Source organism: Janthinobacterium sp. FW305-129, from assembly GCF_020858115.1.
GTDB lineage: Bacteria > Pseudomonadota > Gammaproteobacteria > Burkholderiales > Burkholderiaceae_D > Janthinobacterium.
On record NZ_JACYMM010000004.1, the window covers coordinates 113014 to 170684 of the forward strand.

Annotated in this window: 44 protein-coding genes and 1 tRNA gene (2 of these 45 only partly in view); 32 read left to right on the top strand and 13 right to left on the bottom strand. The window is 62.3% G+C overall.

What is annotated here, in order from left to right; all coding sequences use genetic code 11:
- The 6 genes from IGS61_RS09500 to IGS61_RS09525 all read right to left on the bottom strand — a co-directional run.
- A protein-coding gene (locus IGS61_RS09500) for an efflux RND transporter permease subunit (RefSeq protein ID WP_230539362.1) crosses the window boundary here: on the bottom strand, positions 1-1443 show its 5' portion. It extends 1698 nt beyond the left edge of the window; the window shows 1443 of its 3141 coding nt (coding positions 1-1443); its start codon is at positions 1441-1443; its stop codon lies off the left edge, out of view.
- 9 nt (positions 1444-1452) lie between these two features.
- Entirely contained in the window at positions 1453-2595 is a 1143-nt protein-coding gene (locus IGS61_RS09505) for an efflux RND transporter periplasmic adaptor subunit (protein WP_230539363.1), read from the bottom strand.
- Positions 2592-4055: an MFS transporter gene (locus tag IGS61_RS09510; RefSeq protein WP_230539364.1), complete on the bottom strand. Its 1464-nt coding sequence runs from the start codon at positions 4053-4055 to the stop codon at positions 2592-2594. Before IGS61_RS09510 ends, IGS61_RS09505 begins: the two co-directional genes overlap by 4 nt.
- A gap of 122 nt (positions 4056-4177) precedes the next feature.
- A complete protein-coding gene (locus IGS61_RS09515; RefSeq protein ID WP_230539365.1) occupies positions 4178-5506 on the bottom strand; it encodes a hypothetical protein in 1329 nt (442 codons plus the stop codon).
- Between the two features lie 130 nt (positions 5507-5636).
- A complete protein-coding gene (locus tag IGS61_RS09520) occupies positions 5637-7766 on the bottom strand; it encodes a T6SS effector phospholipase Tle3 domain-containing protein (protein ID WP_230539366.1) in 2130 nt (709 codons plus the stop codon).
- Between the two features lie 140 nt (positions 7767-7906).
- On the bottom strand, positions 7907-8764 hold the full coding sequence (locus tag IGS61_RS09525) for an MBL fold metallo-hydrolase (protein ID WP_230539636.1): 858 nt from the start codon (positions 8762-8764) through the stop codon (positions 7907-7909).
- Positions 8765-8941: 177 nt separating this feature from the next.
- Here IGS61_RS09525 and IGS61_RS09530 point away from each other — a divergent pair, with 177 nt between their 5' ends.
- The 12 genes from IGS61_RS09530 (at position 8942) to IGS61_RS09585 (ending at position 24596) form a co-directional block, all read left to right on the top strand.
- Complete coding sequence (locus IGS61_RS09530) at positions 8942-9178, top strand: hypothetical protein (protein ID WP_230539367.1); 237 nt, start codon at positions 8942-8944, stop codon at positions 9176-9178.
- Between the two features lie 111 nt (positions 9179-9289).
- Positions 9290-9538, top strand: a complete 249-nt coding sequence (locus tag IGS61_RS09535; protein WP_086144807.1) for a hypothetical protein — start codon at positions 9290-9292, stop codon at positions 9536-9538.
- A gap of 329 nt (positions 9539-9867) precedes the next feature.
- Positions 9868-10755, top strand: a complete 888-nt coding sequence (gene prpB, locus IGS61_RS09540; RefSeq protein WP_070220951.1) for a methylisocitrate lyase — start codon at positions 9868-9870, stop codon at positions 10753-10755.
- Between the two features lie 69 nt (positions 10756-10824).
- A complete protein-coding gene (gene prpC / locus IGS61_RS09545; RefSeq protein ID WP_230539368.1) occupies positions 10825-11979 on the top strand; it encodes a bifunctional 2-methylcitrate synthase/citrate synthase in 1155 nt (384 codons plus the stop codon).
- Between the two features lie 11 nt (positions 11980-11990).
- A complete protein-coding gene (gene acnD, locus IGS61_RS09550; protein ID WP_230539637.1) occupies positions 11991-14585 on the top strand; it encodes a Fe/S-dependent 2-methylisocitrate dehydratase AcnD in 2595 nt (864 codons plus the stop codon).
- Between the two features lie 61 nt (positions 14586-14646).
- On the top strand, positions 14647-15846 hold the full coding sequence (gene prpF, locus IGS61_RS09555) for a 2-methylaconitate cis-trans isomerase PrpF (protein ID WP_230539369.1): 1200 nt from the start codon (positions 14647-14649) through the stop codon (positions 15844-15846).
- A gap of 144 nt (positions 15847-15990) precedes the next feature.
- Positions 15991-17526 (top strand): MBOAT family O-acyltransferase, encoded by a 1536-nt coding sequence (locus tag IGS61_RS09560; RefSeq protein WP_230539370.1) that lies wholly within the window; start codon positions 15991-15993, stop codon positions 17524-17526.
- A gap of 12 nt (positions 17527-17538) precedes the next feature.
- Entirely contained in the window at positions 17539-18765 is a 1227-nt protein-coding gene (locus tag IGS61_RS09565; RefSeq protein WP_230539371.1) for a hypothetical protein, read from the top strand.
- Between the two features lie 60 nt (positions 18766-18825).
- Positions 18826-20715, top strand: a complete 1890-nt coding sequence (locus tag IGS61_RS09570) for a propionate--CoA ligase (protein ID WP_230539372.1) — start codon at positions 18826-18828, stop codon at positions 20713-20715.
- A 209-nt stretch (positions 20716-20924) separates the two neighbouring features.
- Entirely contained in the window at positions 20925-21629 is a 705-nt protein-coding gene (locus IGS61_RS09575) for a M12 family metallopeptidase (protein ID WP_230539373.1), read from the top strand.
- A gap of 13 nt (positions 21630-21642) precedes the next feature.
- Positions 21643-24033, top strand: coding sequence for a hypothetical protein (locus IGS61_RS09580; RefSeq protein WP_230539374.1), 2391 nt, complete (start codon positions 21643-21645; stop codon positions 24031-24033).
- A 176-nt stretch (positions 24034-24209) separates the two neighbouring features.
- Complete coding sequence (locus tag IGS61_RS09585) at positions 24210-24596, top strand: hypothetical protein (RefSeq protein WP_230539375.1); 387 nt, start codon at positions 24210-24212, stop codon at positions 24594-24596.
- A gap of 18 nt (positions 24597-24614) precedes the next feature.
- Here the strand turns inward: IGS61_RS09585 and IGS61_RS09590 are convergent, their stop codons facing one another.
- Complete coding sequence (locus IGS61_RS09590; RefSeq protein WP_230539376.1) at positions 24615-25328, bottom strand: S24 family peptidase; 714 nt, start codon at positions 25326-25328, stop codon at positions 24615-24617.
- 149 nt (positions 25329-25477) lie between these two features.
- On the opposite strand from IGS61_RS09590, the gene IGS61_RS09595 reads away from it, so the two are divergent.
- The 18 genes from IGS61_RS09595 to IGS61_RS09680 all read left to right on the top strand — a co-directional run bounded on the left by IGS61_RS09595 (position 25478) and on the right by IGS61_RS09680 (position 43311).
- Positions 25478-25891: a FeoC-like transcriptional regulator gene (locus tag IGS61_RS09595; protein WP_230539377.1), complete on the top strand. Its 414-nt coding sequence runs from the start codon at positions 25478-25480 to the stop codon at positions 25889-25891.
- Between the two features lie 25 nt (positions 25892-25916).
- Positions 25917-26459: a hypothetical protein gene (locus tag IGS61_RS09600; protein ID WP_230539378.1), complete on the top strand. Its 543-nt coding sequence runs from the start codon at positions 25917-25919 to the stop codon at positions 26457-26459.
- A 331-nt stretch (positions 26460-26790) separates the two neighbouring features.
- On the top strand, positions 26791-27996 hold the full coding sequence (locus tag IGS61_RS09605; RefSeq protein WP_230539379.1) for a phage tail tube protein: 1206 nt from the start codon (positions 26791-26793) through the stop codon (positions 27994-27996).
- A 75-nt stretch (positions 27997-28071) separates the two neighbouring features.
- A complete protein-coding gene (locus IGS61_RS09610) occupies positions 28072-28524 on the top strand; it encodes a hypothetical protein (RefSeq protein WP_230539380.1) in 453 nt (150 codons plus the stop codon).
- Positions 28525-28532: 8 nt separating this feature from the next.
- Positions 28533-28868 (top strand): phage tail assembly chaperone, encoded by a 336-nt coding sequence (locus tag IGS61_RS09615; protein ID WP_230539381.1) that lies wholly within the window; start codon positions 28533-28535, stop codon positions 28866-28868.
- Positions 28869-28984: 116 nt separating this feature from the next.
- On the top strand, positions 28985-33526 hold the full coding sequence (locus IGS61_RS09620; RefSeq protein WP_230539382.1) for a tape measure protein: 4542 nt from the start codon (positions 28985-28987) through the stop codon (positions 33524-33526).
- Entirely contained in the window at positions 33523-35016 is a 1494-nt protein-coding gene (locus tag IGS61_RS09625) for a hypothetical protein (protein ID WP_230539383.1), read from the top strand. The genes IGS61_RS09620 and IGS61_RS09625 overlap by 4 nt, the downstream gene beginning before the upstream one ends.
- Positions 35013-35867, top strand: a complete 855-nt coding sequence (locus IGS61_RS09630) for a hypothetical protein (RefSeq protein WP_230539384.1) — start codon at positions 35013-35015, stop codon at positions 35865-35867. Before IGS61_RS09625 ends, IGS61_RS09630 begins: the two co-directional genes overlap by 4 nt.
- Positions 35864-36154 carry a hypothetical protein gene (locus IGS61_RS09635; protein WP_230539385.1) on the top strand — a complete coding sequence of 97 codons (291 nt, stop codon included), beginning with the start codon at positions 35864-35866 and terminating at the stop codon, positions 36152-36154. The genes IGS61_RS09630 and IGS61_RS09635 overlap by 4 nt, the downstream gene beginning before the upstream one ends.
- Positions 36151-36861: a hypothetical protein gene (locus tag IGS61_RS09640; protein WP_230539386.1), complete on the top strand. Its 711-nt coding sequence runs from the start codon at positions 36151-36153 to the stop codon at positions 36859-36861. Before IGS61_RS09635 ends, IGS61_RS09640 begins: the two co-directional genes overlap by 4 nt.
- Before the next feature lie 33 nt (positions 36862-36894).
- Positions 36895-37725 carry a hypothetical protein gene (locus IGS61_RS09645; protein ID WP_230539387.1) on the top strand — a complete coding sequence of 277 codons (831 nt, stop codon included), beginning with the start codon at positions 36895-36897 and terminating at the stop codon, positions 37723-37725.
- Positions 37725-39710, top strand: a complete 1986-nt coding sequence (locus IGS61_RS09650) for a tail fiber domain-containing protein (protein ID WP_230539388.1) — start codon at positions 37725-37727, stop codon at positions 39708-39710. The genes IGS61_RS09645 and IGS61_RS09650 overlap by 1 nt, the downstream gene beginning before the upstream one ends.
- 68 nt (positions 39711-39778) lie before the next feature.
- Positions 39779-40207 (top strand): hypothetical protein, encoded by a 429-nt coding sequence (locus tag IGS61_RS09655; protein ID WP_034785835.1) that lies wholly within the window; start codon positions 39779-39781, stop codon positions 40205-40207.
- A complete protein-coding gene (locus IGS61_RS09660) occupies positions 40204-40719 on the top strand; it encodes a glycoside hydrolase family 19 protein (RefSeq protein ID WP_442908047.1) in 516 nt (171 codons plus the stop codon). Before IGS61_RS09655 ends, IGS61_RS09660 begins: the two co-directional genes overlap by 4 nt.
- Complete coding sequence (locus tag IGS61_RS09665; RefSeq protein ID WP_230539389.1) at positions 40716-41042, top strand: hypothetical protein; 327 nt, start codon at positions 40716-40718, stop codon at positions 41040-41042. The genes IGS61_RS09660 and IGS61_RS09665 overlap by 4 nt, the downstream gene beginning before the upstream one ends.
- A gap of 140 nt (positions 41043-41182) precedes the next feature.
- A complete protein-coding gene (locus tag IGS61_RS09670; protein ID WP_230539390.1) occupies positions 41183-41347 on the top strand; it encodes a hypothetical protein in 165 nt (54 codons plus the stop codon).
- A 135-nt stretch (positions 41348-41482) separates the two neighbouring features.
- Entirely contained in the window at positions 41483-41623 is a 141-nt protein-coding gene (locus tag IGS61_RS09675) for a hypothetical protein (protein WP_230539391.1), read from the top strand.
- 188 nt (positions 41624-41811) lie between these two features.
- Complete coding sequence (locus tag IGS61_RS09680) at positions 41812-43311, top strand: nucleobase:cation symporter-2 family protein (RefSeq protein ID WP_230539392.1); 1500 nt, start codon at positions 41812-41814, stop codon at positions 43309-43311.
- A 46-nt stretch (positions 43312-43357) separates the two neighbouring features.
- Here the strand turns inward: IGS61_RS09680 and IGS61_RS09685 are convergent, their stop codons facing one another.
- From IGS61_RS09685 to IGS61_RS09710, 6 genes are all read right to left on the bottom strand, one after another.
- The gene (locus tag IGS61_RS09685; protein ID WP_230539393.1) at positions 43358-48400 is read right to left on the bottom strand and encodes a diguanylate cyclase domain-containing protein; all 5043 of its coding nucleotides are present in this window, start codon (positions 48398-48400) and stop codon (positions 43358-43360) included.
- 237 nt (positions 48401-48637) lie between these two features.
- The gene (locus IGS61_RS09690) at positions 48638-50911 is read right to left on the bottom strand and encodes a phosphocholine-specific phospholipase C (RefSeq protein ID WP_230539394.1); all 2274 of its coding nucleotides are present in this window, start codon (positions 50909-50911) and stop codon (positions 48638-48640) included.
- 994 nt (positions 50912-51905) lie between these two features.
- Positions 51906-52196 (bottom strand): hypothetical protein, encoded by a 291-nt coding sequence (locus IGS61_RS09695; protein ID WP_230539395.1) that lies wholly within the window; start codon positions 52194-52196, stop codon positions 51906-51908.
- The gene (locus tag IGS61_RS09700; protein WP_230539396.1) at positions 52172-52360 is read right to left on the bottom strand and encodes a hypothetical protein; all 189 of its coding nucleotides are present in this window, start codon (positions 52358-52360) and stop codon (positions 52172-52174) included. Before IGS61_RS09700 ends, IGS61_RS09695 begins: the two co-directional genes overlap by 25 nt.
- 296 nt (positions 52361-52656) lie before the next feature.
- Positions 52657-52743: transfer RNA gene (locus IGS61_RS09705), tRNA-Leu, on the bottom strand.
- 87 nt (positions 52744-52830) lie between these two features.
- On the bottom strand, positions 52831-55743 hold the full coding sequence (locus IGS61_RS09710) for a S8 family peptidase (protein WP_230539397.1): 2913 nt from the start codon (positions 55741-55743) through the stop codon (positions 52831-52833).
- Between the two features lie 92 nt (positions 55744-55835).
- Here IGS61_RS09710 and IGS61_RS09715 point away from each other — a divergent pair, with 92 nt between their 5' ends.
- Both IGS61_RS09715 and IGS61_RS09720 read left to right on the top strand, forming a co-directional pair.
- The gene (locus IGS61_RS09715; protein WP_230539398.1) at positions 55836-56687 is read left to right on the top strand and encodes a hypothetical protein; all 852 of its coding nucleotides are present in this window, start codon (positions 55836-55838) and stop codon (positions 56685-56687) included.
- A protein-coding gene (locus IGS61_RS09720; RefSeq protein ID WP_230539399.1) for a hypothetical protein crosses the window boundary here: on the top strand, positions 56687-57671 show its 5' portion. 368 nt of this gene lie beyond the right edge of the window; only the first 985 of its 1353 coding nucleotides appear in the window; the start codon lies at positions 56687-56689; its stop codon lies off the right edge, out of view. The genes IGS61_RS09715 and IGS61_RS09720 overlap by 1 nt, the downstream gene beginning before the upstream one ends.

Below are 57671 nucleotides of genomic sequence, written 5' to 3' on the forward strand. Positions count from 1 at the left end.
CACGGTGGAGGCGGCGATGGTGACGGCGAACTGGCGGTAGAACATGCCGGAGATGCCATCGATGAAGGCCGTCGGCACGAACACGGCCACCAGCACCAGCGCGATGGCGACCAGCGCGAAACCCACCTCGTTCATGCTGCGCTGCGCCGCGGCGACGGGGCTCATGCCTTCCTCCATGTGGCGCTCGACGTTTTCCACCACGACGATGGCGTCATCGACGACGATGCCGATGGCCAGCACCAGGCCGAACAGCGAAAGGGTATTGAGGGTATAGCCCATCGCGGCCAGCACCGTGAAGGTACCGACCAGGGACACGGGAATGGCCAGGATGGGAATGATGGCGGCGCGCCACGAGCCGAGGAACAGCAGCATGGCCAGGCACACCAGCAGCGCCGCCTCGAAGATGGTGTCGCGCACCTTGTCGATCGAGGAACGGATGAATTCGGTCGGATTGTAGTAGGTGTGATAGGCGACGTCCTGCGGGAAATCGGCTTGCATCTTGGCCAGCTGCGCCAGCACGCGGTCGCCGGTAGCCAGCGCGTTCGAGCCGGGCAGCAGGCTGATGCTCAGCGCGATGGCCGTGCGGTTGTCGACGAAGCCGCTTTCCGCGTAATCCTGCGCGCCCATCTCGACGCGCGCCACGTCGCGCAGGCGCACCACGCCGCCGTCGCCATGGGCGGCCACGATGATGGCCTCGAATTCGGCCACGTCGCGCAAGCGGCTTTGCGCCTGCACCTGCACCTGGTAGGCGCCATCGCTGCCGCCGGGCGGCTGGTTCAATACCCCGGCGGCGACCTGCGAGTTGGCTTGCCGTACCGCCGCGATCACTTCCGGCGGGCTCAGGCCCAGCGAGGCGACGCGCGCCGGATCGAGCCAGATGCGCATCGAGAAATCGCGCGCGCCGCGCGTGTAGATGTCGCCGACGCCTTCGATGCGGGCCAGCTGGTCCTTGATGGCGGTGCCGATGAAGTTGGAGATGTACTGCTGGTCGCGCGTGCCTTTCGGCGAATCGAACAGCACCACCATCAGCTGGTCGGGCGAGGCCTTCTTGACGGCCAGACCCAGCCGGCGCACGGCTTCGGGCAGGCGCGCTTCGGCCGCCGCCACGCGGTTCTGCACCAGCGATTGCGCCTGTTCGATGTTGGTGCCCGGCTTGAACACCACGCTGATGGTCAGCTTGCCGTCGCCCACCGATTGCGAGGACATGTAGAGCATGCCGTCGACGCCGTTGATTTCCTGTTCGATCGGCGCGGCGACCGTATCGGCGATTTCCTGCGCCGAGGCGCCAGGATAGCTGGCCTTCACCGTCACCGTGGGCGGCACGATCTCGGGAAATTCCGAGATCGGCAGGCGCATGGCCGACACCGCGCCCACCAGGGTGATGAGGATCGACAGCACGATGGCGAACACGGGACGGCGGATGAAAAATTGGGAAAAACGCATGCTTGCTCCTTATGCGCCGCTGGCGCGGGGAGCGGCCACCAGGACCTGGTCGCCCGGGCGCACCTTGGCCACGCCGGAGACGATGACCCGCTCCTGCGGTCCGAGGCCGGACAGCACGATCTGCCTGTCGCCATGCAGGCCGCCCAGTTCCACCTTGCGCGGCGCCACCTTGCCCGCCGCGTCCACGACGAACACCATCTTTTTATTCTGGTCGCTGAGGATGGCGGCGTCGGGCACCAGCAGGCGCTCTTGCGCCGCGCCGACGGGAATGCGCACGCGCGCAAAGCTGCCCGGCATGACGGCGCGGTCGGCGTTGGCCAGGCTGGCGCGCAGGCGCACCGTGCCCGAGCGGGCGCTGATTTCGTTGTCGACAAAGTCGACGCTGGCTTCCTGGGCGGGGCCGCCGCCATCAAGCGCCAGCTGCACCTTGCCCGGCAGCCTGCTTTGCTGGCGCAGGCGCTGGAAATCCGCTTCCGACAAGTCGACCATGGCGCGCACGGGATTGTGCGCAACGATGGTGGTCAGCACGCCGCTCTGCGCCGCGCCGCCGGCCACGTAGTTGCCGATATCGACGCGGCGGTCCGAGACGGTGCCGGCGATGGGGGCGCGCATGGTGGTGAAGGACAGTTCCAGCTCGGCGCTGCGCAATTCCGCCTGGCTCAGCATGACGGCCGCCTGCGCGCCTTCCAGCTCGCCGCGCGCCCGTTCCAGCTCCTCGGTGCTGGCCGCGCCCGTCTGCTGCAGCCGGCTGCTGCGCTCGAACTGGGCCGTGGCCAGCTTGCTGCGCGCATGGGCCTGGGCCAGGCTGGCCTGGGCGCGGTCGCGCGCCGCCGCGAAGGGGCGCGGGTCGATGACGAACAGCGCATCGCCGGCCTTGACCTGCTGGCCATCGCGAAAAGCGATCTGCTGCAGGTAGCCCGACACGCGCGAACGCACTTCCACGCGCTGCGACGGCTCGATGCGGCCCGTGTAGTCGAGGCTTGCCTGCACCATCGATGTTTCCGGCAGCGCCACGGAAACGGTGGGCTTGGGCGGCGGACCGCCAGGCGCGGCCTGGGAGCGGCCGCAGCCTGACAAGGTGGCGCCGCAGGCCAGGGCCAGCAGCAGTAACAGCGGGACGGGCAGGGACGGGATCGGACGGGGGCGCATCATGCGGGGTCTCCAGAAGACGTAGGGGGCTTGGCCAGGGCGCGGCCGAGCGCGAAAATGGCCAGCGCGGCGAGTATCAGCGCGCTGGCGACGGCAAAGGTGGCGTGCATGCCACGGATCATGGCGGCTGGCTGGGCGCCGGCGATATCGCCGGCGCCGGCGCCGGCGGCGAAGACGGCGCCCATCACGGAGGCACCCGTGACGAGGCCCAGATTGCGCGACAGATTGAGCATGCCGGAGATGACGCCGCGCTGGTCGGCAGCGATGTCGCCCATCACGGCGGTATTGTTGGCCGCCTGGAACAGCGCGTAGCTGGCCGTGAGCAGCATGATCGGCGCGACGTAGCCGGGGATGCCCAGGCTGGCGGGCAGCAGGGCCAGCGCCAGGCAGGCGCCGGCAGCGCCGCACAGGCCCGCGCCGCCCATGCGCTGCGCGCCGTAGCGGTCCACCAGCCAGCCGGACGGCACGCCGCAGAACGCCGCCACCAGCGGCCCGGCCGCCAGCACCATGCCGGCGACGGCCGTGCCCAGGCCCAAGCCGTGCGCCAGGTAGAAGGGACCGACCACCAGGGTCGACATCATGACCGTCGATACGAGCATGCTGGTCGCCAGGCCGGCGCTGAGCACGGGCGCGCGCAGCATGGCCAGGCGTATCAGCGGCGCCGGCGCCTTCAGCTCCACGTAGACGAACAGGGCGCCGCCCATGCAGGCGGCCAGCAGCAGCGCCGCGTTGCGCATGCCGAAATGGCCGCGGCCCAGGGTCATGGCCAGCGCATACGCGGCCAGGGTCAGCGCCAGCAGCACGGTGCCGCGGTGGTCGAACAGGGGCCGCCTGGCGTGTGCGCCGCGCTGGTCAGCCGGCAGGTAGCGCCAGGCCATCAGCAGCGCCACGCCGGCCAGCGGCACGTTGACGAGGAAAATGGCTTGCCAGCCGAAATGCGCGATCAGCAGGCCTCCCAGCGCGGGGCCCAGCGTGGTGCCGACGGCGGACATGGTGCCGAGCAGGCCCATGGCGCTGCCTGTCTGGGCCTTGGGCACGGTGCTGCCGACAAAGGCCATGGTCAGCGCCATCATGACGGAAGCGCCCAGGCCCTGCAGGGCGCGCGCGGCAACCAGCAGCCACAAGGTGGGCGCCAGGGCGCACAGGATGGAGGCAAGGGCAAACAGCGCGATGCCGGCCAGCAGCAGGCGGCGCCGGCCGAGCATGTCGCCGAGGCGGCCCACGCTGACGATCAGCGCGGTGATGGCCAGCAGGTAGGCCAGCACGATCCATTGCACATCCTGGAACGGTGCCTGCAGGGCCCTGGCCATGTCGGGCAAGCCCACGTTGGCGATGCTGGTGCCCAGCGCGGGCAGCAGCATCGCCAGGGACAGGCTGGCAAGCGCGCCGCGCACGGGCGGCCTGGCGCCAGCGGCCTCGGTGGCCTGCTGGCTGGATGGAGCGGTTTTGGATTGTGAAGGCATGGCGTGGCGGATCCTCGAATAGGGTCACCACATGGTACTGAGGGATATGGTATGGCGGAAGACGCATCATTTGCATTTTGTTATTGCGTTTGACGCCATGTGATGCGCGTCGCCTTCGGACTTCAATCTGAATAGCCTTGCATAGCGTCCGCTGCATCGTGGCGGATGCCCCACCACGGCAGGTACGCATGGTGTTCGCCGCGCGCGCGGAACCACGGCTGGTCGTGATTGATGGGGCGCACGATGGCCGGCGGCGAAACCAGCACGCCCGTGACGCTGTCGGGATCGCTGGTGCCCGCCACCAGCACGGGCTGGCCGACGTGGTTGGCATGGGCGATGCCCAGGGCGACATTGGTCAGCGCCGTGCCGGCGCCCATTTCGCCCAGCAGGGCAGGCGTATTGAAGGTCTGCGGCAGGAAGTCGAAATCAGGTACTTCCAGCGTCAGCGCCTGCGCCAGCTGGCCCAGCCGGTCGGATGACGTGGGTAAGGTCTTGTTGGCATCGTGGATGACGTAGCCGATGTTTTCTTCCGTCCTGCCGCCCTGGCGCGCCGCTTCGGCAAACACGGCCTGCCACGCCTGCACGGCGCGCGGCGGCTTGTCCTTGGCCAGTGCAAAATCGGCGACATTCTTCGTGGCCGGATAGCCTATCCACGCCAGCGCCGCCCGCTCCGTCTTGTAGCCGGGCCCGGCCAGCACCAGCAGCACCAGGTTTTCATTGATCTGCATGGTTTTTGGCCGGCTTGGCGCATCCCAGTTCATGACCCACACGGTTTGCTGCGGATGCGCTTCCAGATAGGCCAGCGCGGCTTTCAGGGACACGAGGCCCGCATTGTTGCCACCGAGGGTGATGCGCACGTCGGGTGGCGTGGCGCGGGTCCAGAGGGTGGGGAAATTGACATTGCCGATGCTGAAGGTGTTGGTGATGGTTTGCTGCGTGAATTGGTGTACTTCTGCCAGATTGAATTTTCCTTCAGGCAGGGCATATTCCACGCGGATGCCTGCCAGTTCGCGCCAGTTCTGTTTTTTATCCTTGGGATAGACGTGGTAGAAGTAGGTGGGGCTGGAATAATAAATGTCGTGGAAATTGGTCATCAGCTCACGCAGATACTTATGGTGATAACCCTTGAACGTTTCCCTGCCATTGATATCGTGAGCAATGGGGGCGACGGCCTGCAAGGTGCTGAAACCCCTGGGATCCGTCCTGACCATATCGTCATTTTCGTTGGGCTTGGCCAATCCCAACGTCCATAGCAGCTGCCACTCGGTCGGATAGTCGAGCCGCTGCAGTGGATTGAGCCATTGCAGGCCCACCACTTGTGCCCGGAAGGGAGCATGGGTCGTGTTTTTTGGGAGATCGTCTTCCTTCTGCACAGGTTGCACGGCGCAGGCCGTCAATAGCGCAAACATGGTGAACGCAGCGAGCATGGGCAGCGCAAGGAACTGTTTCATGAGTTCTCCAGGTGAATGGATAGTCTGGTGACCTGCATAGCTTTGCCAGTTGAGCCAGAGCGCAAGGCAAATGACAATGAAAGATGTGGCGAGCGCCCAGGCCAGTCGCTGGCGTGGCGTGACAATGAACTTACGCACCGTCAGTCCTCAGTGCAAAGTTGGTGGAAGGGTCGGCAGGCCTGGCATTCTGGCGCTCGTCAACGATGCTTTTTGGTTTTCTGGCAGGGCTGTCTTTGTCATTTGCCCATGTAAATAGAGATACATTTTTAAATGTCCCATTGTCGTAGTATTCAAAGAACTCTCCAGACTCGAAAGATGAGCCTTTCAACAGGCTCCAATCCGCCGCAACCCTTAATTCGCGCAACGCCTCCTGCCTGATCGTGCACACCCCCACCGCCACGTCATACGCCAGCGCCTTTTCCGCATGCTCGGGATTGGTCATGATGGTCGAGTGATCGGTGGCGTGGGTGTCGATGTTGGCGGCCAGGTAGCTCCGGATTTCGTTCTTGCGCCAGGCATTGAATTCTTTGGAAGCCTCCTCCGGCTTGTCCACGGGCGTCTCAGGCTTGCCTTTTTCGGTCCAGCCGTCGCGCCTGGCCTGCATGCGCAGCATGCCGTTCTGTTCGTAGCGCAGCGCCGCTTCGGTCTGCGCGTCGCCCTTGCCCTGGGAACGGTAAGGCGCATATGCCTCATCGGCTTCGGCGGCGCGGTCCTTGTGCAGGGAGTCGGCGGGGGCATCGCAGCCTTCGTCAAATTGTTCGCTGGCGTCGGCAAAGCGCTTCGAGCGCGGCAGGAATGCCTCGGGCAGCCTGGGCGCCTTCATCGGCAGCCGCCAGGTCTTGGGCGGCAGGGCGTTGATGCGCGTGCCGGCCGTCCTGGCGAGCACGATGACGATGGGGGCGAAGAGGAAGGTCAGTATCTTGCGGCCGATGCCTTTGCTGGCCCGCATGCCCTTTTTGATCGAGTACTCGGCGACCAGTGAACGCGGGTGCCAGAAATCGAGGCTGTCCGGCGTCAAGGGCTGGCCATTGCGCTGCCAGATGTCGTAATCCTTTTCATTTTCCTGGCCGACAAGGTGGTTTTGCGCAAACACGCGCTGCGTGAAGACGCCTTCACCGCCCGCATCGGCAATTTCCTGTGCCGACATGCCGCGCCAGCCTATGCCCTGCACGGGCGTGGCCGAAATCACCTGGTCGTGCGGATTGAAATACAGGGTAACCCTGCCGTAGGTGGAGCCATGCAAGCCGTAGTCTGCGCGGTCGAACGCGGCCGTATAGCTGTCCTTGCGTTCAGGCTTGCGATTGGCGCTGCACTCGTCGACAAAGGCGGCATCCTGCTGCATTGCCGTGCGGGTGCGCAGGATGTTGAAAAACGCTTTCAAGGTTTGCGTGCGCGCCGCGTACTTTTGCCGGCCCGTATTGCCATGCTCATCCTTCAAGTGGCCGCTGACCCAGTTTTCCGTGAAATTGCTATCGAGCAGGCTGTAGGGCGGGTTGCACAGCACATAGCTGTCGGCCACGGCGGACGGTCCCAGCGTTTCGCCGAGAAAGGCGGCCGCCATGGCCACCATATTGCCCTGGCTATGGCAGACGATGGTGACGGGCGCATCGTGCTGGCACGCTCTGATCGATTGCACCAGACGCGCCAGGCGCCAGGCGGCGAACACAAAATACGGGCGCGGCGGGCAGGCATACACTTGCCGGTCATTCGTCGGGTTCATGTGCTGGATATGCATCCACAGGAACAGTTCCTCCGACAAGCCCTGGCCCCACAGGTCAGGCAGGGCGCTGCAGCCGTTGGCGAACGGCCCGCCGCCCCAGTAATTCTTTTCGTTGAGATAGATGCCGTCGCCAAATGCCTGCAACTCTTCGCCGTTGGCCTTGTAGCCCCAGCGGAAGCGGATCACGGGAGAGTTGGCGTCGTCCGCCAGCAGGAAGGTGGTGGCGTTGCGCTTGGGGTTGAGGAAGCCGTCATCCGTCAGTTCGCGTGCGTAAGTGGCGGCCCGCATCTGTCCGGCGGCCGGGCCAGGGATCGCCAGATCCTCGTCGCGGCGTTTCAGGCGGGCATTCAGGCCTTCGCACAGGCCTTGTTCCGCCTGCTCATACCATTCGCCGTCGGAATTGACGCCGTGCACAAAGATGATGATGCCGGGACGCGGCAAGCGCGTGACGGCCTGGAGCAGCGCATGGCTGAACAAGGCCGTGCCTTCGGCTTCGGCGAGCAGGATGCAATTGGTATCGAGCGTAGGGTCGGGCGACATACGGGCGCTCCGTCAGCGTCAAGCAGGAAAAGGCGGCGCCAAAGTGAACTCAGGCAATCTGCACTGTATGCGGAATGCCCGGGGTGGAACTTGCGTGATGTCAAGAAAGAAGGAGCGGCGGGGACCGGTACCCGCAGGGATCAGATCGCGTTCAGCGGTATCTTGAGATAGCGCACGCCGTTGTCTTCCGGCTCGGGCAGCTTGCCCGCGTTGATGTTGACCTGGATGGCGGGCAGGATCAGGGTCGGCATGTCGAGGGTGGCGTCGCGGCCCGTACGCATGGCCACGAATTGCTCTTCCGTGATGCCGTCGCGCAAGTGGATGTTGCTGGCGCGCTGTTCGGCCACCGTCACTTCCCAGCGCGGCGCGCGGCCGTTGGGCGGATAGTCGTGGCACATGAACAGCCGCGTTTGCGGCGGCAGCGACAATAATCGCTGCACGGAGCGGTACAGCAGGGTAGCGGAGCCGCCGGGGAAGTCGCAGCGGGCCGAGCCCACGTCCGGCATGAACAGGGAGTCGCCGACGAAGACGGCGTCGCCGATCTGGTACGCCAGGTCGGCCGGCGTGTGGCCGGGCACGTGCAGGGCGCGCACTTCCAACTTACCAATATGAAACACCTGGTCGGGCGCGAACAGCTGGTCGAACTGCGAGCCGTCGGCTTTGGCGCCGTTCTGGTGATAGACGGCGGCGAAGGCCTGCTGCACCGTCTGGATGGCGGCGCCGATGGCCACGTCGCCGCCCAGCTGCTGCTGCAGGTAGGGCGCGGCGGAAAGATGATCGGCATGCGCGTGGGTTTCCAGCAGCCAGCGGCACTGCAAGCCGTGTTCGCGCACGAAGGCAATGACCTTGTCGGCCGAGCCGGTGGACGTGCGGCCCGCCTTCGGGTCATAGTCGAGCACGGAATCGATGATGGCGCAGTCCTGCCCATCGGCCTCGTAGACAACATAGGTGACGGTGGCGGTGGCCGGGTCGAAGAAGGCTTGGATTTGTGGGATCATCACGGCGAAAAAGTGCGGTCAGGGAATGGCATTATATCGCCAGAGTTCGCTAAAAAAATGCTGCAAATTGACATTTAACATGCGAAAAACAGATAAGCGGGCGCGCATGTGCCTGTCACAGTCGTGCGCACCCTGGCGCTTGCCGCATGGTAACCTCATTCTTCCAAGGAGAAATTCATGAACGATATACCTGCACGCAGCGAACAGTACCGGGGATTTACGATTTCCGTGACCCCGCAAAAGGATAACGACGATTTATGGGATTTTACCTACCGCCTGCAGCGCGAGGGTGAACCGGAAGCGCAGGCGATCACGCGCAGCCGCACCCTGGGCGGTTACGCAGCGCCCGAGACCGCTTGCACGGCGGGCCTGGAAGTGGCCAAGACGGAAGTCGATAATCTGCTGCGTCCTTGAGCCAGCGTAAATCGTTTAGCCCGATTGCCTGCCGGCGCGTGAAACACATCGCTGCCGGCAGCGCTTCATGCTACGATTTCCACTATTGAGTCAGTCACCAAGGAGGCACCCATGGATAACAGTTCTAAAATTCACTATAAAGGCTGGGAAATCGTTCCCCTGGCCGTGCCCACCACCGACGGAAAATGGTCGGCCAGTTGCGACATCGAACGCGCCACCGCGGAAGGCCTGGAAGTATTCGAAGGTTCGACCATGCAGTTCGTGCGCGACGACGAGGAGGGCGCCATTGCCGCCGCCTGCGAAGAAGCCGTGCGCCAGATCGACAACATCATCGCCAATCCGCTGGTGCGGCTGGCTTAGCCCCTGAATTTCCAGCAAACCTGCAGCCGGCGCCCGCCGGCTGTTTTTTTATGCGCGCCCCCGGTGGCAGTCTCATATGTTTCATGTTTCAATGTTTCAAATGAAATGATTGAAACATATTTGAAACATCATTGACCTGAATCGTGACATCGCTGTTCCCTGGCGTGACAGCGCGTGCAGCGCCGCTGCGTGGCCATTTCCCTGGTTTTCACTGTGCCGTGGCGCATTTTCCGCGCGGGCGCATGGTGCTGGCACGGCATTTGCAATACCAATGCTCATAGCCACTCCATGAAACATTCGGGACCATCCGATACCCATAAGGTGAACACATGACTCAATACTCAGCAGGTGCCGCATTCCGCAAGGCCGTCCAGGAAGAATCTCCGTTGCAAGTCGTCGGCGCCATCAACGCCAACCACGCCTTGCTGGCCAAGCGCGCCGGCTATAAAGCCATCTACCTGTCTGGCGGCGGTGTCGCGGCTGGCTCGCTGGGCTTGCCCGACCTGGGCATTTCCAGCCTGGACGACGTGCTGACCGATATCCGCCGCATCACCGACGTGTGCGACCTGCCGCTGCTGGTCGACGCCGACACGGGTTTCGGTGCGTCCGCCTTCAACGTGGCGCGCACCGTGAAATCGATGATCAAGTTCGGCGCTGCCGGCCTGCACATCGAAGACCAGGTGGGCGCCAAGCGTTGCGGCCACCGTCCGGGCAAGGAAATCGTCAGCAAGGAAGAGATGGTCGACCGCATCAAGGCGGCCGTCGATGCGCGCACGGACCCGAACTTCGTCATCATGGCGCGCACCGATGCGCTGGCCGTCGATGGCCTGGAAGCGGCACTGGAACGCGCCGTCGCCTGCGTCGAGGCGGGCGCCGACATGATCTTCCCGGAAGCCATCACGGATCTGGACATGTACGCCACCTTCGCCAAGGCCGTCAACGTGCCGATTTTGGCCAACATCACGGAATTCGGTTCCACGCCGCTGTTCACGCTGGACGAACTGCGCAGCGCCCATGTGGGCCTGGCCCTGTATCCGCTGTCGGCCTTCCGCGCCATGAACAAGGCGGCGGAAAACGTCTACCAGGCGCTGCGCCGCGACGGCACGCAAAAGAACGTCGTCGACACCATGCAAACGCGCATGGAACTGTATGAATCGATCAACTACCATGATTTTGAACAAAAACTGGACGCGCTGTTCGCCGCGCAAAAGAAATAAGTAAAGAAGCAGGGACCGCATGCCGGTCCCGCAGTGACGCACCCGAGACTATTCAATCTGGAGAACACAATGACCGCACCGCAAGCCGCCACTTTCAAGCCTAAAAAATCCGTCGCCCTGTCCGGCGTCACCGCCGGCAATACGGCGCTGTGCTCGGTCGGCAAGACCGGCAACGATTTGCACTACCGCGGCTACGACATTCTGGACGTGGCCGACAGCTGCGAATTCGAGGAAATCGCCTATCTGCTGGTGCACGGCAAGCTGCCCACCGCCGCCGAACTGAAGGGCTACAAGGCCAAGCTGAAATCCTTGCGCGGCTTGCCGTCGGCCGTGAAGCTGGCGCTGGAAGCGCTGCCGGCCGCCGCCCACCCGATGGACGTGATGCGCACTGGCGTCTCCGTGCTGGGCTGCACCCTGCCGGAAAAAGACGACCATAACGCGCCGGGCGCGCGCGACATCGCCGACCGCCTGATGGCGTCGTTCGGCTCCATGCTGCTGTACTGGTACCACTACAGTCATAACGGCAAGCGCATCGAGGTGGAAACGGACGACGACTCGATCGGCGGCCACTTCCTGCACCTGCTGCACGGCGAAAAACCGTCGGCGTCGTGGGAAAAAGCCATGCACACGTCGCTGATCCTGTACGCGGAACACGAATTCAACGCTTCGACCTTCACCAGCCGCGTCATCGCCGGCACGGGGTCGGACATTCACTCGGCCATCACGGGCGCCATCGGCGCGCTGCGCGGCCCGAAACACGGCGGCGCCAACGAAGTGGCGCTGGAGATCCAGAAACGCTACGACAACCCCGATGAAGCGGAAGCGGATATCCGCGAGCGCGTCGCCAACAAGGAAGTGGTGATCGGTTTCGGCCACCCCGTCTACACGATTTCCGACCCGCGCAACGTCGTCATCAAGGAAGTGGCGCGCAATCTGTCGCTGGAAGCGGGATCGACCAAGATGTTCGACATCGCCGAGCGCCTGGAATCGGTCATGTGGGAAATCAAGAACATGTTCCCGAACCTGGACTGGTTCTCGGCTGTCTCGTACCACATGATGGGCGTGCCGACGGCGATGTTTACGCCGCTGTTCGTCATTTCGCGCACCTCGGGCTGGGCCGCCCACATCATCGAACAGCGCATCGACAACAAGATCATCCGCCCGAGCGCCAACTACGTGGGTCCGGAAGACCTGGAATTCGTGCCGATCAAGGACCGCAAATAATGAGCACCAACATGAACACCTTGTACCGCAAACCCTTGCCGGGCACCCAGCTAGACTACTTCGACACGCGTGCCGCCGTCGATGCGATCCAGCCAGGCGCCTATGCCACCTTGCCCTACACCTCGCGCGTGCTGGCCGAAAACCTCGTGCGCCGCTGCGACCCGGCCACCCTGAACGCTTCGCTGAGCCAGTTCATCGAACGCCGCCGCGACCTCGATTTCCCCTGGTTTCCCGCGCGCGTCGTCTGTCATGACATCCTGGGCCAGACGGCCCTGGTCGACCTGGCCGGCCTGCGCGACGCCATCGCGGCCCAGGGCGGCGACCCGGCCCTGGTCAACCCCGTCGTGCCGACGCAGCTGGTGGTGGACCATTCGCTGGCCGTCGAATGCGGCGGTTTCGACCCCGACGCCTTCGCCAAGAACCGCGCCATCGAAGACCGCCGCAACGAAGACCGTTTCGACTTCATCGACTGGACGAAAAAAGCGTTCAAGAACGTCGATGTGATTCCACCAGGCAACGGCATCTTGCACCAGATCAATCTTGAGCGCATGTCGCCCGTGATCCAGGTGCAAAATGGTGTAGCCTATCCTGATACCCTGGTGGGCACGGATTCGCACACGCCCATGGTCGACGCGCTGGGCGTGATCGCCATCGGCGTAGGCGGCCTGGAAGCGGAAAGCGTGATGCTGGGCCGCGCTTCGTGGATGCGTTTGCCCGACATCATCGGCGTCAAGCTGACGGGTAAACCACAGCCGGGCATCACGGCGACCGACACGGTGCTGGCGCTGACGGAATTTTTGCGCAAGCAGAAGGTCGTCTCGTCCTACCTGGAATTCTTTGGCGAAGGCGCGTCGCATCTGACCCTGGGCGACCGCGCCACGATTTCCAACATGGCGCCGGAATTCGGCGCCACGGCCGCCATGTTCTACATCGACGCGCAAACCATCAAGTACCTGAAGCTGACGGGCCGCGACGACGAACTGGTGAAACTGGTGGAGCTGTATGCGAAGGAAACGGGCCTGTGGGCCGACAGCCTGGCCGACGCGCAGTACGAGCGCGTGCTGACGTTTGACTTGTCGTCCGTCGTGCGCAATATCGCCGGGCCGTCGAACCCGCACAACCGCGTGCCGACGTCCGAGCTGGCCGCGCGCGGCATTTCCGGCGTGGTGGAAAACGAGCCGGGCAAGATGCCGGACGGCGCCGTCATCATCGCCGCCATCACCAGCTGCACGAATACGAACAACCCGCGCAACATGATCGCCGCCGGTTTGATCGCGCGCAATGCGAACCGCCTGGGCCTGACCCGTAAACCCTGGGTGAAATCGTCGCTGGCGCCAGGCTCGAAAACCGTGGAACTGTATCTGCAGGAAGCGGGCCTGATGCCGGAGCTTGAAAACTTGGGCTTTGGCGTGGTGGCATTCGCCTGCACCTCGTGCAACGGCATGTCAGGCGCGCTCGATCCCGTGATCCAGGAAGAAGTGGTGTCGCGCGACCTGTACGCTACGGCCGTCCTGTCGGGCAACCGCAACTTCGACGGCCGCATCCACCCGTACGCGAAGCAGGCTTTCCTCGCCTCGCCGCCGCTGGTGGTGGCCTACGCGATCGCCGGCACCATCCGCTTCGATATCGAAAAGGATGTGCTGGGCCATGACGCGGATGGCAAGCCGATTTTGTTAAAGGACATCTGGCCATCCGACGAGGAAATCGACGCCATCGTCGCGTCCAGCGTCAAGCCGGAGCAGTTCCGCAAGGTGTACATCCCGATGTTTGCCGCGCAGGCGGATGACGGCATCAAGGTCAGCCCCCTGTACGACTGGCGTCCGCAGACGACGTACATCCGCCGGCCGCCGTACTGGGAAGGCGCGCTGGCTGGCGCACGCCCATTGAAAGGCATGCGTCCGCTGGCTGTCCTCGGCGACAACATCACCACCGACCACTTGTCGCCATCGAACGCCATCATGCTCGACAGCGCGGCCGGCGAATACCTGGCGAAGATGGGCTTGCCCGAGGAAGACTTCAATTCCTATGCCACGCACCGGGGCGACCACTTGACGGCGCAGCGCGCCACGTTCGCCAACCCGACCCTGAAAAACGAGATGGTCATCGAGGATGGCAAAGTGAAGGCCGGTTCGCTCACGCGCATCGAGCCGGAAGGCAAGATCTCGCGCATGTGGGAAGCCATCGAGGTGTACATGGAGCGCAAGCAGCCCCTGATCATCATCGCCGGCGCCGACTATGGCCAGGGTTCCTCGCGCGACTGGGCCGCCAAGGGCGTGCGCCTGGCCGGCGTGGAAGCCATCGTGGCCGAAGGTTTTGAACGCATCCACCGCACCAACCTGGTGGGCATGGGCGTCTTGCCGCTGGAGTTTTTGCCTGGTGTGAACCGCAAGACCCTGGGCCTGGACGGCAGCGAAACGTATGATGTCGTGGGCGAACGCACGCCGCGCTCCACTTTGACCTTGTTGATCCATCGCAAGAGCGGCGAAACGCTGGAAGTGCCCGTCACCTGCCGTCTCGATACGGCGGAAGAGGTGTCGATCTACGAGGCGGGAGGCGTTCTTCAACGATTCGCGCAGGATTTCCTCGAATCGTCCAAGGCAGCGTAAGCAGTTCGTCATTCACCGGGTGGCGCGCAGGCGCGCGCTGCCCGGCTTTTCAGGAAATTTCATGACCCACGTACCCCAAATCAAGATCCCCGCCACCTACATGCGCGGCGGCACCAGCAAGGGCGTGTTCTTCCGCCTGCAGGATTTGCCCGCCAGCGCGCAAGTGCCGGGCGCCGCGCGCGATGCGCTCCTGCTGCGCGTTATCGGCAGCCCCGACCCCTACGGCAAGCAGATCGACGGCATGGGCGGCGCCACGTCGAGCACCAGCAAGACGGTGATCCTGGCGAAAAGCAGCAAGCCGGAGCACGACGTCGACTACCTGTTCGGCCAGGTTTCCATCGACAAGCCCTTCGTCGACTGGAGCGGCAATTGCGGCAATCTGTCGGCCGCCGTCGGCTCGTTTGCCATTGCCAGCGGCCTGGTGGACGCGGCGCGCGTGCCTGCCGACGGCATCGCCACGGTGCGCATCTGGCAAGCCAATATCGGCAAGACCATCATCGCCCACGTGCCCATGACGCATGGCGAAGTGCAGGAAACGGGCGACTTCGAGCTCGATGGCGTGACCTTTCCGGCCGCCGAAGTGAAACTGGAATTTCTCGACCCGGCCGCGGACGAGGAGGGCGGCGATGCTGGCAGTTCGGCCATGTTCCCTACCGGCAACCTGGTCGATGACCTCGACGTGCCCGGCATCGGCGTGTTGAAAGTCACCATGATCAACGCCGGCATCCCGACGATTTTCGTCGATGCGGACGCCATCGGCTACGCGGGCACGGAACTGCAGGACGCCATCAACGGCGATCCGGCAGCCTTGGCCCGTTTCGAGACCATCCGCGCGCACGGCGCCCTGCGCATGGGTTTGATCTCCCGCCTGGATGAAGCGGCGAAGCGCCAGCACACGCCGAAAGTGGCGTTTGTTGCCAAACCGGCCGGCTATGTCTCGTCCAGCGGCAAAAAGGTGGAAGCGGGCGACGTCGACCTGCTGGTGCGCGCCCTGTCCATGGGCAAGCTGCACCACGCCATGATGGGCACGGCGGCAGTTGCCATCGGCACGGCAGCGGCCATTCCCGGCACCCTGGTGAACCTGGCGGCGGGCGGCGGTCCCCGCAACGCGGTGCGCTTCGGCCACCCCTCCGGCACCCTGACGGTGGGCGCGCAAGCGCAGCAGGTCGATGGCCAATGGAGCGTCACCAAGGCCATCATGAGCCGCAGCGCGCGCGTGCTGATGGAAGGTGTTGTGCGCATTCCCGGCGACGCGTTTTAAGCTGTCAGGTCAAATGGGCGGATGCGCATGCAGATAAGTTGATATTTCTGCTAGCAAAGAAACTGAACGGCAAGGAAAATGGGGGAGCGTCAGCCGCGATGTACGCGCGGTGGCGGTCTCCCACGCTTCCTGACTGGTGAACCGATGCTATTTAATTCCTACGTCTTCCTGTTTGCCTATCTGCCCATCACGGTGGCCGGATTTTTCATCCTGGGACGGCGCAGCCAGTTATGGGCCGCCGCCTGGCTGGCCGGCGCCTCGCTGCTGTTCTACGGCTGGTGGGATTACCGCTATGTGCCGCTGCTGCTCGGCTCCATCGTCTTCAACTACGGCTGCGCGGGCCGGCTCGGGCCTGGACGCGGCAGGCACCGCAAGGCGCTGTTGACGGCGGCCATCGCCGCCAATCTGGGCCTGCTTGCGTATTACAAGTACGCGGGCTTCTTCGTCGCCAGCGTGGCGCAATTGCTGGCGCAGCCGCTGCCCGCCCTGCATGTGATCCTGCCCATCGGCATTTCGTTTTTCACCTTTACGCAGATCGCCTTCCTGGTCGATACCTACCAGGGCAAGGCGCAGGAAAGCCGCTTTGTCCACTATCTGCTGTTTGTCACCTATTTCCCGCACCTGATCGCCGGCCCCGTATTGCACCACAAGGAAATGATGCCGCAGTTTGCCGACCGGCGCATCTTTCGCCTCTCGGCCAGGAATGTGGCCATCGGCAGTACGATCTTCTTCATCGGCCTGGCGAAAAAAGTCCTGGTCGCCGATAACATCGGTCCGTATGCGGCGCCGCTGTTCGATAACCCTGCCGCGCCCTCGCTGCTGGCCGCCTGGGGCGGCGTATTGGCCTACACCTTCCAGCTGTACTTCGATTTTTCCGGCTATTCGGACATGGCCATCGGCTTGTCGCGCCTGTTCGGCGTGCGCCTGCCCTTGAACTTCGATTCGCCCTATAAAGCGCGCAATATCGCGCAATTCTGGCGCCGCTGGCACATGACACTGTCGCGTTTCCTGCGCGACTACCTGTACATTCCGCTGGGCGGCAACCGCTGCGGACCCGCGCGGCGCTACCTGAACCTGATGATCACCATGGTGCTGGGCGGCCTGTGGCATGGCGCCGGCTGGAATTTTATCGTCTGGGGGGCGCTGCACGGCGCTTACCTGGCCATCCACAAGGGCTGGAGCACGGTGGCGTGCAAGCTTCACCTGCCGTCCGATACGCGCGTTGGCAACATCCTGGCGACGGTCCTCACTTTCATTGCCGTCTGCGTCGCCTGGGTCTTCTTTCGCGCACCCGACATGGCAACCGCCCTGACAATCATCCAAGGCATGGCGGGCGACTTTGGCCTGGACTTGCCCGATGCGCTGGCGCCCCATTTACTGCCGCTTCAGCCTGTGCTGGCCGCCATCGGCACGGGCTATTACCTGGGCGGCGGCACGGTGTTCATTGAAAGCTGGACGTGGATAGCGGTAGCAGCGCTGATTACTTTTTCCATGCCGAATACGCAGCAGATCATGCGCCACTTTGATCCGGCGCTGGATTTTTCTGCCGGTGGGCGACACCTGCGGGCCTGGCTCACCTGGCGCGCCTCGCCTGCCTGGGCGGCCGCCATCGCCGTGCTCGCGCTGGCGAGCATGCTGGCCCTGAACCGCCCCGCTGAATTCCTGTATTTTCAATTCTAGAGAGGGCGCATCATGACGGCATCCCCTTTCAAATCCTATCTGGCCGTACTGGCGCTGGTGCTGGCGGGGGGCGCCGTGCTGGTGGGCGCCTTCGTTTTCGTCGTCGACCCTTATGGCCTGTATGGCGTCGTCCGGCGCGATAATTTCAATGCCGTCAAGCCGGGCCTGAGCCGCTACCAGAACCAGATCAAGCAGGAACATGCGCTGCGCAGGCAGCCGCGCTTCATCATCCTCGGCAATTCGCGCGCGGAGATCGGCTTCGATCCGCGCGCCGGCGCCTTGTCGGCGCTGGGCCCCGGCTACAATCTGGCGATTCCGGGCACGGGCCTGGCGACGTCCGCCAGCCAGTTTGCGCAACTGCGCGAGGCCGGCGTCCGGCCACGCACGGTCATCGTGGGCGTGGAATTCATCGATTTTCTCAATCCCGCCGTCGCACCGTCCGCACTTCCGGCGCCTGCGGCCGCCACGCCGGCGCATGGCCGCGCCTTCTGGCGCTTCGATGCGCTCTTTTCGCTGGCCTCCGTCAGGGATGCGGCGCAGACGCTGCGCATTCAGCACGACGATGAGGCGGCCACCTTGTCGGCCGATGGCTTCAATCCCATGCTGGAGTACGGCGCCCATGCGCGCCGGGATGGTTACCACAAGATGTTCACGCAGCGGGCGCAGGAAAGCGCCGCCAACTTGCGCCGCAAATCGACGCGGAGCCTTGCCACCGAAGACTTTCAATTGCTGCGCACCTTTTTGCTGGCGATGGCGGCCACCGAGGCCGATATCAAGCTGGTGATCTATCCGTATCACGCGCAAATGCTGGCCATGTTCGAGGCTGCGGGGCTGTGGCCCCTGTTCGAAGTATGGAAAGCACAGCTGGTGCGGGAAATTGGCGCGGTCAGGGCGCGCTACCCGGATGCGCATATTTCCCTCACGGATTTCAGCGGCTATGGCGCATACAACTGCGAGCCGATACCCGCCGCCAATGAGCGCGGCACTGCCACGCGCTGGTATTGGGAGGCCGGACATTTCAAGAAGGCGCTGGGCGATATCGTATTGCAGCGCGTGATGTCGCCGCAGGATGTTGCGCCTGGCGATGGGCAGTTTGGCATGCCGCTCGATGACGCCAGCCTCGAGGAAAACCGCGCGCGGATCGCGCGGGAACGCAACAGTTGCGCGGCGGCGCAGCCAGCATTGTTTTCAAGGCAGCTGCTCGCCACACAGCATAGCCACACTGGAGGAAGCAGATGAACAGATAAGCAGAACATGCACGAACAAAAAAACACAGATTGCACGCCTACCGGAGGAGACATGAATTTCGCAGCATTTTATCAACGCTCGATCGACACGCCTGACGCTTTCTGGCGCGAGGAAGCGGACAAGATCGACTGGCACACCCCGTTTTCGCAAGTGCTCGATTATTCCCGCCCGCCTTTCGCCAAATGGTTCGTCGGCGGCACCACCAATTTGTGCCATAACGCCGTTGACCGCTGGGTGGACAGCCAGGGCGACGCCGCCGCGCTGATCGCCATTTCCACCGAAACGAACACGGAGCGCAGCTACAGCTTTCGCGAACTGCAGCGCGAAGTGGAACGCTGCGCCGCCATTTTGCTGTCGCTGGGCGTCGTCAAGGGCGACCGCGTCCTGATCTACATGCCGATGATCGCCGAGGCGGCGTTTGCCATGCTCGCGTGCGCCCGCATCGGCGCCGTGCATTCCGTGGTGTTCGGCGGTTTTGCCGCCAACAGCCTGGCCAGCCGCATCGACGATGCACAGCCCAAGCTGGTGTTTTCCGCCGATGCCGGTTCGCGCAACGGCAAGGCGATCGCCTACAAGCCGCTGCTCGACGAAGCCATCCGCATCGCCGCGCACAAGCCGCTGCAGGTGCTGCTGGTCGACCGCCATCTGGTGCCGATGGAACTGACGCCGGGCCGCGACGTCGATTACGCGACCCTGCGCGAGCAGCACCTGGACGCGCGGGTGCCCGTCGCCTGGCTCGAATCGAACGAGCCTTCGTACGTGCTGTACACCTCGGGCACGACGGGCAAGCCGAAGGGCGTGCAGCGCGACGTGGGCGGCTATGCGGTGGCGCTGGCCTCGTCGATGCAGTATAACTTCTGCGGCAAGCCCGGCGAAACCTTCTTTGCCACCTCGGATATCGGCTGGGTGGTGGGCCATTCCTACATCGTGTATGGCCCGCTGATCGCCGGCATGGCCACCATCCTGTACGAGGGCTTGCCGATCTGCCCCGATGCGGGCATCTGGTGGAGCATCGTCGAGAAATACAGGGTCACGCGCATGTTCTCGGCGCCGACGGCCATCCGCGTGCTGCGCAAGCATCCGGTGGAGCTGATGCGCAAATACGACCTGTCCTCCCTGAAGGCGCTGTACCTGGCGGGCGAACCGCTCGATGAAACCACCTCGCAATGGATCGCTGACGAGCTGAAAGTGGACATCATCGACAACTACTGGCAGACGGAGACGGGCTGGCCGATTTTGTCGGTGGCGAAAGGCGTGGCCGACACCCCGACGCGCCTGGGCAGTCCGGGTCTGGCCATGTACGGCTACCAGGTCAAGCTGCTCAACGAGGCGACGGGCGAGGAGTGCGGCGCCAACGAGAAGGGCGTGCTGGTGCTGGAAGGCCCGCTGCCGCCGGGCTGCATGCAGACGGTCTACGGCGACGATGCGCGTTTCGTCGACACCTACTGGTCCACCTTCGGCGGGCGGCAAGTGTATTCCACCTTCGACTGGGGCGTGCGCGACGCCGATGGCTATTATTTCATCCTCGGGCGCACGGACGACGTGATCAATGTGGCTGGCCACCGCCTGGGCACGCGCGAGATCGAGGAAAGCATCACCAGCCATCCGAACGTGTCGGAAGTGGCGGTGGTGGGCGTGGAGGACAAGCTCAAAGGCCAGGTGGCGATGGCTTTCGTGATCCTGAAGAATCCGCAGGGCGTCGACAGCATCGAGGCGAAGGCGCTGCTGGAACGCGAAGTGATGGCCGTGGTCGACCGTCAGCTGGGCGCCGTGGCGCGGCCCGCGCGCGTGCTGTTCGTGGCGCAGCTGCCGAAGACGCGTTCGGGCAAGCTGCTGCGCCGTTCGATCCAGGCCATCTGCGAAGGACGCAGCCCGGGCGACCTGACGTCGATGGACGATCCGGCATGCTTGCAGCACATTCAAAGCGCACTGGCAGTCTGATCGGCCTGACGGGCCCTCATCACGATGGGCCCGTACCCAGGCGCAGGCGATCGATAGTTGCGAAAAAAATAAAAATGAACCTTTTTTCATTGGCGTCCGTCTTATGGAAAGGAGATACGGCCGCTGCCTGTCAGGCTTGCACTGCACTGCTGTTTTCTCCCTATTCATACCAGTCCTGATATCCATCCTCACCATGACGGGAGACGACCATGCCGGCGAATAAACAATACTATTGCAGTTGTTTTACGAGCAAAGACATCGACCCCAAGCAGCGCGAGGTGCTTGAGCACCAGACCAAGGGCGTCCTTTTGCGGGACGCGAAATGGCCGGATCATAGCGTCATCACCATACGTTTTCTTGAGGGCAATGCGGAATTGCAAGAGCGGGTGCGCCAGGTTGCCAATGAATGGGACAAGCTGGCGAATCTGACATTCTCATTCGTCCAGCACGGCCCTAGCGACGTGCGTATCGCATTCCAGCAGGGGAATGGTTCGTGGTCTTACATGGGCACCATGTGCAGGAGCATACCGGAACCGAAGCCGACGATGAACTTCGGCTGGCTGACGACGGGGTCCAGCGATGAGGAAGTGCGCAGCGTGGTATTGCATGAATTCGGCCATTTGCTCGGCTTGACGCATGAACACATGAACCCCAGGGACGGCGGCATCAAATGGAACCGCGATGCCGTGATCCGCGACCTGAGCGGGCCGCCGAACAACTGGGACATGGATACGATCGAGCGCAACATGTTCCAGAAGTATACGCTGGATCAGGTGGTGGCGACCAAGCTGGATCGTGATTCGATCATGATGTATCCGATCCCGCTGGCGTGGACGGAGGATGGCACCTCGGTCGGCTTCAATTCCCGCTTGTCCGAGCAGGACAAGAAATTCATCAGGGATACCTACCGATAAGCGAGGGGGATAGATGCCGGACCATGCGATATTAATCGGCATTGGCGACTATCCGGGATTGGGCGAGGATGAACAACCGGCCAGGCTGCTCGGCCCCGTTAACGATGTCGATGCCATCAAGGAGTGGTTGCTGGATCCGCAAGGCGGCGCCTTTGCCGATGACAGCACGATCCACGTCATTATTTCCGATGCCGCGGCGGCCGTGGCGGGCAAGCCCCGGCCCACGGGCTCCGAACTGGAGGCGGCGCTGGCGCGGATCGCCGACCTTGCCGAAGCCAACCGGCTAGCTGGCAAGAGCATGCAGGTGGGGGAGCGTCTGTACCTGTTCATGACGGGCCATGGTTTTTCGAGCCGGCGCAATAGTGCCTGCCTGTTTACCGCCGATGCCACGCCGCGCATGAATGCCCATATCCACGCCACCGGTTGGCTCAACTGGCTGCAGGACAGCGCACTGTTTCGTGAATTCGTGCTGTGGATGGACTGCTGCATGGATCGCATGGCGCTCGAGCCGGTGCGCGATCCGCTGTTGAACGTGATTAATGCCGGCATCCCGCCGCGGGCCAACTTTGTGGCTTTTGCCGCGCAGCGGCCGTTGAAGGCGGTCGAAAGGCTCATGCCGGCCGACGGCAAGGTGCACGGGGTGTTTACCTGGGCCTTGCTGCAAGGCTTGCGCGGGGCGGCGGCCGACCATAACGGCCGGGTCACGGGGCGCAGCCTGGCCGACTGGGTGCGCAATGCCCAGTCGGCCCTGATGACGGAGGACCAACGCGCCAGCAGCGAGGTCGCGCTGGAACCTGAAATCCTGCAGGAGGACCGCGCGCTGGTTTTCGCCCGCGGCATCGCACCATTGCGCTATCGCGTGGCGTTCGAATTCCCGCCTGAGGCGCTTGGCCATGCCGCCTGGCTGTGGAGCGGCGTGCCGCCTGTCGCGCAGCAGTTCACCGTCGATGGAACGGAGCAGTTGCTGGCGCCGGGACTTTACTTGCTGCAGGTACCGGCCCTGGGCTTGTCGCAGGGCTTTGAAGTGCTGTGCGACATGCGGGTTCAGGTACAGGAAACGGGGCCTGAGGTCGAGATGCCCGCAGTGGAGGAAATCTTCCGCCTCAAGGTCGATCCGGGGAACCTGACCACGGAGATCTTTGTCATCGATCAGCGCCTGTCGCTGGTTGACAGCCAGCCAGGGAGCTTGGCGGTGTCATTGCCGTTCGGCTTGTTCAAGATCAAGATGCGCTCCGGCCGCGCCATCAGCCAGCGCGTCATCATGCTCGATCGCGACAGTATATCGATCGATGCCGCCAGCGTCACGCTTCCGCCATCGGCGGTAGTCCCCTTGCCTGGAGCAACATCCTCGCTGCCGGCGCATACCGAAGCCCGGATGCGGGCGCTCGAGGCGGCCAGCAGGCAGGCGGTCGATGCGGGCAACGGAGTGCTGCTGCTCATGGTGCGCGCCTATGCTGGCGGAAATGCCAGGTTGATGCACAGCGAACCGTGGCACGGTGTATCCGTCGTCGATGCCGACGGTACCACCGTTTTCGATTGCGCGCGCGATGCGGCATTGCAGCGCGACGCCGATCCGTATGCCGTGGGCAGCAGGGAGCTGGTGCCTGGTCCGTATTTCCTGCGCCAGACGTTGAAGGATGGCACCGTACTGGAACAGAGTTTGATTATCCGCAAGGGATGGCGGCTGGAAGTGTACCTGTTGCGCCGAGGTACCCCCGGCACGGACAAGCTATCCGTGCGGCCGCGTGTGTCGCTGATGATGCACAGGGTCGTAACGGGCGCTCCGTTGGATTATGGCAGCGATCAACTGGCCGAGAACGCCCGTCTGGCGCTTGCCGACGAGCGGCGCATACTCAGTGATGGTCTGGAAGACCTGTTGCTGCAAAATGCAGACAATCCTATCCTCGGCCTCATAGGCGCCCACCTGTTGCTGCTGGAGTTCGAGCGCGACCGGTATCGTCCCATGGGCAAACTCGATCCTGTCGTGCAATCGTTACTGCCTCTGCTCGGATCCACGCACCCTGACTGGGTGGCGCTGGCCCTGCAGTGCCCCGACATCAGGGTGCCGCAGGATGTGGCGCTCGATGGGCCGCCCCTGTTCGCGCGCAGCTGGCCCTTGCTGGTGCGGGCTGCGCAAGGTGGACGTATCAACCTTCCTTCCGCCATGTGGAGCCGGGTACAGGCGCTTGCCCCCTTGCCACCGTTTATGGCGTGGGCTATCGATGCGGATATCCGGAATGCCGTAAGCGCTACCTTGCGCAAGGCCCTCGCTTCGCCTGCGCCTGTCGTCCCTGCCATGGCCATGGCGCCGCCTGCGCAGGCCGATCCCTGGCAGATGAAGGCGCGGCAATTGCAGCTGCCGCCATCCGCGCTGGAACTGCTGGTACCCGCGCCGCTGCCATGACGCCTGGCCGCCTTGCGTTGGGGCAGCATTTGACATTGACCTTTCAGCGTTTCCGTTATCCGCCGACGGGTTTGGTTGAGCAACCTCCTGCCAGTCTCGGTGCGCTGCCAATCGGGCGCAATGCGGCAGGTGCATGGCTGCTGCCGTTGGCGGACGAAGAGTGTTTCTGGATCGGGATGGCCGAGAACCGGGCGGTGGTGCCATCGATGCTGGCGGTAATGGCCGAGCTGGGGGACGCAACACGGGTTGATGCAGTATCGGGCCAGCCATGGGATGGGGGCAGTCCTGGCGAGCTGGCCTTGCCTGGCGTCCTGTGGCTTGCCGGCATACGCCAGCAGGGCGCTACGCCCGTATGGAAAGTATTCGGCCATAAATACTCCGGACCCGCAGCAGCGTCCTGCATTTCCTTGACGTTCAGGCTGCGTACCTGTCCTCCTGGCGAGGACGATATTGCCGTGCGCATCGATATCGTCGATTACGTCAGCTTCGCCCATGCCACCGGCGTTGCGGCGCCCCTGCCGATGGACGATGCCGCCGCCTACAAGGGATGGCGCTTGCCCTGAGATGCGCGTCGCGCCTGTTCAGATCCGGTCGCTTTCCTTGCGCACGACCCGGCCGACGATCAGGCATTCATTGCCACGGCATAGCTTGCGGTGGTATTTGCGCTGGTCCGGGTTGTCCGACGTCAGCCACCACTCGCCGATATCGCGCGCCATGCGCTTGACCACCGGCTCGCCTTCGTAATTGATGGCAAACACGATGCCATCGGCCGGCCGGTTGTCGGCCGTATTGATGATCACCACGTCGTCCTCGTACAGGGCCGGCTCCATGCTCTCGCCCTTGACCTTGATCGCCACCAGTTTTTCTGGGTGGTAGCCATTGCGCTCGACCCAGCTGCGCGGCACGCTGATGGTGCTGCCGTCGTGCGTTTCCGGTTCGATGGCAAAGCCCGTGATCCCGGCCGACAGGCGCAATTTGACCTTGCGAATCGGGTAGAAGCGCTCGTCCTCGCCATCTTCCACGACCACAGGCTGCACGCCGGCCAGCGCGCGTGCGGCCAGCGCCGCCTGGTCGGGCGCCGCGCCCTGGTCGAAATACATGCTGTCCAGTTGCAGGTCCGCTTCCAGCTTGCGCGCGATCTTCTCGCTGAAGGCGCGTCCCTCGCGGTAGGTGGGCGAGAGGATTTGCGAGATGCGCGCCTCGCTCCAGCCGCTGACGTCGGAAATTTTCTTGCGTGTGTTGTCGTAGTGTTCGCGGATCAGGGCCAGCAGGCGGTCGCGTCTGTATTGATACATATTCATCTCCACATTAAACCTGAAATTTACCGTTTGATAAATTACCAAATGCTTGACTTTAACATTAGCGATTGATAAAGTCCACTCGTTGCCTGTCGCAAACGTACTACAGCGTTTACCGGTGGGCGACACCACGGGAGGTCAGGCAGATGTTGAACAGCAGTCAGTCGGTTGAAAGCAGGGCGGTGCCGCGGCAGGGGCGCCAGTTACAGGGACGCAGCAAGAAGTCGCAGCTGCATATTGCCCGCATCGCACAGTACATTCGCGAGCAGGGCCAGGCCAGCGCGGCGCAATTGTCCGCCTTGCTGGGACTCGATGCGGGCACCATGAGCCGCTATTTGCGCCACATGTGCGGCATGGGACAGATTCACCTGGCACAGCGCCATTGCACGGAGCCGGGGCGCCAGCGGCCCGCCCTGTATGCGCTGGGCGAGCAGGACGACGAGGTCGACGGCTGGGCCGCACTGCCGCCGCAGGTCCGCCGCACGGCCAGCTGGCCACGTGGTGCGGCGCGCCGCGATCCGCTGGTGGCGGCCCTGTTCGGACCGGCGCAGGAAAATTAAGACCAGAATCAACGAGGAGAAAATCATGGGGTTTGCAGAAAAATTCATCGCATCGCTGTCGTCGCAGAACCTGCGCGACGATGCCGTCCACCACGACCTGGACGTCATCGCGGCCGCCGCGCTGGCCGGCGACATGGGCGCCTTGCTGTGCCGCGTCAAATACGCGGACGGCACCGTCAGCCGCTTGTTCGAAGGCAATGCGGGCAACCTGGCGCAGCTGCTGCGCGCCTGGACGGCGGCCGTGACGCAGAAGGGCCGCGCGCGGCGCTGGGTCAAGGCGCAGACGGCCTGGGATGCGCAGGCCGCCAATACCTTGTACCGCCGCGTGGCCGAAGCGTCGCTCGCGCATTGGCTCGACAGCAAATGCAAGGCATGCCATGGCACGGGCGTCGTCGCCGCCATGCAGGCCGGCGCGCCCGTCGTCTGCAAGGCTTGTCACGGCGCCGGCGAAGCGGCCATCAGCTGCTCCGGCGGTTTCGAGCTCGAACGCATCAAGGACATGGTCAGCGAGCTGGAAAGCATTTTTCAGTCGCACGGCGCCCGCGCCATGCGCCGCCTGGGTCACTGAAAAGTTTTTTGCAATATGCCTGGCCCTGAAAAAAATGCCCCTACAATAGAGTCTCGATCACGCAGCAACAGCAACACCGGCAACACCGCAGGACCACATGCTTCTCCACTCGTAATAGACGCGCTTTCGGCGCGACACCGATAGGGGAAATCAGCGCAGCGAACGGCCTTCATGGCCCCCTTCGCCCATTCCGTCCGGCACGGCCTCGCGCCATCCGGACGCCAGCCCGGCGCCGCGCCGCGCGGGCTTTCTATTTTCCCGATACTTGGCAGTTCCACCCCTCAAGACCACAGCTGTGGTCTTTTTTTTCATCCCACGAAAGGTATTACTTATGGCATCGACAGCAAACGGCATCGACAGCTTGATCGTTATCAGCAAACAAAGCGCCGAAGGCAGCAAGGCCGCCGCCGGCGGCGGCCAGATTTATCCCCGCGTCACGGCCACCTTCGACACGGAAGCGGACAAATACGCCAGCGCCGAAATCGACGCCAGCCAGCAGCAGGGCGATACCCGCCTGGGCAATTTCCGCACCACGGGCGCCATCAAGGCCGAAGCGGCGTGCGGCACCTATGCGCCGCTGATGGCAGCGCTGCTGCGCCGCGACTTCACGGCCGGCGGCGTCGCTGCCGCGCAAACCACCATCGCTGCCGCCGCCTCCGGCCTGACGCGCAGCGCCGGTTCCTGGCTGGCCGAGGGCTTTCGCGCCGGCAGCGTGGTGCGCATCACCGGCATGACGGCGCCGGCCGCCGCCAACAATGCTAAGAACTTCTTCGTCACGTCGGTGACGGCGACCAACCTGAATGGCCAGTTCATGGACGGTTCGGCCATGATCGTCAAGGCGGCCGGCGACTCGGTCGGCGTGGCGGCCGTGGGCAAGCGCAGCTTCACCCCCTTGAGCGGCCACACCACCGACTGGTTCACGGCCGAAGTGCAGGACCCGAAGATCGGCGTGCACCGCAGCTTCGTCGACCAGCTGGTCAGCAAGATGGACATCGCCGTGCAGCCGAACGGCATCACCAGCCTGGACTTCACCCTGATGGGCAAGGCGGAAGGCCCGACCACGGCCGTGCCGTACTTCCCCACGCCGCTGGCCGCGCCGGGTTCCGGCAAGTTCTCGGGCGCCACGGCGATGCTGTCGGTGAACGGCATCCCGTCGCAGATCTGCACCGGCATGTCCGTCTCGCTCGACGGCCAGGTCAAGGTCGACCCCGTGATCGGTTCGAAGTACGCCACGGCCGCCTCGCGCGGCAAGGTCATGGGCTCGGGCCAGTTCACTGTGCTGCTGCAGGACGCCACCTACCTCGACTACTTCAAGTCCGAGACGGAAATCCCGCTGGCCTACGCCATGGCGTCGGGCACGGCGCCAACCGCCGACGTGCTGGCGCTGGCCATGGGCCGCATCAAGATCACCTCGGCCAAAATCGACGATGGCGAGAAAAACAAGATCGTCACCTGCGCCTTCGACGTCCTGCGCTACAAGGGCACCGATGCGCAGCATGAAGCGACCACCCTGAGCATCCAGGACAGCGCGCTGTAAGTAACTGGCGCCTGCACCGGGGCCGCCGTGATGGCGGCCTTTTACTTTTTACCTTTATCAAGAAAGAAAATACACATGAACAACGCACAAATGATCGCCTCGGCTGGTTTTGATATCTCCCTGCTGAATGACGGTAGCAAGCCCGTGGACCAGGTACACCTGGTGTCGGTCTTGTTCGACGAAGACGGTGCGCACAAGGCGGGCTTTGACATCGTCAGCAAAAATTCCGACCAGTACCGTGCCGTGATCCGCGAAACGTCGGTGGTGGCGATCAAGCGCTCGGTGCAAAAAAGCAAGCAAATCGATGCAAAGACGGACGAAGGCGCGGCGGAACTGTATGACCTGGCGGAAAACCGCAACATGAAGATCGCCATCGCTGTGGTGGTGGGCATGCCTGGTTTCGTCGACAAGGGCGTGCCGGTACAACCTTCCCCGGCTTTGCTGAAGGCGATTTTTGAAAAAATGCCGTCCTGGCAGGAAAAAGTGCTGGCTGCGCTCGAGGCGGACGGCAATTTTTTGACGGTCTAGCCACCGCCTTGCTGCTCTTTGCCGACGAACAGTTTGAGCGTTCGGCAAAGGCGGCCGATGGCAATGCGAAAGGCGAGCACCTGGATGCCGCGAAGCGCCATCCACTTTACCGGGAGCCGCAGGCTCCCGTTCGCGCGCAACTGCCGTTTGAATTGGCGCATGTGTGGCAATTTTTCGTGCAGATGAGCCGCAAGCGCCAAAACGGCATGGCGGTCAATCCCTTGAGCAGCCTGGATATCCTGGCATGGCAACTGCGGCATCGTGTCCGTCTGACGGCATGGGAAGAGGAGCTGCTCGATCAGCTCGACGCAGCCTATATCGCCCATCAAAACATGTCGCATTAGGCAAGCTTCCACCTGACCTTTTTATAACAGAGGTGACACAGAAAACACTACGGTCGTCGCGAGGGTGGCCTTGATTTGCATTGCCACCCATCGGTGGCTTTTTTTATGGGTAAATTATGACCGTTGAAATTGAAACATTACAGATACGCATCGATACGCTCAATGTGCGCATCGCGGCAGATGACCTGGAACGCATGCGCGAGGCCAGCGAGCGGGCTGCCAATTCGACGTTTAAACTCGAAGATGTCACGAAAAAATACACGGAGATACTCTCCAACCTGGGTATTTCCAACAGTATTGGCAAGATCGTCAAACTGTCTGATGAATATACGAAACTGACAGCGCAATTGCGCATGTCGACCAGTTCCACGCAGGAATATGGCGAGGCGTACGACAATGTCAAGCGCATTGCCGCCTCGGGGCAGACAGACCTTGCCGCTACGGCGGGATTGTATGCCCAAATGAACGATGCGACCAAGAAATTGGGCATCAGCCAGGCCGAAGTGGCCGGCATCACCGAGGCCCTCAATCTGGGCGTCAAGGTCAGCGGCGCCTCCGCGGCCGATTCCGCTACCGCCGTCAAGGGGCTGTCCGATGCCTTCGCCGATGGTGCCCTGAGCAGCCAGCAATTTAACGCCATCAGCCAGGCCGCCCCCGAAGTCATGGCGGCCATGGCCGCTGGCCTGGGCGTGTCGAAGGAAGCGTTCGCCGGGCTTGCTGGCGCAGGATTGATCACTGCCGACGTGATGGCCGTCGCGCTGCCGAACGCGCTGGGCGAGTTGCGCAAGGAAGCTGTGCAGTTCGAAACTATCGGTGGCAGCTTTACCGTCTTGAGCAACAACGTCATGGAATTCACGGCGAGACAGGCGGAGTCGACCGGCGCCGTGCGCCTGATGACGAGCGGCCTCGAATTTCTGTCGAATAACCTGACCCTGGTCGTTGGCGTGCTGGAAACGCTGACCACCGCGAAATTTGGCGCCTGGGCTGCCGGCGTCGTCGTGGCTACGTATAGCAAGGTCACGGCCAACCGGGCCTTGCTTGCATCCACCCTGGCGGCGGCGAATGCCGATGTGACGGCGACCGCCGCCACCTCGGTACTGGCGACCGCGCGCGTGGCTGAATTGCAAGCGACGATACGCGCCAGCCAGGCCGACGTGGCGCTGGCGTTGACCACCAATGGACTGATCCCGGCCCAGGCCCGCGCTGCAGTTGCCGCCGAGGCCCATGCGGCTGCATTGGTGGCGCAAACGACTGCAACGCGCGCAGCATCCGTGGCTGCTGGGGTGCTGAAGGGAGCCTTGGCATTCATGGGCGGTTATATCGGCTTGCTGGTGACTGTCGTAGGATTAGGTGTTACTGCCTGGAATATGTGGGGGAATTCATCGAAGGACAATGCGGAGAAGGCCGTAGAGCCCATGCGCAAAAGTACCAAAGATATCATTGCTGAACTCGACAAGCAGATGGTTCAGCTGGCAAAGCGCAATGAGCTGGCAAAGCTGGGCGTGTCCGGGCAGGGATTGGATACCCCGGCTGGCGCGCGCATGATAGAGATATCGACGGAAATGGAGGCGGTGCGCAATCGCACGGGGAAATACAAGTCCCTGGACAAGGCCGGGTTGGACAGCAGCCTGGCAAGGCTCCAGAGTGAGTTCGATGAGCTGCGCGGCAAGCTGAAGCAGCTTGAGGAGCAAGGCGCGGAGGGCAAACCGAAGAATGGACCGGCTACACGCGTGCCGATGCCTCCCGCTCCGCCAACGCCTTTCGAATCCATGATGGATGACATGCGTGGTAAAGCCCGCGACCTGAAGCGCGAGGCCGAAGGTTATGCCGAGCTGAATGAGGCACAACAGTTCGATTATCGGTTGAAAGAAATCCTGGCGGATCGGACGAGCAAAGTGACCGCGTCGCAGCAGGCGGGGTTCGACGTCAGGCGCAAGGTGATACAGGCCCATCTCGACGAGATCGAGGTGGACAAGATGGCCAGGGCAGCGGCGGAGCTGGCGCTGGCAGACGCGAAAGCGCTGTCCGATACACGGACGCAAGCCGTTGCCGATGCCGTCAAGGAGGCCGAAGCTGGCGAAAAGCTGGTAGCGGTGTATGGCATGAGCAAAGCCGCCATCGCGCAAAACGAAATGGCGCTGCTGAAGGAACAGCGCGCTGCGTTGGCGGTGGGCAAGGAAAATGCGGCGCAGATCGAGTATTTGAATGCTCTGATCGATGCCAAGCAGCGCAGCATGACGGCGACGGAAGAACTGGCCGCCAAGGAAGCGTCTGCCGCTGCGGCCAAGAAGGCCTCCGATGATTGGGCTGCCAGTGCCAAGGACATTGAAAAATCGCTGACTGACGCCTTCATGAATGGCTTCGAAGGCGGCAAGAACCTGGCGACGATGTTCAAGGACAAGTTGAAGAGCATGTTCAACAACCTCGTGCTGCAACCGATCATGTCGCCCATCGCGGCTGGCTTTGCCTCGTTCCTGAATCCGGGCGCGGCGCAGGCGCAGGGCAGCGTGGCCAACGGCGGAGGTATCCAGTCGTTCCTGAGTTCGGCGAAGGGCATCTACGATTCGCTGTCCAGCGGACTTTCCGGTATTGGTACTTCGGTGGCCAATGGCGTGCAACGTGGCATGAGCATGCTGCAAGGCACCCCATACACGGCCGGGGCCAATGGCGCATTCGCCACCGGTGCGGGCGCGGCGGCAAGCGTCGCCGCCGGCGTCATGGGCGGCGTGTATGGCGGCAAGATGATTTCAGGGGAATATGGCCGCAATGGCATCGTCAATGCTGGCACGGCGATCGGGGCTGTCGTTGGCAGCGTTTTCCCGGTGGTAGGTACTGCCGTGGGCGCGCTGGTGGGTGGCCTGCTGGGCGGAGCAGCGAACCGTCTGTTCGGCATGGGTGAGAAAAAGGTCAGCAGCGCCGGTATTTCCGGCAACCTCGGTGCGGATGGTTTTACGGGCGAGAGTTATTCGAACTGGACCCAGAAGGGCGGCCTGTTCCGCAAGAATAAAAAAGGTACGGACCGCTCTGAAGTCGATGCCGAGCTGGCGGCATCGCTTGGCGATACGTATGCGCAGATGAAGGCGGTGACGGGCGCCTTCGCCAGCACCTTGGGCGTCAACACGGATAGCCTGGCCACGCGCACGCAGTCGCTCAATATTGTCATGACCAAGGACGACGCCGCGAACCAGAAAGCGATTGCCGACTTCTTTACCGGCGTCGGCGATGCGATGGCAAAGGAACTGGTGCCATCGCTGTCGCAGCTGAGCATGAAAGGCGAGTCGGCGAGCGCCGCGCTGCAGCGTCTGGCAGGCCACTACGCTGTTGTCGATGCGGTGCTGGCTACCCTGGGCAGCACCTCACAGCAGGCATTCGGCGCCGTTGGCGTGGCGTCCCTGGCGGCACGCGAGCAGTTGGTCAAGGCTGCCGGCGGTGTGGAAGCACTGGGAAATCGGACCGCGTTCTTTGCCGAAAACTACCTGACCGAAGCCGAGCGCCTGGCGCCAGTGCAAAAGCACGTGACGGAACAGATGGCAGCCCTGGGCTATGCCAGCGTGACCACGCGCGCGCAATTCAAGGACACGGTCTTGCAACTGGCCAATTCCGGCGCATTGGCCACCAAGACGGGCGCCGAGCAGTATGCGGGCCTGATGGCACTGGCCGATGCATTTGCGAAGACGCATGCGGCGACGGAAGACCTGACCAAATCGGAGCAGGGTATCGCCGACGAGCGCAAGGGCATCCAGGAAAAGCTCGACCAGATGACGATGACTTCGGCGCAATTGCGTGTCCGCGAGCGTACTTTGGTCGATGCTTCCAACCGGGCGCTATATGACCAGCTGCAGGCGCGGCAAGACATCGCCAGCGCCTACGAGACGGAATCCTCCGCCCTCAAATCCACCATCGATCGCCTGAAAACCTTCGGCGATGGCATCCGCTCTTTCAAGGATTCCCTGCTGCTGGGCAGCTTGTCGACCCTGACGCCAATGCAGAAAATGGCTGAGGCGCAGCGCCAGTATGAGGAAACGCTTGCCAAGGCGAAGACGGGTGACGCGGCGGCGCAATCGGCGCTGACGGCGGCGGCCACGGCGTACCTGACGGCGAACCAAGTAGTGAAATCATCGAGCGATGCCTATGCGGCCGATGCGGCACGGGTGCAGGCTGACCTGGCGGCGCTGGCTGCGATTGCCGGCACGCAGATGAGCGATGCGCAGAAGCAGTTGACGGCCCTCGACACGCAGGTAGGGCAGTTGATCAATTTGAACAAGACGGCGGTCGGCATCAAGGAAGCGGTCGATGCGCTGGGCGCGGCATTGCGGGCAGGTGGCAACGTCGATATTACAGGCGGGATGCAGTTCGCGTCCGCTTTCGGCATGCCGCTTGCCGCCGTTGACGAGGTGGTGGTCGACGCGCCGGCGGCGCAAGCGATGCAGCGTTATTTCAGTGCCGGCGACGGCGTCAACGAAGTGCTGGTGGCAGAGATCAAGGGCTTGCGCGAGGAAGTGCGCCAGCTGCGCGCCGATCAGGACCAGCAGACGGGCGCCATCATCAGCAGCAATTACGACGCCAATGAACGTGCCGCCGACAAGGTGTCAGCCGGCGCGTTGGAAGCGGCCCGTGCCACGGTCTGGGCCAGTCAATCGAAAGCGAGCATAGTATGAACGAAACCTTGAATGGGGCCATGAGCGACGCGCAGTTCACCGCGTGGCTGCGCAATCCCTCGGCGCGCCGTCTGGTGCTGATCGAGGTGGCCGTGTACAGCGGTGGACAGGAGCGTACCCGTTTCCTGAGCACGGGTGCGTATGTCACGGCGCCCGACGATACGCCGCCGAACCTGGCGTACCAGTCCATCGTCTCGACGGGCATGCAGTTCACCGAACAGCTTTCGCTGGACGGCGAGGCCAGTCTGTCGGCGGGCGACATCGAGATCCACAATCCGTCCGGCATCCGTGATGCCTGGCTCGATGATGTGTGGATGAACCGTCCGATTCGTGCCTGGATCGGCGATCCGCGCTGGCTCCGCGGTGACTTTCGCATGATCTTCAATGGCGTGGTGGCCGACATCGCGCCGAAAGGCCGTGACAGGCTGGCCCTGAAACTGCGCGACAAGCTGCAACGCCTGAATACGCCTGTCAGCGAGGCCAAGCTGGGGGGCGCGACGCCGAACAAGGACGCCGTGCTGCCGCTGGCCTTTGGCGAGGTGCACAACATCACGCCGCTGCTGGCCGATCCGGCCTTGCTGCAGTACCAGGTGCATGACGGCGCCATCCAAGGGATCATCGAAGTGCGCGACAACGGGTTGCCGGTACGAATGGCGGCTGACAAGGCCAGGGGCACCGTCATCCTGGCGGCGCCGCCTGCCGGGACAGTTACCGTGACTGTGCAGGGCGATCGTCCTGGCGCCTATGCCAATACGGTGGCCGCGCTGGTGCGGCGCCTGGCGACAGGCTACGGCAAGGCGGGCGACCGCTTTGCCGATGGCGACCTCGATACGGCCAACCTGGCGGCGTTTGATGCCGCGCATCCGCAAGCGGTGGGCCTGTTTCTGGCCGGTCGCACGAATGTGCTCAATGCCTGCCAGATGCTGGCGTCCAGCTTGGGCGCGCAGCTGGTGATGTCCCGCCTGGGGCAGCTGCGGCTGCTGCAAATCAGCCTGCCTCCCGCCGGCTCGCCGACGCAGGTAGGGCCGCAGCACATGGTGGCGGGCAGCCTGACGCCAGTCAGCCGCAGCGCACCGATGGCATCCGTCAAGCTGGGCTTCTGCAAGAACTGGACCGTGCAAACGGGTTTGCTGACCGGTATCCCAGTTCAGCACAAGGATTTGTTTGAAACGGAGTGGCTGACGGCCACCCTTGCGGACAGTGCGATACAGGCGGCCTACCGGCTCGACGCGGAACCGCTGCAGCAGGACACCATGCTGCTGCGCCGCGTCGATGCCGAGGCAGAGGCGCAGCGCCGCCTGGCAATTGGCCGCGTGCCGCGCATGGTTTACGAATTCGACGGCACGGCGGAGATGCTGGCGCTGGAATTGGGACAGGCCGTGACAGTCACGCATCCACGCTTTGGCATGGAAAACGGCGTGGCGGGGCAGGTTGTATCACTGGCCCCGGATTGGTTGACTGGACATGTGAAAGTGGGGTTTGTCGTATGAGTACCATCATGAATGACCGCGACGTGCTGTTGCAGGCAACGTCACCAAGGTTGACGGCGCCGGAAGCGGGGGCCGCGCTGCTGCTGACGGTGGACACGCCCGTGTTCCACGTCAGCACCAGCGGCGCCGGCTCGCCGGCCGCCATCAATTTCAAGGCCACGCAAATCAATTTGCCCGGCACGGTGCAATTCAGCTGTAGCGCTGGCGGCGTCCTGAGCGGCAGCGGCAACATGCGCAGCCTTGCCTATAGCGCCATGTCGGTGCAGCAGGTCACCGTTACCGCCACCTTGCTGCACGACAGCGGCGTGACGTTCACGGTGCAGCAGATCGTCAATAAAGTGCAGGACGGCGCGAATGGCGTGCCTGGCTCGAATGGCAGCAGCGGCAAGTCAGCGCGTCAGTGCTTCACGCTGATCGACGGCTATGCGCTGGCCTTCGATCCGGCCAGCGTAACGGTACAGGGCGACGCCTATCCCCCCGTGGGTACCTGGGGCGAGACGCGCCCCTGGGGCGCGGCCATCAATGGCGCACCGGCGGAACGGCAGGTGTGGTTTCAGTCCAGCGGCAACTACGATCCGGTGACGAAGCAGACTGTGTGGACGACGCCGTTCCAGAGTTATGCCAAGTTTGGCTCGCTGGAGGCGATTTCGACCAAGACGGGGGCGTTGACCTTCAGCGACACTTGCAAGTCCGCCAATGGCAATGTCGTCATTAATGCGGATGGCACGTTTTATTTGCGTTCGACGCCCAGCGAGGTGACTGGATATCAACGAATTGAACTCAATGCGAACGGATTTTACGTGTTCAATAAAGATGGCCGGGCGGTGATAGAACTGGGCATGGCTTTATGAGGGCCGCCGCGTTGATACTCCGTACCGATACAGGCCGGGTGATATTCGATTCACGGCAGGCGGCAGGCGGAGTCTGTCTTGGGATCTTCGCCATTCCGGCGACAGGAAAAACCATCATCTTTCCTGGCTTGCCGCGTGGCCGCATGCCGATGGTGGTGTATGGCGATGGGCAAAATCATGTGGAGTGGTCCTATGACGAAACACTTGGCTATCCGCGTTTTATTTTTCCCGTTAGCAGCGGTTTGCCATCAACCAGTACGACGACAGCGGGGGTGTATTTGAAATGACAAATACACTTCGCATTCTGAATGCCGCTGGTGATCTTGTTGTCGATAGCGATACCCCTGGTACCGCCTGCATAGGTAAAGCGAATTTTTTGAAAATTGTGCAGCCTTACTACAAGGATGGCGCATGGCAGACAGGCTATTCCCAATATACGTTTGCCACGGATCGCCCGGTGCTGTGGGCGTTCGATTTGCCGCTTGGCCGGCGTGTCGGAATTTTTGGCACATCGTATCAGGATGGTGTCCATATGGTGGGGGTGTATTGCGGTGCCGGAGGAGATTGGGAAAAATTTGACAGGCAGGAAGCTGTAGATGTTTGGGCCTTTTCCACCATATCCCAGGCACGCTCAAAGTTTGGTTTGATCTTACGGCATAGTAAGGAGCACTACGTGACCCATGATTTTGGCACGCCGAATATCACTTTCCCGATTGCGTCCGGATCGCTGGGTGAAAGTGTCAGGATTCCTCCCGTTGACCGTCCAATCGCCATTGGAAATGCGCCTTTCTACAATGTTTCGTATTTTGATCTTGAGCCTGGCTACATCCTGACGAATCGCCGCTATTTTCTTTTGCGCACCGCGAACAATACGGTGGGATATTCGGCAGGGCTCACATTCAAGAGGATTGAATCGCAAGGCCAGCGGGGTAAAGACTCAACGGTAAGTCATCCTTCGCCATTCCTGGTAATAGATGGAAGCTTCCTGCCGTAGAGATATTTTGCAAATCACAGGAAAGAATATGTTATGACGAATTTACGCATCATCCACCACAATGCGTCTGACCTGGCCGTCATCACGGCATCGAGCCAGTCGGGGGGGCTCACCGCAGCAAACCTGTTGACGGACATTAAATCCGAAGTATGGCGATCCACAGGCACGAGCGCCACCCTGCGCGCTGTTTTTCCCTCGACCGCTTTGATCGGCGCCTTAGCGCTGCCATTTTGCAACTTGAGTTCGGCCGCCACCTTGCGTGTGCGCGGCTACGTATTGGCGAGCGATTCGACACCCGCATTCGACACTGGCACGGTGCAGGCCTGTGCGCACCAGCCGCTGGGTGCCTGGGACTGGGGTCTTGAACCCTTGGGTGTGAACGCCTTTTCGTATGGCGGCGGCGCCTACGGGCGCATCTGGTTTGCACCGGCTTGGGTGGAAAAGCTGGAAATTGACATCGATGACGCGCTCAATCCTGCCGGCTACATCGAGGCGTCGCGTCTGGTCGCCGGCATGTACTGGTCGCCTGAAAGCAATGCCGATTATGGCGCTTCGGTGACGGCCGACGACGCCAGCCAGCATTACCGCAACGAGGGCGGTGATTTGCTGACGAATGTGGGACCGCGCAGCCGCAAGCTGGCTCTGAGCCTGACTGCCATGTCGCCACCCGACCGCAGCAAGTTGATGGCCATCTTGCGCGGCAATGGCAAGTCGCGTCCGGTCTTCATCAGCCTCTTTCCGGAATCCGACGACCCCTTGCTGGAGCAGGATCACCAGGTGTACGGCAAGCTGCCCGAGGCGATTGCCGTCACCACGCCGCAATTCGAACGTTATTCCACATCCATTACTGTAGAGGAAATCTGATGCCAGCCAATTTTTATCCCGGGCAAACGGACTATGTGCGCAAGCTCAATGAGTTGGCGCTTGCTCGTGACATCGCGGATATTCCGCGCAATGCAGCTGCAGCTACGGCAGCTGCGGTGGAGGCAGCACATTCCGCAACTAGTGCCAGCGCCGATGCGGGTAGAGCATCGGCATCAGCCGTATCCGCAGGCGCCGCGTTTGCTTCGCTCGACGCGCGCTATCTTGGCGCCAAGTCGCTGCCGCCAGACGTTGACCATAATGGCGGCGCGCTGCTGGCCGGCGCGACCTACTGGGACACGGTGCTGAACGGCGGCTGCCTGCGCGTATTTCAGGCTGGCGCCTGGGTGACGATACCGTCCAACGTGGCGTCGCAGATAAGCAGCACGCCGGTGGGGGGGATTATTGCGACGAATGTGCAGGCGGCGCTGAATGAGCTTGAGCTGAAAAAGGCGGCAACGACCAGCCTGGCCAAGGTGGCTATTTCCGGCAATAAAGTTGATGTTGGCCTGGGGAATGTAGACAATACCGCAGACGCGTCAAAACCAGTTAGCGCCGCGGTGGACAGCGCGTTGTCATTGAAAGCCAATGCATATAACGCGGTGTTTGGCGGTGTCATCGGCGGGGATTTCTCCAATGCGATTCACGATGCCCGTGTGCTGTTGCGCACGACAAGCGCCAATAGTTCCACGATTGTTGGTGCGATTCCTAACGGTACCGGGACGGTCGCCCAATTCAATGCCTATGCCGATGATAATCCGCAGAATACCTCCTTGGCCTCGCTAGGCGTAATCAGAGCCGATAGTGTCAGGCTTTCTTCCTCACAAATTGGTACGGGAAGTTACCTTCCCCTGAAGTTTTATACCGGTAGTGCCAACACCATGACTCTTGGTGTCAACGGCAACGTGAGCGTGGGAGAGCAGCGTCCGGTTGTTGGCTACAGGTATCTGGATGTGGTGAATGAGGCCAATGGAACTGGCAATTGCTCGATCATACGGCTGATTACAAAGGCTGTATCGGGAGGAGGATCCACCTCGGCGGATATCCTGAAGAATTCCAATGGTCAATTTGCGATGATTAACTACGAGCCGAGCAGTGCCGGGACCATTTACTTCAGAACAAGTACATCAGACGCGACCTTGTTCCCGGGAGGGTTTCAGGTAAATGCGCCGGGCCAGAATTCATTGGCCGTCAAATCAGTCGCGGGTTACTCGGCACTGGCATTAGATGCGGCGCAGGGCCAGGCATCGTATATTTTTAGTTATAACAATGCGATCGAGCATGGACGTGCCTGGTTTGATAATAATGCAATACTGGGTGGTTTCAATATCGCAGTAAAGCGAGCCGGTGTTTTAACTGCCATACTTTGCGTGCAAGGAGATTTCGTCTACCCATTCGAAGACAATGTGATTGGGTTGGGCAGCTTCAACCGGCGCTGGACAAATGTATACGCGTCTTCTGGTACGGTTCAGACATCCGATGCCAGGCATAAATCGGCAGTCGTTGCCATGTCTGAGCACGAAATCGCGGCTGCAAGCCAACTGGCCAGAGAAATAGGTAAGTATCGCTTCCTGGATGCGGTGAAGGAGAAGGGAGCTGCAGCGCGTCAGCATGTTGGCATGACGGTGCAGCGGGCAATCGCAGTCATGGAAAGCCACCAGCTCGATCCGTTCGCCTACGGCTTTATTTGCTATGACGAGTGGGGTGAAAAAACCACCGAGCACCCAGAGATCCAGCCGCCGGATCAAATGCCCCCACCTGTTGTGAACCACCATGAAGCCACGGATACTGCTGAGGCCCACGACGAAGTGCTCACTGTGGGAAATACCGCACCTGGCGCGGTTCAAGCTGCTCGAACGGTAGTTCAACCCGCCGGCAGTATCTACAGTTTCCGTCCTGATGAATTAAATCTGTTTATCGCGCGTGGCCAGGCCGCCCGCCAGGATCAGCTGGAACTCCGGCTTGCTGCGCTTGAGCTTGCTGGCTAGCCATCTACTTGTTACCACTTCCACCCGCTTCGGCGGGTTTTTTCATTTCCACCATCTGAAAGGCAACCATGGCCCTCGAAACCACCGCCGCTGGCGGCGCATTGATCAAACTGTTTGGCGTGCCCGTGCTGGCCGGCGCCGCCGCCACGTCGCTGGGCTTCATGTTCATGTGGCCCCAATCCACCAAGGAGGCATTTATTCGTTTTTGTTCCAGCATCATCATTTCCACCTTTCTCGGCCCTGTGCTCGTGGCCGCCGTGCTGTCGTGGTGGCCCAGCCTGTTCGACAGCGCCAAGACCGTGGCGGGCCTGTATGGCGGCGACCCCGCCACGGGGTTTTTATTCATCGCCGCGCCGCTGATGGTGGCGGCCGGCTTGCCTGCCTGGTGGGTGCTGGGTGCCTGCGTGCGCTGGTTCGACAAGCGGCGCGGCAAGGACATCGGCGAACTGGCGGCCGATGCGGCCGCTGCCGTCAAGGATGTGCGGGGCATGCTGTGACCGGCGCCCAATTGATGCAGATCATGCCGTTGGCCGGCCGTCGCGCTACACTGTTCCTGGTGCCACTGAATGCGGCGATGATGGAATTCGGCATCGATACACCGCTGCGCCAAGCGTCGTTCCTGGCGCAGGTCGGTCACGAATCGGGACAGTTGCGTTACGTGCGCGAGCTGGCCAGCGGCGCGGCCTATGAAGGGCGCGCCGACCTGGGCAATGTGATCGCCGGTGATGGCGTGCGCTTCAAGGGGCGTGGCTTGCTGCAGGTGACGGGGCGCGCCAATTATGCCGCGTGCGGCGTGGCGCTGGGCCTCGACCTGCTGGCGGCGCCGCAGTTGCTGGAGGCGGCGACTTTCGCGTGTCGCTCGGCGGGCTGGTTCTGGCAATCGCGCGGCTTGAACCACCTGGCCGATGCGGGCGACCAGGAACGGGTGACGCGCCGCATCAATGGTGGCGTGAATGGCCTGGCCGAGCGTCTGGCCCTGTATCAAACAGCGCGCAAGGTGCTGGCATGAAGCCGTCGTTGAGCATCCTGGCCATGCTGTTGCTGCTGGGCGCGGCCGTGTTTTGCGCCCAGCGTTGGGGCCATGAGACGGGCCGTGCCGCGTGCGCGGCGCAAGTGCTGGAGGTGCAAGCCGTGTTGAAGCGCCAGAACCAGGCGTTGAATACGATGCGGGAGGAGGGCGCGCGCCGGTCGGCGCGGGTAGGGCAGGCACTGGCCAAGGCGCAGACCGGACAGGCAGATGCGCAAGCGGCTGCGGCGCGCATCCTGGCGCTGCGGTCCGAAGGTGATGCCTGCCTTGCCGCCGAGGCGCTGATCGCCAGCGAAATGCCATGAAGCCGCCGCGTGAGAATGAACGGAGGGTGCGGTGGCGGGCAGGGCGGCGGAGTGTCCAGTGCGCCGCCGAGCTATTGCTGCTGAGTTTGCTGAGCGGCTGTACGGCATGGGTGCCGGCATCGAAGGTGGAAGCTTGGCCCATGAGTGCGTCGTGCATAGCCACGCGCCCCGTCGCGCCCGCCTTGCCGCCGGTGCCGTCCCATGGCATCTTCGAGCAAGTGCAAGCTTTGCTGGCGCGCGAGCAATTGCGTGCCGCCCATGTACGCCACCTGGAAACGCTGCTCGATGCCTGCTCCGGGGGCTAACAGCGCCTGACAACGCCTGACAAAACCGTAGCGAAAGGAAGGAGGGTCCGGCGCCTCCCCGTTTGCTCAAGAAGCGCAACTGCACGAAGTACGTGGCCGCCGAGGCAGTGAGCGTGGCGGGCCGTGAATTACGACATGCAGCAGATTTTGACTGGCGTTCCAAGCTTCATTCACCCCTCACCGATGGCCTGCCAGCGCTGCCGCCTTCTGGTGCAGGCGCGGGGCGGCATGCGAGAAAACGGTGCATCCGCCGTCAAATTGCGCGATCTCTGGTGATTTTCGGCACAATTCCTGTATACAATCCACCTGGCACGATGCGTGCATGGCATACCTTGGTCATCCCATCCAAGGAGCTTCGCATGCCTCATCCGCCGCCAGTGTGTTCCTGTCTTCCCGTTTCTCTCTTGCTTTTCCGTTGTGCCTGCGCCCATCCGGGGCGCGGTAACCCAGGAAATGGAGCGTAAATGGCTACTCCCCGCCTGAAATCCATCCACCGCAGCGTGCCCGGCGCAACGCCTGCCGCCCCGTCCCCCGTCGATGAAATCCTGCCAGCTGGCAAGCTGTTTACTCTGGGCTTGCAGCACGTGCTCGTCATGTATGCGGGTGCCATCGCCGTGCCGCTGATCGTCGGCCGGGCCCTCAAGCTGCCGCCTGAACAGGTGGCGGCGCTGATCAGTGCCGACCTGTTCTGTTGCGGCCTGGTGACCCTGATCCAGTCCTTGGGCATCGGCAAGTACTTCGGCATCCGCCTGCCAGTGATGATGGGCGTCACCTTTGCCGCCGTCAGTCCCATGCTGGCCATGGCGAACAATCCCGCCCTGGGCATCACCGGCATCTTTGGCGCCGTGATCGGCGCCGGCGTCGTCTCCATGCTGATCGCGCCCTTCATCAGCCGCCTGCTGGTTCTGTTTCCGCCCGTGGTTACGGGCAGCATCATTGCCGTGATCGGCGTGTCGCTGATGCGCGTGGGCGTGAACTGGGCCATGGGCGGGCCGCCCGCCATGGCGCAAATCGCCGATCCCGCCTTCCTCAAGATGGCCGCTGCCGCCACGGCGGCCGGCTTGCCCGCGCCAGCCGGCCCCGTGCCCCTGATCGCCAACCCCGGCTACGGCGCGCTGGATAACATGGGCATCGCCTTCTTCGTGCTGGCCGTCATCTTGCTGGTGGCCAAGTATGGCCGCGGTTTCCTGTCGAATATCGCCGTGTTGATCGGCATCATCGCCGGCACGTCCCTGTCGTTTGCGCTGGGCAAGGCCGATTTCGCCAAGGTGGCCGGCGCCAAGGCCTTTGCCATCGTCACGCCATTCCAGTTCGGCATGCCGACCTTCGACCTGGTCGCCATCGTGACCATGAGTTTGGTGATGATCGTCGTCATGATCGAGTCCCTGGGCATGTTTTTGGCGCTGGGAGAGATGACGGACAAGCGCATCACGCAGGCCGACATCAGCCGCGGCTTGCGCGTCGACGGCCTGGGCACCCTGATCGGCGGCATCTTCAATACCTTTCCGTACACCTCGTTCTCGCAAAACGTGGGCCTGGTGGGCGTGACGGGCGTGCGCAGCCGCTGGGTCTGCGTGGCGGCCGGCCTCATCCTGCTGGTGATGGGCGTGATTCCGAAGATTGCGCAGACGGCCGAAGCCGTGCCGGCGTTCGTGCTGGGCGGGGCAGGGCTGGTGATGTTTGGCATGGTCGCCGCCACCGGCATCCGCATCCTGGCCGGCGTCGACTACAAGAGCAACCGCAACAACCTGTTCATTGTCGCCCTGGCTATAGGCTTCGGCATGCTGCCGCTGGTGGCGGAACAGTATGCGCAGCACATGCCCAAGGCCCTGTCGCCGTTGCTGCACAGCGGCATCCTGCTGGCCGCCATCGTCGCCGTGCTGCTCAATCTGTTCTTCAACGGCCTGGCGTCGCAGGAAAGTGCGCGGGAGCAGGCGCGCGACAACAGTCATGGCAGCGAGTAAGGTGCCGCCCCGTGTCCTGATATAAATGGCACGCGCCGCATGCCGGTCAGCCAGGCGGCAGAGTCCTCAGCACCACGCAATTGCGCCCCGCATCCTTGGCCTGGTACAGCGCGGCATCGGCCAGGCGCAACAGGGTGTCCGGATCGGCGGCGCCCGGTGGCGGCTGGACCGCGATGCCGACGCTGATCGTCACATGCTGCGCTTCCGCGCTCGCGTGGGCGATGCCCAGGGCTTCGATGGCGCGCCGCAGCGCTTCGCCGGTCTGGCGCGCTTCGTCCGCGCCGGTGTTCGGCAGCACGATGGAAAACTCTTCGCCGCCGTAGCGCGCCGTCAGGTCGCCCGCGCGCCGCATGCCTGCCGCCAGCGCCTGCGCGACCCGGACCAGGCAGGCGTCGCCGGCCTGGTGGCCGTGACGGTCGTTGTAGCGCTTGAAGTAGTCGACATCGAGCATGATGACGGCAAGCGGCTGGCTGACGCGCGTGGCGCGCGCACATTCGGTGCGCAGCACGTCGTCGAAATGGCGCCGGTTCGCAAGGCCCGTCAGGCCGTCGGTGATGGACAGGGTCGCCAGCTTGCGGTTGGCGTCCTCCAGCTGTTCCGTGCGTTCGGCAACGCGCCGCTCCAGGCTGTCATGCAGCCTGGCGCTGGAGATCGAGATCATCGCCTGTGCGCCGAGCATGCGCAGGAACGCCACGCGTTCTTCCGTGAACGAGGCGTCGGCCAGCCGGTTCTCGAAGTACAGGATGCCGCCGATCTGGCCGCCGTGCCGGATCGGCAGGCACATGACGGCACGCGGCCGCTGCAATTGCACGTAGGGGTCGGCGGCAAAGCGCGAGACGGCCATGATGGAGTCCTCGATCACCTCGGTGCCAGTGCGGATGACGTAGCGCAGCAGCGACAGCGGGAACTGCGGGTCGCTGGCGGCGTTCAGGTCGAGCTGGCGCGACTGCAGCACGGTGGTCACATCGCCATCGATATTGGCCTCCAGCTGGTAGCTGCCTTCGGCGAGCAGCAGCAGGCGCGCTACCTGTCCGCCGGCGTTTTCGCAGACGATGGAAATGAGGCGCGTCAGCACGTTGCGCAGGCCGACTTCGTTCGACAGGATTTGTGCCGCCTTCAGCAGCGACACCAGGTCGAGCGCGGAACTGCCGTGCGTGTGGGAGACTGAATGCGGCTGGGTGCTGCGGCCGTCCATTCTGGACAGCAGCGCAGCGTGGCGCGCCCGCAGCTGCGCCACCTTGCCCTCCGCGCCCCACTGGCCGTAGCGCGCGATGGCGTCGCGGATGAAGACGGCCGCCACGCGCGGCTGTCCCTGGTCATGCCAGCATTCGCCGCACAGCTCATTGCCCAGCGCTTGCACGTTGACGTAGCCTGCCAGGCCGGCCGCGTCGATCGCCTGCTGGTAGCAGCGCGTGGCCAACTGCAGGTCTTGCCGGTAGCGTGCCATCTCGGCCATCACCAGCAGATGTTTGGCCGCGCTATTGTCCGAGCCCTGCCTGGCCCACTCGGCCAGATTGCCCTGCAGCGTGCCGATCACGGCCAGCACATCGCCCGTATCGGGACGCGCGGGAGCGCGCCGCAAGGCGCGGATCAGGATCAGTGCGGCGTAGAAGCTGGACTCGGCAACCTTGGCCTGGCCGCGCATGATCTGGGTGACGATGCCGAGCTGGCCGGCCAGCAGCTCGGCGTCGGAGCCGTCGAACAGATAGGCGTTGCGTATCTTCCCTTGCAAGAAGTAGGCGCGGTACAGCTGCGAGCCGCCATACCGATCGAGGAAGCGCGTCTCGCTGAAGGCAGCATCGTCGTAGCTGTCGTGACGGGGCAGGAGGCCCATCAGGCACTTGATCGGCTGGACCGCGGCGGCGACGCAGCAATCGGCCATCGCCTGCTGGCCGTTGGCGCGCATCAGCGCCAGGTCGTGCTCGATGTCGTGCATCAGGTGCGGCAGGTAGTCGCCGAGGATGATACGGTCGGTGGCGCGCACGGCAGCCACCACGCCGACCTGGACGAAATCGGCGATTTCCAGCGCCCAGCCAAACGCTTCTTCGTACAGGGCGTCGGAGCTGCGCAGCGGCTGCGTCCAGTGGTTGCTGAGCGCGCCGAACATCAGGCCCGTGAGCGTGCGCGTCTGCAGGTTGTCGCGGCGCCTGGCCAGCGCCATCGCCATCGCGCCGAAGGCGTAGCCGCGCGCGACGTCGCCGCCGTACAGAACCAGCATCAGCGCGTAGCCGACATAGGCGACGGCGCTGAAATCGCTGTTCCCCCGCTGCATGGACAGCCGCGTCATCGACACCACCATCAGCGCGCTGAGATCCTGCTGGCCGGCGTAGTAGCTGGCCATCCACAGTCCCTGCATCATCTGCATCGCGGCCACCGCGTCCGGCTCGCACATATCGTCGGCCGCCAGCAAGGTCTCGGGCGCATGCGCGCCAGGCAGCCGCCCGATGTCGGCGAGAATGTCCGCGAAGCGCGCCTTCATGTGCGCCACCTCGTGCGGAATGTCGATGTTCAGCTGCGCCAGGCCGTCACGCTGCACGGCGATGGCGTCAAGCAGGCGGCCCTGCAATTGATACTGGTGCGCCTGGATGGCGATGCAGCGCAGCTGCGGCAGCGGGCTCAGGGCGCGGGCGCGCACCAGCGGGTAGATCGCCTCCGCGGCATCGAACTGGCCGCACAGGTAGGCCGCTTCGGCAGCACCGAGCTGCAGGTCGAGCCAGAGCCCGGCGTGGACTTCCCACGCCTGTGGCGGCAGCAGGCCGAGACCGATCCGCATGTGCTCCAGGGTGGACTGGAACGCGGCGGAACGTCGTGCCTTGACGCCGGCCTGCAGATTGAGCGTTGCCAGCCGCAGGCGCTCGCCCGCATCGTTGATCAGCGCGCGGCCGGCGTTGAACTGCTCGACGATCTCGAACAGCGACTCGTCCTGACGCTCCGGCGTCGCATGCCGCAGCAGCAGGCGGCCGATGAGCAGATGATTGGCCGCGCGCGCGCCGTCATCGGCGACCAGATAGGCGGCCTGCTGCACCCGGTCGTGCAGGAAGCGGTAAGCGACGCCGCTGTTGGCCGCATCGGTGTCGCCATTGACGTACTTGTAGCGTTCGTCGAGCGGCTGGATCAATCCTGCCCTGAGCGCCGGCCACAGGTCTTGCTGCGTTTGCCGGGGCGTGCGCTCCATTGCCAGCGCGAGCGTGTCGAGCGTGAAGCGGTTGCCGCAGGAAGCGGCCAGTTGCAGCAGGTGCTGCGTGACGCCGGGCAGGCGGCGGATTTTCTCCAGCAGCACCTCGACCACGTTATCGGTATATTTGGCCTGTTGTATCGCGGGCAAGTCCCAGTCCCAGCAATCGCCCTCGGACCGGTAGCGCAGATGGCCCGTTTCATTGAGCGCAACGAGGAACTGGTTGAGGAAAAAGGGATTGCCGGCCGTCTTGCGGTAGCAAATGCTGGTCAGCGGCGCGCAGTCGGGGGCCGCCACGCGCACGGTGGCCGAGACCATTTGCGCCACCTGCGGCTCGCTCAGCGCGCCCAGAGACAGTGTCGACAGGCGTACCTCGCGCGCGCGCAGCTTGTCGCGCAGCGCGATGAGCGGATGCGCGGGGCCCACTTCGTTGTCGCGGTACGCGCCGATGAACAGCAGGCAGCTCTTGTCGCACGAGACCATCAGCAGTTCGATCATCCGCAGCGTGGCCGCATCGGCCCATTGCAGGTCGTCGAGGAACAGCACCAGCGGATGCCCGGCAGAGGCGAATACTTCGACGAAGCGGGGGAAGAGGCGGTCCAGGCGCAGCTGGGCCTGTGCCGGCGCCGACGCGGGCGTCGTGTCGCTGGGGCTGGCGATCAAGGCCAGCTGGGGAATCAGTTCGACGATCACGCCCATGCCGCTGCCCAGGGCCGCGTGCAGTTTGGCGGACCACTGGCGCAGCGTTTCCTCGGGCTGGCCCAGCAGCTGGTGCACCAGCCCCTGGAAGGCCTGGATCAGCGGGGCATACGGCATGTCGCGCTGGAGCTGGTCAAATTTGCCGGACAGGAAACAGCCGCGCCGGGCGATGATGGGCTTTTGCACTTCGTTGACGACTGCCGACTTGCCGATGCCGGAATGGCCGGCCACCAGCAGCATCTCGCACCTGCCCGCGGTGCTGCGTTCAAACGCCGCCAGCAGCATGGCGATGGCATCCTCGCGCCCATGCAGCGTTTGCGGCACGAGGAAGCGGCCGTTGTGGTCGGACAGCTTGAGCGCCTGGGCCGGCTTTTTCGCGCGGCATGCTTCGAGGTCGCTGCGCAGTCCCTGCAAGCTCTGGTAGCGCTGATCGGCATTTTTTTCCAGCAGCCGCTGGATGATCGGCTGCAGCTGGCCCGGCAAGCTTGCCAGCGCCGGGTGCGACCAGTCCGGACTGCGCGCAATGTGGCAATGCACGAGTTCCATCTCGTCGCCTGTCTCGAACGGCGCCTGGCCGGCCAGCAATTCGTAGAAGGTGGCGCCCAGTGCATAGAAATCGGCGCGCCAATCGACCCGCCGGTTCATGCGCCCCGTCTGTTCCGGCGCCATGTAGCGCAGCGTGCCTTCCAGCGTCTGGAGATTGACGATGCCATGGCTTTCGTACGGCAGTTCACAGGCGATGCCGAAATCGATCAGCTGCAGCAGGCGCCGCTCGCCATTCCACACCAGGTTGGAGGGATTGATATCCTTGTGGATCACGCCCTGACGATGGACGGCCTCCAGCGCCGCGCACAGTTGCAGCGCGATGTCGAAAAAGTCGTCCAGCGCCAACGCGGGCTGCGACGGCGTCCTGCGCGCCGCCAGCTGCGTGTGCAACACCTGGTCGAGCGCCTGGCCGCCGCTATCTTCCACGATCATCGTCCAGTGCCCGCCGTGCAGCTGCAGCGCCAGTGGATGCGCCACGCCAGGATGGCGGCAGCGGCGCGCGATCGCATATTCGCGCTTGAATTGCGCCACTTGCTGAAAAGAGGGGAACTGCTGATTGGGTTTCTTGACGACCAGCGCCGTGCCATCTGCTGCCCTGGCGCGGTAAACCCGTGAGCGGGCACCGCTGTGCAGCTGTTTGATGATCTCGTGGTCGAAAAGGGAGCGCATGGGCTGGGCTAGCGGTACACAGACGGTTGCGGGAGCCTTGAGGCGCACATTTCGGGGTATTGCTTGGTTGTAAGTATTATATCAGGAGGGGGCTTGGGGGAAGGGAGGGTGGGGGCGGGGTGTTGTAAAAAAGTCAGTGGAGGCAGGCGAGTCCGGGGGCCGTACGGAACAACGGCGCATCTCCACATCGGGTGGATCATGCGCCGCAGCTTTGTCAATTCAGGACCAATTTTTGAGTTATGAGCGTCCCAGGGATGGGTCGCTCACGGAATCCTTGCCATTTTCGATTCGTCCCGCGACGCGGCGCCGGAAAGTCTTCTGAGTACTGCAGGTAACGGAGAAGTCATACCAGTTGCCGCTGTCGGCCAGCGGCCAGTGATACGATCCTACCTCACCGGCGGCTACCTCGATGGTCCACGGGCCATCGCTGCGATATGCTTCTGCCGATACTGTGAATATGCAACGCGCGCTGCTTTTGTTGTGCAGTTTGAGTACGAGTTCAGTAGGGCTGCACCTCATGTAGCAGGCTTGAATTTCCGGACCTCGGGGATCGCCCTGTTCCTTGAGGTCACCGGCAAAGTGGCGATGAAAGCCGTTGGGGCCGAGCACCCACAAGCGGTACGCACCGTTATCGGACGCAACTTCCCAGCTGCCTTCCAGCGTCTTGCCGGCCTCTACGACATAGCGCCGCGGGATCCGGTCCAGATGCAATTCGTCATACACGTGAAACACCGCGCCGGCCTGGTTGCTGCTGTCGTTGGCAAACACCAACGTCACTTTTTTTGCGCCTGCGCCTGCGTCGGCCCGAGCCGTTACATGTAATACATACGGCAGGGCGCGCGATGGACGGGTACCCGCCGTCTGCACCGGTAACTTGGCTGTAGTAGATGCCAACGGTCTCGCCAGCGTGCGCGCCTTGCCCTGGCTTAGTGCCAGCGCATCCACATCCGCTTTGCTGCCGTGCCCGGTAAGCGTTGGCAACGCCCCCGTATTCGGGTTCACAAAATTAAAGCAAGTGGTCAGGTCGCCACAGACGGCGCGCCGGTAAGCGCTGATCTGCGGCTCGAGGACGCCAAACCGCTTCTCAAGAAATTGCAGCACTGAGGTATGGTCGAAGACCTGCGAGTTGACCCAGCCGCCACGACTCCACGGTGAGACGATCCACATCGGCACACGCATTCCTGGGCCGTACGGCCGACCATCGATGCCTGGTTGAAGATTGGTCGCCGGTTTGTGGTTGTGATACTCGACCGCGATGTCGGCCTTGTCGAGCGTAGTGGCACCTGCGACGCTGCCGTCAGGATTGACCGAGGGCGCGCACGGCGGTGGAAGGTGATCGAAGAAACCGTCGTTCTCGTCATAGTTGATCAGCAGCACGGTCTTGCTCCACACCTCAGGATTCGCCGTGAGCGCATCGAGAACCTGCTGGATATACCAGCCGCCTTGGGCAGGGCTGGAGTATCCAGGATGCTCACAGTAGGCCGAAGGCGCAATGATCCAGGAAACGGCTGGCAACTTGCCGTTGGAGATGTCTTCGCGGAAGGTTTCCAGGAAGCCGTGAGGCATGGTGTTGTGGAATCCCTTGGCCAACGGGCTGAGGGCGTCGTCGATGCTGGCGTCATAGAATGGGCCGGCGCGGGTGACATCCTGTCTGATGTCGGAGGAGGGAGCATGGAGCGGACGGCGATTGGCGGGAAGTCTTTCAATTTCAGCGCGCCAGTGGCGAAAACTGGTCATTTCGTTGCAGCCAAAGTTGTCGACCAGGCTCTGGTACACCTTCCAGCGCACTCCGGCCTTTTCCAGGCGGTCCGCATACGTCGTCCAGGTCCATCCTTCGCTCGAAGGCCCGATGTTGTTGCCGATGTTGTACTGGTTGTCGAGTGCCGCTATCTCCACTTTCTTGCCATCGATGGGGTTCCGGCCGTTGGGACCGTTTGTGCCGGTAAAATAGAACAGCCGGTTTGCAATTGTCCCCGCGTGGATGCCACAGTGATAGTGGTCGCAGACGGTGAAGGCATCGGCCAGCGCGCGTTGAAACGGCACCTCCGCCGTATCGAAATATCCCATGGAAAGGGAACCCTTGGAGTCTGGCCAACGATTCATCCGGCCATGATCCCACGCCGCCTGCGAGTCGCCCCATGAGTGCGGTGCGCTGCCGGCGCGTTGCGCGTTGCCCTTGGTTTCATCAAGATGGAAGGGAATATACGTGCCGGCAGATTTTGGCTGGGTATGGGTCTGGTACATGATGTTGCTCCCGTTCGGCGACGGCGCGACGAATCGGTCACCGTATCCCCGGACGCCCTTGAAGGTGCCGAAGTGGCTATCGAATGAGCGGTTTTCCATCATGATCATGACGACATGCTGAACATCATTGATCGTCCCCGTGACGTTATTGGCTTCTATGGCCAGGGCGCGCCGGATCGCCGGCGGAAATGCGGACAAGGCTGCAAGGGACGCCATCGTGCCGAACGAATTGCGCAGGAACTGGCGTTTGGAATTGTTTGTAGACATGGTGGAGTAGCCGCAGGTAACGATGTTGGGTGGATAGGTGATCCGGTGGCGAAGGGTGCCTGGCGGTTACCATGTCAGGGCGTGGGGGCGCATTGCGACTTCTCGCACGTCGATGGGGGCGGAGGAGGGCTGGGGCTCAGAGTCGGAGCCGAGGCTGAGGTTCCACCGCCACAGGCTGTCAATGCGCATAGCCATGACAAGGACAGGACGAGCCGGAGACGGTCACGCGACAGACGCAAGGTTGGGGAAGCTGTTTTCATTTGGTTAGGCCAAAAGGTTGATTGCATACGCAACGACCTGCCTGGGTGTGCTGCGTGATCACCCAGTCTTGGCCACTGTCGCAGGTTTGTTCGTGGACATTGCACTGCAATACCCGGAACCAGGGAAGTGCTGGTCAATTCTTTTCTTGGTGAGGTTGAAGTCTCAAAGGGGCGAACGGCGAACCGCTCCAGCCATTTCCTGTCAAGCGGTGCCGAGCAACATGCCCCAAGGGGGACTCGCTGTCGATCATGGACAGGACACTGTCGCGTCGGATCTGCTTTTTCTTGACGGGGGATTCAAGGTCGGAAAAGTTCTTTTGCATGATCGATGGCGGCCTGGGAGAGTAACTATATTGTCTCAGATGAACGCGCCGCAGGGAATGGCGGCCGATGAATTAATCTATGCTTCTTGAGGAAACCGAATGAAATCTCTAAATCTTATCCAGAAAGATGAATGGGTGGAGCACTAGAAAAAAGCCTGGCATAAGGTCATCTTGAAAAACATTTGTAGCGATGCGCAATGCACTGAAACAGAGGCCCCACTCTGCATGCACATCATTGCTGCGTCATGCATTGAAGCTTATTCGTCCTGTAATCAATGATGTTGATTAAAAGCAGTTCTTCAGCAGAGAAGCCATCTTATGGCTCCCTGCCATGTGACTGCGCAGAGGCGCCGGTATCCAACGTTCGGGTTTCAGTTCATTCGGGCGGTTTTTTATTGCCTGATCACTGCCTTATCTATCCAAGCGTGATCGCCATATCCTCGGTGCTCTCGTGGCATAGATATGGGGCATGCGCAAATCTCTGTGGCCGACCATGCGCGCCAGGTCCAGCACGTTTAATTCTATTTCCAATCGTGTGATGGCTGCATGCCGGCTGTCGTGCAGGGTTTGCCCTTCGATGCAGGATTGTTCGTGCGCTTTGCGGAACAGGGCATCGAGCGAGGCGGCAATACCGAACAATGGCGCATCGCCGGAGTCCGGCAGCAGCGCCAGTAGTTTCAGCGCGCGCGTCGATAGCGGCACGTCACGCCGCACGCCGTTTTTGTTGATCCGAGGTAGGCAGGCAAGCGGGCGACGGCGCCGTCAACCCAGGCTGGCATCAGGCCGCAAATTTCTCCGGCTCGCATCGCCGTTTCGATGGCGAAGAGGTAGGCGGCGACAGCCACGGCCTGGCTCTTCGTCGTCATAGGCTCGTCGGTGAAGCCCGGTGCGTTGCACCGCCTCGGCCATGGTGCTGCATGTTTTAGATTCCCGAGTGCCGTGGATGGCGATCTCTGCCCGCCAACCGCCAACCCGTTTCCTGAACGAAGCCATGCATCCCTCTCGTTGGGGCGTAATCACGGCGTAAATCTGGCGTAATCGCTACAGGTTCTTGTCGGATTTACTCTGAATAAGGGGAAATGTCGGGACGTAAAAAAACCACTAAACCGTTGATTGTATTGGGTTTAATGGCTTTTTTTTTATGTTTCTGAATTCTGTGCGCTGGTGCCCGGAGCCGGAATCGAACCGGCACGCCCTTACAGGCGGGAGATTTTAAGTCTCCAGTGTCTACCAGTTTCACCATCCGGGCAGCGCGGCGAGATTCTAGCACAAGAGATAGGCGTTACACCACCTTCTGCCGGCAGGCGCTGCAAGGCATGACGACAAGTGGGTCGGCTCAGTCGGCGAAGGTGATCCTCAATATCCTGTCGCCACAGAAAAAATCCAGTGCATAGACGGACGGTGTCGGCAGGAAGACAGGCTCTTCCAATGCCTTGCAGTCGGCACTGCTGCGCAAGTGCCAGCGAGCCGGGCTGATGATGTGATTGCCTTTTCCGGCTTGCGTCATGGAGGGCAGGGCGATGCTATATTCGCCTTGTCCTGACGCGATCAGCAAGGCGGGGCGGCCTTCTGCATATTTTGATACATCGCGTATGACGATAGGAAATTGTCGTGGCAGATAGCGGTGCTCTCCCAGGAATGAGTACGCGTTGAGCCTGCTTGTCGCGATTTGGCCGGTTTTGAAATCATGGTATTGCAGCTCGTGTACCGTATTGACAAAGGCAGCGGACTGCCGCTCTGATTGAAATGCACCGGTGACGGCGATGGCGATATCGAGTGCTGCGCGCGTGGGAGCGATCATATGCTGGTCGAAATGGCGCGTACGCTGGTTGAAAAAGCTGAGTTTCAGCAGGTGGTGCGCATCCCTGGCATACCAATGCAAGCCGGCAAAGTGGCCACCTAGCGCGGGATTGAGCAAAGGGCCGTTCAAAGTGTCCGAGAAAAAACCAAATTTGCTATTGTTCATGCGCTTGTCGCGCTGGAGTTGCCCATCCTCGAGCATAGCCAGTTGCATCACGTCAGAACAAAAAACGGATGTGCATGGCGTTTTCCGTTCCGCAAATAACAGCGGTATTTGTCCTGTATAAGTTTCCTCAAAATAAAACGGAAACAAGTGCAGTGTCGCATCCAGCTGCAGATGCGCGACGCGAAAGTCATTGTCGAGATAATACAAATTGCGGCTGATGGGGCCTCTGGCCGTCTCGCCAGGATGGGCCTGGCCCTGCAGGTCGATGGGGGAGTACACCCGGACCAACTGTTCGCCCTCGCTAGTCCACGCGGGTCGCATGACATTTCCCAGTCTCATCCAGCGAACTTGCGTAGGTGTGCTAAAACGCTCATCCTGAATCTTTTGATAGACTAGCAGGCGCATCTGCTCGTCAAGTATCAACAAATGGGCGGCTTGCGGATCGGGTGGTGATTCGGCCGGGCTGGCAGGCCGGTCTTCGGCGAGCAGGAGGATGTATTCGCTTTTGCCGTCGAAGTTGATATCGAGCTTGTTGTATTGTTGTACGTGGCAGTGTTCCAGCAAACCATTGATTCCAATACTAGTCGGTGCGGAAAACGCTAATTTTCCATTGTTCGATGTGGCCAAGGCAAGCCGGATTGCGCGTGGATTGACCGGATCGGGCCCCATGGCCAGGTAGCCGTGTGGCCTGCGGTCAAGGTCGGATTGCTCGACCCTGCGCAGCTGCATGCCTGCTTCCAGGCTACCGCTGATCGGGTAGCTTGTGATGTGCGGCCCGCCCATCGTCTTACCGACAGACCGGGTTAGCGTGGCGCCGATGTCGAATGGGGGCTGTGCGACGCCATTGATGCTGACTGTTACCGTGTAGGCGAGGTTGGACGGAATGGGACGGTCGGTACGCGCCGGGTCGGGTAGCTGCAAATGGATAGCGAAGCGTTTTTCCTGTTGTGTCGGCCAGTTACCGTTAAAGGATGCGCGGTCGATGGTGGCCGATGGTAGCACCATATCGGCGCCGGCGGGCCGGATAGTGATCGCGAAGCGCGCAGCAGGACTCGATTCCCAGACGTTTTTCAGTGCCAGCTCCAGTGCGACGGTCTTTGCGACGCCGTCCCAAGATATAGGCTTGACCTCCTTGTGCGCCGGTAGTATCAAGGCCCGCGCGGGCAACGCCAAGGCGGCAGCGATATCCAGCTGGCCGGATCGCAGCGGTATGCCACGCGGATCCAGGCTGTCGACGGCATGGCCGCTAGTGTTGAAGGGCCCTTCGATGATTCGGGTTTCAGGCAGCACGGGCCTGGCGCCCAGTACCAAGCGCGGATAAACGTCTGCCGCTGGAATGCCTCGCGACAGCAAAAGGGCTACGGCGCCGGCGACCATGGCTGCGGCCTGGGAGGTGCCCGACCTGTTGTCGTAGGCGTATCCCGGTTGCCGGATTGATCTGTGGCCAACTGGTATCGGCCCCGGTATCTCGACACCTGGCGCTGCGATATCTACGCCAGGGCCGATATTCGAAAAACTGGCGATGGCGCCATCGGGCCGGCTGGCGGCGACACAAATGACGCCGCTTAACTGACAGGGGACGGGCAGCGTGGTCGATGCATCATTTCCCGCCGCCGCGACGACCAGGACGCCACGGGCCTGCGCCTCGGCGATTGCCGCCGCGACCGGGTCGGTGACGGCGGTGCGTGGCCAGCCGAAGGGTAGCAGCATTAGTTGGACCGACCTGTCCGCAAGGCTGCGAATGGCAGCAGCCATGCGCTGAGACAATTCTTGAATGCTCACGGCATCCACGCCCATCCGCTCCGACACGGCATCAATAAGATGGGGTTTGACTGGTGCGTTGCTTGCACGCGGCAATACCTGCATGGGGATGATGACAATGTCTTGCGAGATCGATGCGACAATGCCGGCCAGATGCGTGCCGCTGCCATCGGTATCGCTGTAGCCAGCATTATCACCGGACGCGGACAGGTGCGGTGTGCTTGTGTCACTTCGGGCAAGCAGTTTGGCAAAGGCGGGATGAGTGGCATCCAGGCCTGTATCGAAGATTGCTATAGTGACGATCTTGCGCGCCGTCGCCGTCGCCGGCGTCGGCCCTGGCAGGCCGATATCCTGCCCGGCGACAGCTTGAATGCGGTAGCTCTGCATCTGATCCAGATCCACCGGGATCAGGCCCCCCTTGTTATGCAACGCCCACGATGCCGGCACGTCTGGGGAAGCTTGCACCGGCAGGGCCGCCATGCAAGCCAGGCAAGCGGATGTCATCAAGCGCCATGTCCACATACAGCCTCCTGCAGGTAGGAGCCTCCATCTTCGCGCATCATGCCAGCGTTTGATTGATATTTATCACACTCGGCGTTCATAGATAGCTGACCATGGATCAAGCCGGCAGCGCTTCCGCCGGAGCACCATGGTCCATCCACCAACGGGAGGTTTTCATCATGCGTCCAACCCATCAGCAATATGGCACCGCTACACTGCTGCTGTTCTCAATATTGTCGGCTGGTTGTAACACGGAACAGAAGACAGTCGAGCCAGTCGTCATCACGCCGCCAAAAACCGGCTTCCAGTGCCTGCCAGTGCCCAGCACCTGGATGGCCGCCGGCAGTATCTTTTCTGTCGATCAGGCCGGCACGTCGTTCCAGATCGGCATGGTGGACACCATCAAACCCAGCGGTCCGCATCCGGCGGGATTTCCACAATATACGGCCAGCACGAGCTTCAATGTTGGCCTGTTAATGTCGACGTTGGCAACCCTGACCAAGTCCACCGGATGGGATGCGCAAGTGAGCGCCAACGCCGCCAACAAGCTGTGGGTGAGCAGCAAATACGAGGCGCCCACGCTGATGATCGTCGAAGGACAGCCTGAAGCCGAGGCTATCAACTGGTTTTCCAATACCAAGCACTATCGTATTGAACCCGGCGTTCGATATTACCTGGTACGCGAGGCGCTGCGCGCCGACAATGCCGCTTACGAAATCAGGCGTGACGATCTCAGCAAGATTGGTGCCGAGGCATCGGTGCGCGATATGGTCAAAGGCAAACTGAGCTTCGGCGACAACCAGTCCAATACCGCCTATATGTTGAGCGCCAAGTTTCCCGAGCCCTTGAATGTCTGCGTCAAATCAAAGGAGTTACGCATCGCTTCATCCGGTGCCGGGGGTATCCAGCGCCTGGAACTCGTCGACGTCGACCAGCCGATTCTGATCACTAGTGTGGGCCGTTGATGAACATCTACGCGCGCTGCCTGTCGCTGTCGCTGGCTTGCGCGCTATGCTCATGCCGCTCGGTGGCGCCCGGGCCGTCCGACACGCACAGCATGCTGACGCGCATTGATGCCGTGGTGAGCAGGCTGGACGAGATCGAAGCTGCGCTCAGTGTTACTTTGCGCAAACGCACCGTTTTGCTGCGCGTGAACGCACTGGCCCAGCATGGCAAACCGATACTGCCGTCTCAGTTGCTGGCACAAATGCCCGCGGTAGACCACAGCGCGTTGGGCGCGGCGTTCTTTGCCTTGCTCGAAGAGGTCGCTTCAGGCAATGAAATCGCCCCAAGCTACGGCTGCAGCCGGTGGAGCGATAGCCAAGAGCAGAGCGTGGCGCGTGCATTTGGCGAGCGCCAGCGCGAGGCTGCCGCGTATCTGGATGCGGTTGTCCGTGTACAGATCACCGGCTGTGAGCCGACTGGCCTTGCCGTCAATACGACCAGTGCTTCGCTGCCTTCCGATAGCAACTCCAAGGCCCAGAAATCGGAGTCCGACAAGGCGGCTGACGCGGCAATGAATTTGCCTTTCCAGGTCACCGAGGGTGAAATGCATTTTGTCATGCTGGGCCAGGCTTTTCGCTTCGGCAATGTTGATGACGACAAGATCCCTCTAGCTGCTTACTTGCAACGGCAGGTACAGAGCAATGTGCAGGCAGTGCAACGATTGATTTTGCAGACGCGACCAGACGCGAGTCCGCTCACCGTTCTGTTCGACCGTAATGTCACGACTGCCTCTGTCGCGGCATCGATGCAGCGCGACCCCAGAGGCTGGTTCAATGCCGAGGCGCAGGCCAATGCACGTACGCTGTACATTTCTCCGACCGTGCCACGTGCCGCATTGGTTTTTTGTGCAGTCAGCCGGCACTATCGCTTGAGCTTGAATGAAAACCTGAAAAAAAACTTGAGGCCGGAATTGCTCAAAAGGGCGTCAACGACAGATGATGTCG

Excerpts from the sequence above, each read along its gene's own strand:
- IGS61_RS09520 (WP_230539366.1), bottom strand. The coding sequence starts at position 7,766 with ATGTCGCCCGACCCTACGCTCGATACCAATTGCATCCTGCTCGCCGAA.
- IGS61_RS09655 (WP_034785835.1), top strand. The coding sequence starts at position 39,779 with ATGGCCCTCGAAACCACCGCCGCTGGCGGCGCATTGATCAAACTGTTT.
- IGS61_RS09505 (WP_230539363.1), bottom strand. The coding sequence starts at position 2,595 with ATGATGCGCCCCCGTCCGATCCCGTCCCTGCCCGTCCCGCTGTTACTG.
- IGS61_RS09675 (WP_230539391.1), top strand. The coding sequence starts at position 41,483 with ATGCAGCAGATTTTGACTGGCGTTCCAAGCTTCATTCACCCCTCACCG.
- IGS61_RS09645 (WP_230539387.1), top strand. The coding sequence starts at position 36,895 with ATGACGAATTTACGCATCATCCACCACAATGCGTCTGACCTGGCCGTC.
- IGS61_RS09510 (WP_230539364.1), bottom strand. The coding sequence starts at position 4,055 with ATGCCTTCACAATCCAAAACCGCTCCATCCAGCCAGCAGGCCACCGAG.
- prpF (WP_230539369.1), top strand. The coding sequence starts at position 14,647 with ATGACCCACGTACCCCAAATCAAGATCCCCGCCACCTACATGCGCGGC.
- prpB (WP_070220951.1), top strand. The coding sequence starts at position 9,868 with ATGACTCAATACTCAGCAGGTGCCGCATTCCGCAAGGCCGTCCAGGAA.
- IGS61_RS09590 (WP_230539376.1), bottom strand. The coding sequence starts at position 25,328 with ATGTATCAATACAGACGCGACCGCCTGCTGGCCCTGATCCGCGAACAC.
- IGS61_RS09580 (WP_230539374.1), top strand. The coding sequence starts at position 21,643 with ATGCCGGACCATGCGATATTAATCGGCATTGGCGACTATCCGGGATTG.
- acnD (WP_230539637.1), top strand. The coding sequence starts at position 11,991 with ATGAACACCTTGTACCGCAAACCCTTGCCGGGCACCCAGCTAGACTAC.
- IGS61_RS09700 (WP_230539396.1), bottom strand. The coding sequence starts at position 52,360 with ATGACGACGAAGAGCCAGGCCGTGGCTGTCGCCGCCTACCTCTTCGCC.
- IGS61_RS09595 (WP_230539377.1), top strand. The coding sequence starts at position 25,478 with ATGTTGAACAGCAGTCAGTCGGTTGAAAGCAGGGCGGTGCCGCGGCAG.
- IGS61_RS09685 (WP_230539393.1), bottom strand. The coding sequence starts at position 48,400 with ATGCGCTCCCTTTTCGACCACGAGATCATCAAACAGCTGCACAGCGGT.
- IGS61_RS09630 (WP_230539384.1), top strand. The coding sequence starts at position 35,013 with ATGAGTACCATCATGAATGACCGCGACGTGCTGTTGCAGGCAACGTCA.
- IGS61_RS09620 (WP_230539382.1), top strand. The coding sequence starts at position 28,985 with ATGACCGTTGAAATTGAAACATTACAGATACGCATCGATACGCTCAAT.
- IGS61_RS09535 (WP_086144807.1), top strand. The coding sequence starts at position 9,290 with ATGGATAACAGTTCTAAAATTCACTATAAAGGCTGGGAAATCGTTCCC.
- IGS61_RS09710 (WP_230539397.1), bottom strand. The coding sequence starts at position 55,743 with ATGTGGACATGGCGCTTGATGACATCCGCTTGCCTGGCTTGCATGGCG.
- IGS61_RS09610 (WP_230539380.1), top strand. The coding sequence starts at position 28,072 with ATGAACAACGCACAAATGATCGCCTCGGCTGGTTTTGATATCTCCCTG.
- IGS61_RS09585 (WP_230539375.1), top strand. The coding sequence starts at position 24,210 with ATGGCCGAGAACCGGGCGGTGGTGCCATCGATGCTGGCGGTAATGGCC.
- IGS61_RS09640 (WP_230539386.1), top strand. The coding sequence starts at position 36,151 with ATGACAAATACACTTCGCATTCTGAATGCCGCTGGTGATCTTGTTGTC.
- IGS61_RS09690 (WP_230539394.1), bottom strand. The coding sequence starts at position 50,911 with ATGTCTACAAACAATTCCAAACGCCAGTTCCTGCGCAATTCGTTCGGC.
- IGS61_RS09530 (WP_230539367.1), top strand. The coding sequence starts at position 8,942 with ATGAACGATATACCTGCACGCAGCGAACAGTACCGGGGATTTACGATT.
- IGS61_RS09715 (WP_230539398.1), top strand. The coding sequence starts at position 55,836 with ATGGATCAAGCCGGCAGCGCTTCCGCCGGAGCACCATGGTCCATCCAC.
- IGS61_RS09570 (WP_230539372.1), top strand. The coding sequence starts at position 18,826 with ATGAATTTCGCAGCATTTTATCAACGCTCGATCGACACGCCTGACGCT.
- IGS61_RS09560 (WP_230539370.1), top strand. The coding sequence starts at position 15,991 with ATGCTATTTAATTCCTACGTCTTCCTGTTTGCCTATCTGCCCATCACG.
- IGS61_RS09600 (WP_230539378.1), top strand. The coding sequence starts at position 25,917 with ATGGGGTTTGCAGAAAAATTCATCGCATCGCTGTCGTCGCAGAACCTG.
- prpC (WP_230539368.1), top strand. The coding sequence starts at position 10,825 with ATGACCGCACCGCAAGCCGCCACTTTCAAGCCTAAAAAATCCGTCGCC.
- IGS61_RS09605 (WP_230539379.1), top strand. The coding sequence starts at position 26,791 with ATGGCATCGACAGCAAACGGCATCGACAGCTTGATCGTTATCAGCAAA.
- IGS61_RS09680 (WP_230539392.1), top strand. The coding sequence starts at position 41,812 with ATGGCTACTCCCCGCCTGAAATCCATCCACCGCAGCGTGCCCGGCGCA.
- IGS61_RS09650 (WP_230539388.1), top strand. The coding sequence starts at position 37,725 with ATGCCAGCCAATTTTTATCCCGGGCAAACGGACTATGTGCGCAAGCTC.
- IGS61_RS09665 (WP_230539389.1), top strand. The coding sequence starts at position 40,716 with ATGAAGCCGTCGTTGAGCATCCTGGCCATGCTGTTGCTGCTGGGCGCG.
- IGS61_RS09670 (WP_230539390.1), top strand. The coding sequence starts at position 41,183 with ATGAGTGCGTCGTGCATAGCCACGCGCCCCGTCGCGCCCGCCTTGCCG.
- IGS61_RS09575 (WP_230539373.1), top strand. The coding sequence starts at position 20,925 with ATGCCGGCGAATAAACAATACTATTGCAGTTGTTTTACGAGCAAAGAC.
- IGS61_RS09625 (WP_230539383.1), top strand. The coding sequence starts at position 33,523 with ATGAACGAAACCTTGAATGGGGCCATGAGCGACGCGCAGTTCACCGCG.
- IGS61_RS09635 (WP_230539385.1), top strand. The coding sequence starts at position 35,864 with ATGAGGGCCGCCGCGTTGATACTCCGTACCGATACAGGCCGGGTGATA.
- IGS61_RS09565 (WP_230539371.1), top strand. The coding sequence starts at position 17,539 with ATGACGGCATCCCCTTTCAAATCCTATCTGGCCGTACTGGCGCTGGTG.
- IGS61_RS09525 (WP_230539636.1), bottom strand. The coding sequence starts at position 8,764 with ATGATCCCACAAATCCAAGCCTTCTTCGACCCGGCCACCGCCACCGTC.
- IGS61_RS09515 (WP_230539365.1), bottom strand. The coding sequence starts at position 5,506 with ATGAAACAGTTCCTTGCGCTGCCCATGCTCGCTGCGTTCACCATGTTT.